Source organism: Citrobacter sp. wls619 (assembly GCF_005281345.1).
GTDB lineage: Bacteria > Pseudomonadota > Gammaproteobacteria > Enterobacterales > Enterobacteriaceae > Citrobacter.
The window spans coordinates 397-43737 of sequence record NZ_SZXJ01000008.1 but is presented as its reverse complement, the minus strand read 5'-3'; the positions used below and the strand labels follow the sequence as shown (position 1 = coordinate 43737).

General features: G+C 51.5%; 39 protein-coding genes. 26 read left to right on the top strand and 13 right to left on the bottom strand.

The genetic code is table 11. The features are described from left to right. The first annotated feature begins 164 nt into the window (after positions 1-164). On the top strand, positions 165-869 hold the full coding sequence (locus FDX19_RS01465) for a FadR/GntR family transcriptional regulator (RefSeq protein WP_048213796.1): 705 nt from the start codon (positions 165-167) through the stop codon (positions 867-869). A gap of 3 nt (positions 870-872) precedes the next feature. Continuing rightward, positions 873-2300 (top strand): multidrug transporter subunit MdtD, encoded by a 1428-nt coding sequence (gene mdtD, locus FDX19_RS01460; RefSeq protein ID WP_137381324.1) that lies wholly within the window; start codon positions 873-875, stop codon positions 2298-2300. Here the strand turns inward: mdtD and rbsR are convergent. From rbsR to kup, 7 genes are all read right to left on the bottom strand, one after another. After that, positions 2266-3258, bottom strand: coding sequence for a ribose operon transcriptional repressor RbsR (rbsR, locus tag FDX19_RS01455; protein ID WP_137381323.1), 993 nt, complete (start codon positions 3256-3258; stop codon positions 2266-2268). The two genes, mdtD and rbsR, sit on opposite strands and share 35 nt — an antisense overlap. Before the next feature lie 3 nt (positions 3259-3261). Continuing rightward, positions 3262-4191 carry a ribokinase gene (gene rbsK, locus FDX19_RS01450; protein ID WP_137381322.1) on the bottom strand — a complete coding sequence of 310 codons (930 nt, stop codon included), beginning with the start codon at positions 4189-4191 and terminating at the stop codon, positions 3262-3264. 141 nt (positions 4192-4332) lie between these two features. After that, positions 4333-5223 carry a ribose ABC transporter substrate-binding protein RbsB gene (rbsB, locus tag FDX19_RS01445; protein WP_003023760.1) on the bottom strand — a complete coding sequence of 297 codons (891 nt, stop codon included), beginning with the start codon at positions 5221-5223 and terminating at the stop codon, positions 4333-4335. A 24-nt stretch (positions 5224-5247) separates the two neighbouring features. Then, a complete protein-coding gene (gene rbsC / locus FDX19_RS01440) occupies positions 5248-6213 on the bottom strand; it encodes a ribose ABC transporter permease (protein WP_137381321.1) in 966 nt (321 codons plus the stop codon). Positions 6214-6218: 5 nt separating this feature from the next. Next, complete coding sequence (gene rbsA, locus FDX19_RS01435) at positions 6219-7724, bottom strand: ribose ABC transporter ATP-binding protein RbsA (RefSeq protein ID WP_137381320.1); 1506 nt, start codon at positions 7722-7724, stop codon at positions 6219-6221. Between the two features lie 7 nt (positions 7725-7731). Continuing rightward, positions 7732-8151 (bottom strand): D-ribose pyranase, encoded by a 420-nt coding sequence (rbsD, locus tag FDX19_RS01430; RefSeq protein ID WP_137381319.1) that lies wholly within the window; start codon positions 8149-8151, stop codon positions 7732-7734. Positions 8152-8343: 192 nt separating this feature from the next. Further along, complete coding sequence (kup, locus tag FDX19_RS01425; RefSeq protein ID WP_048213793.1) at positions 8344-10212, bottom strand: low affinity potassium transporter Kup; 1869 nt, start codon at positions 10210-10212, stop codon at positions 8344-8346. A 331-nt stretch (positions 10213-10543) separates the two neighbouring features. On the opposite strand from kup, the gene ravA reads away from it, so the two are divergent. Further along, positions 10544-12040 (top strand): ATPase RavA, encoded by a 1497-nt coding sequence (ravA, locus tag FDX19_RS01420; RefSeq protein ID WP_137381318.1) that lies wholly within the window; start codon positions 10544-10546, stop codon positions 12038-12040. Continuing rightward, positions 12034-13485, top strand: a complete 1452-nt coding sequence (viaA, locus tag FDX19_RS01415; RefSeq protein WP_137381317.1) for an ATPase RavA stimulator ViaA — start codon at positions 12034-12036, stop codon at positions 13483-13485. The genes ravA and viaA overlap by 7 nt, the downstream gene beginning before the upstream one ends. A gap of 4 nt (positions 13486-13489) precedes the next feature. Here the strand turns inward: viaA and asnA are convergent, their stop codons facing one another. Beyond that, on the bottom strand, positions 13490-14482 hold the full coding sequence (gene asnA / locus FDX19_RS01410; RefSeq protein WP_005121446.1) for an aspartate--ammonia ligase: 993 nt from the start codon (positions 14480-14482) through the stop codon (positions 13490-13492). A gap of 151 nt (positions 14483-14633) precedes the next feature. On the opposite strand from asnA, the gene asnC reads away from it, so the two are divergent. The 20 genes from asnC (at position 14634) to phoU (ending at position 35175) form a co-directional block, all read left to right on the top strand. After that, a complete protein-coding gene (asnC, locus tag FDX19_RS01405) occupies positions 14634-15092 on the top strand; it encodes a transcriptional regulator AsnC (protein ID WP_003023780.1) in 459 nt (152 codons plus the stop codon). 88 nt (positions 15093-15180) lie between these two features. Then, positions 15181-15630: an FMN-binding protein MioC gene (mioC, locus tag FDX19_RS01400; protein ID WP_137381316.1), complete on the top strand. Its 450-nt coding sequence runs from the start codon at positions 15181-15183 to the stop codon at positions 15628-15630. A 372-nt stretch (positions 15631-16002) separates the two neighbouring features. Further along, positions 16003-17892: a tRNA uridine-5-carboxymethylaminomethyl(34) synthesis enzyme MnmG gene (gene mnmG / locus FDX19_RS01395; RefSeq protein ID WP_137381315.1), complete on the top strand. Its 1890-nt coding sequence runs from the start codon at positions 16003-16005 to the stop codon at positions 17890-17892. 100 nt (positions 17893-17992) lie between these two features. Next, a complete protein-coding gene (rsmG, locus tag FDX19_RS01390) occupies positions 17993-18616 on the top strand; it encodes a 16S rRNA (guanine(527)-N(7))-methyltransferase RsmG (protein WP_137381314.1) in 624 nt (207 codons plus the stop codon). A gap of 615 nt (positions 18617-19231) precedes the next feature. Beyond that, positions 19232-19612, top strand: coding sequence for a F0F1 ATP synthase subunit I (atpI, locus tag FDX19_RS01385; protein ID WP_045449005.1), 381 nt, complete (start codon positions 19232-19234; stop codon positions 19610-19612). 8 nt (positions 19613-19620) lie between these two features. Continuing rightward, positions 19621-20436: a F0F1 ATP synthase subunit A gene (gene atpB / locus FDX19_RS01380; RefSeq protein WP_005121454.1), complete on the top strand. Its 816-nt coding sequence runs from the start codon at positions 19621-19623 to the stop codon at positions 20434-20436. A gap of 46 nt (positions 20437-20482) precedes the next feature. Next, a complete protein-coding gene (gene atpE / locus FDX19_RS01375; protein ID WP_000429386.1) occupies positions 20483-20722 on the top strand; it encodes a F0F1 ATP synthase subunit C in 240 nt (79 codons plus the stop codon). 59 nt (positions 20723-20781) lie between these two features. Further along, positions 20782-21252, top strand: a complete 471-nt coding sequence (atpF, locus tag FDX19_RS01370) for a F0F1 ATP synthase subunit B (protein WP_040232304.1) — start codon at positions 20782-20784, stop codon at positions 21250-21252. A 14-nt stretch (positions 21253-21266) separates the two neighbouring features. After that, positions 21267-21800, top strand: coding sequence for a F0F1 ATP synthase subunit delta (gene atpH, locus FDX19_RS01365; protein ID WP_005121457.1), 534 nt, complete (start codon positions 21267-21269; stop codon positions 21798-21800). Positions 21801-21812: 12 nt separating this feature from the next. Beyond that, on the top strand, positions 21813-23354 hold the full coding sequence (gene atpA, locus FDX19_RS01360) for a F0F1 ATP synthase subunit alpha (protein WP_003827026.1): 1542 nt from the start codon (positions 21813-21815) through the stop codon (positions 23352-23354). Between the two features lie 50 nt (positions 23355-23404). Next, the gene (gene atpG, locus FDX19_RS01355) at positions 23405-24268 is read left to right on the top strand and encodes a F0F1 ATP synthase subunit gamma (RefSeq protein ID WP_005121458.1); all 864 of its coding nucleotides are present in this window, start codon (positions 23405-23407) and stop codon (positions 24266-24268) included. Positions 24269-24294: 26 nt separating this feature from the next. Continuing rightward, positions 24295-25677 (top strand): F0F1 ATP synthase subunit beta, encoded by a 1383-nt coding sequence (gene atpD / locus FDX19_RS01350; protein WP_003023806.1) that lies wholly within the window; start codon positions 24295-24297, stop codon positions 25675-25677. A 20-nt stretch (positions 25678-25697) separates the two neighbouring features. Further along, a complete protein-coding gene (locus FDX19_RS01345; protein WP_005121460.1) occupies positions 25698-26117 on the top strand; it encodes a F0F1 ATP synthase subunit epsilon in 420 nt (139 codons plus the stop codon). Positions 26118-26773: 656 nt separating this feature from the next. After that, entirely contained in the window at positions 26774-28144 is a 1371-nt protein-coding gene (glmU, locus tag FDX19_RS01340) for a bifunctional UDP-N-acetylglucosamine diphosphorylase/glucosamine-1-phosphate N-acetyltransferase GlmU (RefSeq protein ID WP_137381313.1), read from the top strand. Positions 28145-28368: 224 nt separating this feature from the next. After that, positions 28369-30198, top strand: coding sequence for a glutamine--fructose-6-phosphate transaminase (isomerizing) (gene glmS, locus FDX19_RS01335; RefSeq protein WP_137381312.1), 1830 nt, complete (start codon positions 28369-28371; stop codon positions 30196-30198). 334 nt (positions 30199-30532) lie between these two features. Beyond that, positions 30533-31573 carry a phosphate ABC transporter substrate-binding protein PstS gene (gene pstS, locus FDX19_RS01330; protein ID WP_005121464.1) on the top strand — a complete coding sequence of 347 codons (1041 nt, stop codon included), beginning with the start codon at positions 30533-30535 and terminating at the stop codon, positions 31571-31573. Positions 31574-31765: 192 nt separating this feature from the next. Further along, positions 31766-32725, top strand: coding sequence for a phosphate ABC transporter permease PstC (gene pstC, locus FDX19_RS01325; protein WP_048213782.1), 960 nt, complete (start codon positions 31766-31768; stop codon positions 32723-32725). Then, the gene (gene pstA, locus FDX19_RS01320) at positions 32725-33615 is read left to right on the top strand and encodes a phosphate ABC transporter permease PstA (RefSeq protein ID WP_048213781.1); all 891 of its coding nucleotides are present in this window, start codon (positions 32725-32727) and stop codon (positions 33613-33615) included. The genes pstC and pstA overlap by 1 nt, the downstream gene beginning before the upstream one ends. A gap of 46 nt (positions 33616-33661) precedes the next feature. After that, a complete protein-coding gene (pstB, locus tag FDX19_RS01315; protein WP_003023821.1) occupies positions 33662-34435 on the top strand; it encodes a phosphate ABC transporter ATP-binding protein PstB in 774 nt (257 codons plus the stop codon). A 14-nt stretch (positions 34436-34449) separates the two neighbouring features. After that, a complete protein-coding gene (phoU, locus tag FDX19_RS01310; RefSeq protein ID WP_003023824.1) occupies positions 34450-35175 on the top strand; it encodes a phosphate signaling complex protein PhoU in 726 nt (241 codons plus the stop codon). 122 nt (positions 35176-35297) lie between these two features. On the opposite strand, the gene yieH is transcribed toward phoU, so the two are convergent. Next, positions 35298-35963 carry a 6-phosphogluconate phosphatase gene (yieH, locus tag FDX19_RS01305; protein WP_137381311.1) on the bottom strand — a complete coding sequence of 222 codons (666 nt, stop codon included), beginning with the start codon at positions 35961-35963 and terminating at the stop codon, positions 35298-35300. Positions 35964-36130: 167 nt separating this feature from the next. Here yieH and adeP point away from each other — a divergent pair, with 167 nt between their 5' ends. After that, positions 36131-37468 carry an adenine permease AdeP gene (gene adeP, locus FDX19_RS01300; RefSeq protein ID WP_048213779.1) on the top strand — a complete coding sequence of 446 codons (1338 nt, stop codon included), beginning with the start codon at positions 36131-36133 and terminating at the stop codon, positions 37466-37468. A gap of 56 nt (positions 37469-37524) precedes the next feature. Here the strand turns inward: adeP and FDX19_RS01295 are convergent, their stop codons facing one another. The 4 genes from FDX19_RS01295 to FDX19_RS01280 all read right to left on the bottom strand — a co-directional run bounded on the left by FDX19_RS01295 (position 37525) and on the right by FDX19_RS01280 (position 41144). After that, entirely contained in the window at positions 37525-38091 is a 567-nt protein-coding gene (locus FDX19_RS01295; protein ID WP_003827046.1) for an NADPH-dependent FMN reductase, read from the bottom strand. 30 nt (positions 38092-38121) lie between these two features. Further along, positions 38122-38868: a 4'-phosphopantetheinyl transferase superfamily protein gene (locus FDX19_RS01290; protein WP_137381310.1), complete on the bottom strand. Its 747-nt coding sequence runs from the start codon at positions 38866-38868 to the stop codon at positions 38122-38124. Between the two features lie 166 nt (positions 38869-39034). Beyond that, entirely contained in the window at positions 39035-39994 is a 960-nt protein-coding gene (yidZ, locus tag FDX19_RS01285) for an HTH-type transcriptional regulator YidZ (RefSeq protein ID WP_101742130.1), read from the bottom strand. Next, positions 39963-41144, bottom strand: coding sequence for an MFS transporter (locus FDX19_RS01280; protein WP_137381309.1), 1182 nt, complete (start codon positions 41142-41144; stop codon positions 39963-39965). The genes yidZ and FDX19_RS01280 overlap by 32 nt, the downstream gene beginning before the upstream one ends. Before the next feature lie 184 nt (positions 41145-41328). On the opposite strand from FDX19_RS01280, the gene FDX19_RS01275 reads away from it, so the two are divergent. After that, on the top strand, positions 41329-43341 hold a 2013-nt coding region (locus FDX19_RS01275; protein ID WP_137381325.1), incomplete at its 3' end, for a lipase family protein.

Genomic DNA, 43341 nt, shown 5'->3' with positions numbered 1-43341 from the left:
TCAGGCTGACAAGGGGAAATTTAAAATAACTTTTCGACTGCGTGTTTTTTCACCAAAACAACCATTAACATGCCATAAAATAAGCAATTTGCCGTTTTTGCAGCCGCAATCACACTCCCTGATGGCATACTAATGAATAAGAAAAAGCGTAAGGAAGAACATTCATGCCTTTAAATGCCCAACAGATAGCTGCCCAAAAGAATCTTTCCTATGTTCTGGCAGAAAAGCTGGCTCAGAGAATATTAAAAGGTGAATACGCACCCGGCGCCATCCTGCCAGGTGAAATTGAGCTGGGCGATCAGTTTGGCGTGAGCCGAACTGCGGTAAGGGAAGCAGTTAAGACATTAACGGCTAAAGGTATGGTATTACCGCGCCCACGTATTGGTACACGCGTTATGCCGCAGGCAAACTGGAACTTCCTCGATCAGGAGCTGCTCACCTGGTGGATGACGGAAGATAATTTCCCACAGGTCATTAAACACTTTCTGGTGATGCGTATTAGCCTGGAGCCTCAGGCTTGTTCACTGGCGGCGACGATTGGTACAGCAGAGCAGAAAGCCCATCTCAATACATTAATGGAAGAGATGGTCGAGCTGAAAAGAAACTTCAGACGCGAACGTTGGATTGAAGTTGATATTGCCTGGCATGAGCACATTTATGAAATGAGCGCGAATCCATTCCTGATATCCTTCGCATCATTGTTCCATTCCGTTTATCAGACCTACTTTACGTCGATTACCTATAACGATGTGGTCAAGCTGGATTTGCATCAGGCCATTGTCGATGCAATCGAAGATAGCGATGGCGAACGCGCCTTTGCCGCCTGTCAGGCATTACTGATAGCACCGAACGAGCTCCCGGATAAATAATCTATGTCAGAAAAGAAATCGCGCAGTATGGCTGGATTGCCATGGATAGCCGCCATGGCCTTTTTTATGCAGGCATTAGATGCCACTATCCTCAACACGGCCTTACCCGCAATAGCACATAGTCTTAACCGCTCCCCGCTTGCCATGCAATCAGCCATTATCAGCTATACCCTGACAGTCGCTATGCTGATCCCGGTGAGTGGATGGTTGGCTGACAGATTCGGGACCCGGCGCGTATTTATGATTGCCGTTAGCCTGTTTACGTTGGGATCGTTGGCTTGTGCACTTTCCAGCTCATTAAGTGAACTGGTGGTTTTCCGCGTGATACAGGGTATCGGTGGCGCAATGATGATGCCTGTTGCCCGTCTGGCATTATTGCGTGCTTACCCGCGCAGCGAACTGCTCCCCGTACTTAATTTCGTGACCATGCCCGGCCTTGTTGGACCGATTTTAGGTCCGGTGCTGGGTGGCGTGCTGGTAACGTGGGCCAGTTGGCACTGGATCTTCCTGATAAATATTCCCATCGGCATAGCCGGTATCTTCTATGCCCGCAAATATATGCCAAACTTCACCACACCACGCCGCGGCTTCGATATGACCGGTTTCTTTCTCTTTGGTCTAAGCCTGGTGCTGTTTTCCAGCGGTGTTGAGTTGTTTGGCGAGAAACTTGTTGCCAGTTGGGTCGCACTTGGCATTATTCTCACCAGCATTGTGCTACTGCTCGCCTACATTCGCCATGCGCGTCGCCATCCGACACCGCTGATTGCGCTTCCTATCTTTAAAACGCGAACCTTTTCTGTTGGCATCGCCGGAAACCTTGCTACTCGCCTGGGAACAGGGTGCGTACCGTTCTTAATGCCGCTAATGCTGCAGGTAGGATTTGGATACCCGGCACTCATTGCCGGTTGCATGATGGCGCCGACAGCGCTGGGCTCCATTCTGGCGAAATCGATGGTGACGCAGGTGCTGCGCCGACTCGGCTACCGGACCACACTGGTAGGTGTTACGGTGTTCATCGGCCTGATGATTGCACAGTTCTCGTTGCAGTCTCCAGCCATGCCGGTCTGGATGCTAATCCTGCCACTGTTCATTTTAGGTATGGCGATGTCCACCCAGTTTACCTCGATGAATACCATTACCCTGGCAGATTTGACTGATGAGAACGCCAGCAGCGGCAACAGCGTTTTAGCCGTTACGCAGCAGCTGTCTATTAGTTTAGGGGTTGCCATCAGCGCCGCGGTTCTGCGTATCTACGAAGGTATGGAAGGAACCAATACGGTCGAACAGTTCCACTATACCTTTATTACAATGGGCGCGATCACCGTCGTATCGGCGCTGATGTTTATGCTGTTAAGAGCCAAAGATGGGCGCAATCTGATCAAAGAGCGGCATAAGCCTAAACCGACCCCCGCGCCATCAGAACGGGAGTAAGCTGCAAGCGCTGCTGCTGCAATGCGGGCTGTGCCATACGGTGGATTAACACATCAATGGCCAGTTCGCCCAACTCATCTTTCGGTTGGTGGATAGTTGTCAGCGGCGGCGTCATATAGCGCGCCAGTTCTATGTCATCATAACCGACTACCGCCATATCCTGCGGGATACGCAACCCAGACTGATATAAAGCCTGATATGCTCCAACCGCCATCGCGTCATTACCGGTAAAAACAGCCTGCGGGCGATCTTTATGCGACAACAGCGTTTGCATAGCTTCAAACCCACCGCCAAACTCGAAGTCACCGGTGATCTCGTAACCGTCCGGGATCGCCAGCCCTGCACGTTTCATTGCCGCGCGATACCCTTCCAGACGCAGACGCGCCGGTGTTTTATCCAGAGGTCCCGTGATGCAGGCAATGCGCGTAAACCCTTTCTCGATAAGATGCTGAGTGGCTAAATCCCCACCTAACAGGGAGTTATCCTGAATCAGATCGCTTTCACCATCAAAAGGCGACCAGTCCATCATAACGGTGGGTATAGAAGGATAACGCTGCATGATTTCTCTGGAAGGCTGATGTGTTTCCGTGCAGAGCAGCAGCAAACCGTCTACCCGCTTTTGCATCAAGGTTTCCAGATTACGGTTCATACGCTGCTCATCACCTTCGGTGTTGCACAACACCAGGCTGTAGCCGCGCTCAAAGCAGCTACGTTCAACACCACGAACCAGCTCAGAATAAAAGGGATTGGTACTGGCTGTGATTAACATGCCAATAGTGCGGGTCTGATTCAGTTTGAGACTACGCGCCAACGCGGAAGGCGCATAGTTAAGCGCTTTGATCGCCGCATCAACTTTGTCAGTGATCGCCTCACTGACAAAGCGATCTTTATTAATGACGTGAGAAACCGTCGACGTGGAAACACCCGCCAGGCGGGCAACGTCCTTCATTGTAGCCAAGCGTTACCTCTGTTGACTTAAAAACGCTTCGATTTCTTCACGCCATGGAACGGAAGGCTGTGCACCTTTACGTGTGACCGCAATCGCCGCGGCAGCATGTGCAAAACGGATAGCTTCCGATAGCGGAGTCTCTTCCAGTAACGCTGTGATTAACGCGCCGTTAAAGGTATCTCCGGCAGCGATAGTATCAACAGCATCCACTTTAAACCCGGGCACACGACGACCTTCACCGTTTACGCTGGCCCACACACCGCGACTGCCTAAGGTAATCAGTACAGTATGAATACCCTTCGCGTGCAACGCCTGCGCCGCTTTAGCTGCATCTTCATCGTTTTCGACCCGGATCCCCGTCAGCTTTTCAGCTTCGGTTTCATTTGGGGTAATAATATCCACCAGCGCCAGCAACTCGTCGGATAGTTCACGTGCCGGGGCCGGATTCAGGGCAACCGTAGTCTTGTTTTGCTGCGCTATCTTTGCCGCAGCCAACACGCTTTCGATCGGTGATTCTAACTGCATCAGTAACGCAGACGCCTGAGCAATACGGTCGCGCTGTGCTTCCACTAACGCCGGAGAAAGAGCAGCATTCGCGCCGGCATGAATACCGATAACGTTCTCACCTTCGGCATTCACAAAAATCAGCGCCACACCGGTCGATTCCCCCGAAATTACGCTAATCGGGGCAATATCAATATTATCGCGGGCTAACTGTTTACGAACACTTTCGCCAATATCGTCATCCCCCGTACAGGCAATGAACGCGATATTCGCGCCACTACGCCCTGCAGCAACCGCCTGATTCGCGCCTTTACCGCCAAACGCCACCTGATATTGGCTACCGGTTACGGTTTCACCCGGTGTCGGGAAAGAGTTAAGGTTGAGGATGTGATCGGCATTAATGCTGCCAAGAACAACGAGGTTGCCTGCGGTTTTCATGTTAGGTATTCCAAGTCAAAGTGCGCCACCGGGTTAGGGTGGCGCGTGCCCTGCTTTTCTTTTTACGCTTTCATCTTCAGAACCAGGTCTAACGATGGCGTATTTATGTCTCCATCAGGCCACGAGCGGCCTGAATCGGTATTACTGCTTGATGACCAGCTTCAGGTCAACCGGATATTTAGCCTGAACCTTCTCGCCTTTCAGGACTTTATCCGCAGTCTCAACGCCTTTCGCGCCAATCTGATCCGGCAACTGAGCAATTGTCGCAGCCAGTTTGCCATCATTTACTGCTTTTTCGCCATCAGGTGTGCCGTCAAATCCAACCACCATCACATCAGATTTACCTGCAGTTTGCAGTGCGCGCAATGCACCCAGCGCCATTTCATCGTTCTGGGCAAATACCGCCTGCACATCAGGATGTGCGGTCAGCAGGTTCTGCATGACGTTCAGGCCTTTGGTACGGTCGAAGTCTGCCGGCTGGCTGGCCAGTACGTTAAATTTGTGTGCCGCAACGGCCTGCTGGAAACCTTCGCCACGCTCACGCGCCGCGGACGTTCCGGCAATGCCCTGCAGTTCAATAACTTTCGCGCCTTCACCAGCTTTCTTCGCGATGTAATCACCCGCAATTTTGCCGCCCAGCACGTTATCAGACGCAATATGGCTTACCACTTCGCCTTTAGACGCTACGCGGTCAAGAGTGATAACCGGAATCTTCGCCTGGTTAGCCATCTTCACAGCGTTACCCACGGCATCGGAGTCCGTCGGGTTAATCAGCAGAATTTTAGTCCCGCGAACCGTGAGGTCCTGAACGTTAGCCAGCTCTTTCGCCGGGTTATTCTGTGAATCCAGAATCACCAGGTTGTAGCCCAGCTTATCCGCCTCTTTTTGCGCGCCATCTTTCAGGGAGACAAAGAACGGGTTATTAAGCGTGGAGACCACCAGCGCAATGGTATCTTTCGCCATCGCATTCGCGCTCACGGTGGCGCTCAGCGCAACAGCAGAAACCAGGGTAGCCAGTTTTTTCATGTTCATATTTAAGATGTCCTGTAATCGTTGTTACTGCTTTTTGTTGTCTACCAGTACCGCCAGCAAAATCACCACCGCTTTGACGATCATCTGGTAATAGGAGGATACACCTAACAAATTCAAACCATTATTGAGGAAACCAAGAATCAATGCGCCGATCAGCGTCCCAACAATTCGTCCTTTACCGCCCGCCAGGCTGGTACCGCCTAACACCACCGCTGCAATAGCATCCAGCTCGTAGCCGGTACCCGCCGTGGGTTGTGCAGAGGAAAGACGCGCCACTTCAATGATGCCCGCCAGCGAAGCCAGCAGCCCACAGAGTGAATAAACGATGATTTTGATTTTACTGACGCTGATACCAGACAGACGCGTTGCCGCTTCGTTACCGCCCAGCGCATAGATATATCGGCCCAGACGGGTGTGATGCAGCATGTACCACGCCGCCAGGAAGACAATCCCCATAATCCACACCGGCGTCGGGACGCCTAACGGACGACCAATACCAAACCAGCCAAACAGATCGGCATTGTCGGTAAAGCCGGTATTTACCGGACTCCCATTGGTGTACACCATCGTCACACCACGCAGCAGCAGCATCATCACCAGCGTGGCGATAAATGCCTGTACGCGACCTTTTGCGACAATCACCCCGGTTAACGCACCAACAGCAGCGCCCAGCGCCAATGCTGCCGCGACGGCGACCAGCGCGTTGACTTCAATTCCTACAATGGAAGCCGCAACCGCACCGGTGAGCGCCAGCAGGGAACCAACGGACAGATCGATACCCGACGTCAGGATGACCAGCGTCATGCCAACGGCCATAATGGCATTTACCGACGTTTGCTGGAGAATATTGAACAGGTTATTAACAGTAAAAAAGTTCGGGCTCATGGTGGAAACAATCGCAATCAGCACTAACAGAGCGATGAGCGACTTTTGCTCCAGAAGCCATGCTTTAGTGAAATAACGGCGACCAGAAACAGCCTGGGTTGTCATCTTTTTTACTCCTGATTCACGCGATTAAGCTTGCCCACAGCGGCAGCCATTAATACTTCCTGAGTGGCCTGCTCGCGAGTGAACTCACCGCCGAGATGCCCTTCATGCATAACGATAATTCGATCGCTCATGCCCAACACTTCTGGCATCTCAGAAGAGACCAGAATGATGCTCAGCCCATCGGCCTTAAACTGGTTGATAAGCTGATAGATTTCTTTCTTGGCGCCAACATCAACACCGCGTGTTGGCTCATCGAGGATCAGCACTTTGGGTCGGGTCATCAAACCGCGTGCAATCGCCACTTTCTGCTGGTTACCGCCAGAAAGCAGGCCGATAGCCTGTTCCATCGATGGCGTTTTCACATTGAACAGACGGATAAAATCACCTACCGCCTGCTGCTCATCTTTATGCTTCAGGCTTCCACCAGCGCGGCTGAAATAGCGCAGTGCAGTTAACGACATGTTCTCTTTCACCGACATGCCCAGCACTAAACCATCGCGTTTGCGGTCTTCAGAAATATAGACGATACCGTTAGCCAGGCCATCCTGCGGCGAACGGGTAACCACTTCATGGCCATCCAGTGTGACGTAACCGCTGGTACGCGGCAGTGCACCGTACAGGACTTTCATCAATTCGGTTCGCCCGGCCCCCATCAGGCCCGATACCCCAAGGATCTCGCCTTTGCGCAGCGTGAATGAAACACTGTTCACCCCTGGGCCGCACAGGTTATCGACTTTCAGGCGTACATCACCCGGCGCTTTATCCAGACGCGGGTACTGATCTTCCAGCTTACGTCCCACCATCATTTCAATCAGCGAATCTTCGGTTAACGAGGCAACTTCACGCTCGGCAATAAACTGCCCGTCGCGGAAAACGGTCACGTCATCGCAAATCTCGAAGATCTCTTTCATACGGTGGGAGATATAGACGATGCCACGCCCCTGCGATTTAAGTTCGCGGATCACGCGGAACAGAGATTCGGTTTCGGTATCGGTAAGGGCGTCGGTCGGTTCATCCATCACGATGACCTTCGATTCAAAGCTCAGCACTTTGGCAATTTCAACCATCTGCTGATCGCCAATCGACAACTCACCCACCAGCCTGTCGCTTTTAAAGCGCAGATTGAGTTTGGCAAGCAGCAGATCGGCTTCGGCATACATCTTCTTCCAGTCTATTTTGCCAAAGCGATTTACAAACTCACGACCAAGAAAAATGTTCTCAGCGATGGTGAGTTGCGGGATCAGGTTCAGCTCCTGGTGAATAATGCCAATCCCGGCTTCCTGGGAGGATTTTGGTCCGTTGAAGGTGGTTTCTTTCCCCAACCATAATAAAGAACCGGCATCACGGGTATAGATACCGGTCAGTACTTTCATCATGGTGGATTTGCCCGCGCCGTTTTCGCCTACCAGCGCCATTACGCGACCTGGATAGACATTCAATGCGGCGCCAGATAGCGCTTTTACGCCGGGGAACGCTTTGTCGATCCCTTTGAGTTGCAGTAATGCGTTCATGATGGCCTCAGAACGTGACGCCAGCACAAAGAATAATATTCGCATACGGAGAACACTCTCCGCTGCGAATTACCGCCTGACTGTCTGCGGTTTGTTTTTTGAAATGTTCATGCGTGGTGTAACGAATTTCTATGGTGTTTCCCTGGTGTTGCTGCAGTTGCTCAATGTGGTTGAGCAACGTTTCGTGGAGTTGCGGATTATGTTGTTTAATTTCCGTCGCGAGAATGGCCGCCTCGACCTGCATTTCACGCGTGACCACATCCAATACCTGCATAAAAGAAGGTACGCCCTGGGTTAATGCCATATCGATACGGGCTGTGCTATTCGGGATGGGTAAACCCGCATCACATACCACCAGCGTATCGGTATGCCCCAGACGGGAGATCACCGATGAAATTTCAGAGTTGAGTACCGTGCCTTTCTTCATTTTCTTTCCCCACTAGCGAAACGTTTCGCTGACGATAAGTTTAGTCTGAAGGGTGCACAGAAAACCACCGCGAGGTTACGAAAATGTGATCGCCATCGAAACGTTTCGCAAGGATTGTCATGAGATGAAAAGAAAACTGAGAGGGGCCAAACAAAACGCCCCCTTTCACAATGAAAGAGGGCGTTCGCAACATTAAATCTCGACCTGAGTACCGAGTTCAATAACCCGGTTAGGCGGAATTTCAAACTGGTCCGGCGCACGTAGCGCGTTACGCTGCAACAGCAAATACAGCTTACCGCGCAGGCGCAAATACCATGGCCGTTTGCCAACAATCAGCGACTCATGCGACATAAAGAAGGAGGTTTCCATCATCCGGCAACTTAAGCCTTCCAGACCACAGCGGTGGAACACTTCTTCAACGTTTGGCGTTTCACGCCAGCCATAACTGGCCACCACGCGCCAGAAGGTAGGCGATAACTGCTCAATCTGTACTCTACGTACATTGTGTACATAGGGTGCGTCTTCCGTGCGCAGCGTCAGCAGAATAACGCGTTCATGCAACACTTTGTTGTGTTTGAGATTATGCAGCAGCGCAAACGGGATGACGTTCAACGCACGGGACATATACACCGCCGTTCCTGGCACGCGCACCGGTGGGGATTTCTCCAGCGAGGCAATCATCGCCTCCAGAGAGTTACCGTGCTCATGCATACGACGCAGCAGACGGAAGCGTTCGCTTTTCCAGGTCGTCATAATCGTGAACATCACCAGACCCAGCGAGAGCGGCAACCAGCCGCCTGAAACGAGCTTATCGAGGTTTGCAGAGAACAACGGAACATCGATGCACAGGAACGCAACCAGGATCAGGAAGACGAAGTATTTATTCCAGTGCCAGTTTTGCCGCGCCACGGTCGTCGACAGAATGGACGTCAGTACCATCGTTCCCGTTACCGCAATACCGTACGCAGCAGCCAGATTACTGGAGTGCTCAAAGCTCACGATCACGATAACCACGGCGAAATAAAGCATCCAGTTTACGAAAGGAATATAGATCTGACCCGATTCCATTTCTGAAGTATGGATAATCCGCATCGGCGATAAATACCCCAGACGCACAGCCTGGCGCGTCAGTGAGAATACGCCGGAGATCACCGCCTGAGAGGCGATAACCGTTGCCAGCGCGGCAAGAATCAGCAGCGGTATCAACGCCCAGTCCGGCGCCAGCAGGAAGAACGGGTTTTTGATCGCTTCGGGATGCTTTAACAGCAACGCACCCTGACCAAAATAATTCAACACCAGCGAAGGCAATACGACGGAGAACCATGCCAGGCGAATCGGTAACTTACCGAAGTGGCCCATATCCGCATACAACGCTTCAACACCGGTAATCGACAGCACCACCGCGCCCAGCGCAATAAAGGACAGCGTTTTGAATTCCAGGAAGAAATGAACAGCCCAATACGGATTTAGGGCATGCAACACTTCCGGATTCGCAATAATGCTGCGTACACCCAGCACGGCAAGTACCAGGAACCATATCAGCATAATCGGCGCAAACAGCTTACCGACCATGCCGGTACCGTGTTTTTGAATCAAAAACAGCAGGGTAAGTACGATAATAGAGAGAGGAACAATCCAGGTATCCAGCTGTGGAGCAATAATCTCCAGACCTTCAATCGCCGACATCACCGAAATGGCTGGCGTAATCACCACCTCGCCATAGAAAAAGCTGCCGCCAATCAATCCCATAATCACCAGCATCGAGGTCGTTCGCGCCGACGTATTACGCCCGGCCAACGACATCAGCGTCAGGATCCCGCCTTCCCCGGCGTTATCAGCACGCATAACAAATGACAGATATTTAACGGAAACAACCAGGATCAGCAGCCAGAAAATCAGCGAGAGAAAACCAAACACGGCATCACGTTCAACGCCAAAACCAAACTGCCCGGACAAACATTCACGAAGCGTATAAAGTGGGCTGGTACCAATATCACCGTAGACAACCCCAATGGCCGCGAGGGTAATCGCAGACAATGATTGCTTATTATCAGTGCTCATAGACTCGTCTTTCGTTTATACACATCATCGTTCAGGCTACCTCCGCGTTGGCTGCATTCGTTATTCCGCCCATCCCAGGGAATAACTCCATTGCCGCCTTGGTGCAGCTTGATTGATATGGTGTATATATAAGAAATGTGTGCGTCGTCCCTTGGCCCACAAAAAGGCGCACAGTATGCACGATTAATCGCAAAATCGTACCCCTAAATGAGACCAGATTAATCTGGCTCAAAGAAAAATAAACGCGCCTTCAGTCTATTACAGCCCAGGGGCTAAACATCTATACTCGCTGTTTAACGCGGTACATTTGGCGAAAGGACGCCACTTCATTATGGCTCACCCACATTTATTAGCGGAAAGAATTTCCCGTCTGAGCAATGCGCTGGAAAAGGGACTTTATGAACGTAGCCACGCCATTCGCCTTTGTCTGCTGGCCGCGCTCAGCGGCGAGAGCGTCTTCTTATTAGGCCCTCCAGGGATCGCGAAAAGCTTAATCGCTCGCCGACTGAAGTTTGCCTTTAAAAATGCCCGTGCTTTCGAATATCTGATGACGCGCTTCTCGACACCTGAAGAGGTCTTTGGCCCGCTATCCATTCAGGCGCTTAAAGACGAAGGTCGCTATGAGCGCTTAACAGCAGGCTATCTTCCTGAAGCCGAAATTGTTTTTCTCGATGAAATCTGGAAAGCAGGCCCGGCCATTCTCAACACCCTGCTGACCGCCATTAACGAACGCCACTTCCGCAACGGCGCACACGAGGAGAAAATCCCGATGCGCCTGCTGGTCGCGGCCTCCAACGAACTACCTGAAGCGGACAGCAGCCTGGAAGCATTGTACGACCGTATGCTGATTCGCCTGTGGCTGGATAAAGTCCAGGACAAGGCCAATTTCCGCTCCATGCTGTTAAGCCAGCAGGATGAAAGTGACAACCCCGTTCCAACAACGTTACAAGTGACGGATGAAGAGTACTACCAGTGGCAAAAAGACATTGGCAAAATCACGCTTCCCGATCGTGTATTTGAATTGATTTTCACCCTGCGCCAGCAACTGGATGCGCTACCGAACGCCCCCTACGTATCTGACCGTCGCTGGAAAAAGGCAATCCGCCTGTTGCAGGCCAGCGCCTTCTTTAGCGGACGCGATGCCGTTGCACCAATCGATCTTATTCTGCTGAAAGATTGCCTGTGGTACGACGCGCAAAGCCTGAATCTGATGCAGCAACAAATCGAAATATTGATGACCGGGCACGCCTGGCAGCAACAGACAATGTTGACGCGCCTTGGGGCAATAATGCAGCGCCGCATCCAGCTACAGCAACAGCAAAGTGATAAAACGGCCTTCACGGTGATCCGTCAGGGCGGCATGTTCAGCCGCCGTCCTCATTATGATTTACCGCCGGAAGCCACATCTTCAATCGTGACATTACTGCTGCAAAAGCCCTTAAAGCTGCATGATATGGAAGTTATCCATATTGCCTTTGAACGCGGCGCTCTGGAGCTATGGCTGACTAAAGGCGGTGAGATCCGCGGAAAATTAAACGGTATCGGATTTGCCCAGACGCTGAATATGGAAGTCGACAGCGCTCAGCACCTGGTGGTACGCGACGTCAGCTTACAGGGTTCTCGACTGGCGTTACCTGGTGCATCAGAAGAAGGCATGCCCAGTGAGATAAAACAGCAGCTTGAAGCGCTCGACAACGAATGGCACCAGCAGCACAGCGAATTTAGTGAACAGCAAAAATGTCTGTTTATCCATAGTGACTGGTTAGGCCGCATTGAGGCCAGCCTGCAGGACGTCGGTACGCAGATCCGACAGGCACAACAATGCTGACCCTTGATACGCTGAATATCATGCTGGCGGTCGGCGAAGAGGGGATGATCGAAGAGATGATCATCGCACTGCTGGCTTCCCCGCAGATGGCGGTCTTTTTCAAAAAATTTCCCCGGCTAAAAAAAGCGATTACTGACGATGTTCCCCGCTGGCGTGAAGCTTTACGTAGCCGCCTCAAAGATACCCACGTACCGCCGGAGCTCACAGAAGAGGTTATGTGCTATCAGCAAAGTCAGCTCCTCTCCACTCCGCAGTTTATCGTCCAGCTGCCGCAAATCTTAGCGCTCCTGCACCGACTCCACTCACCATGGGCTGGGCAAGCGCAGCAACTGGTCGATGACAACAGTACGTTTACGCCCGCACTGCATACACTATTTCTCCAGCGCTGGCGCCTGAGCCTGGTGGTGCAAACCACCACGCTTAATCAGCAGCTACTGGAAGAAGAACGCGAACAGTTGCTCAGTGAAGTGCAGGAACGGATGACGCTCAGTGGCCAACTGGAACCTGTGCTGGCGGAAAATGACAACGCAGCGGGTCGTTTGTGGGACATGAGCGCAGGCCAAATCAAGCGCGGTGATTATCAGCTGATGGTGAAATACGGTGAGTTCCTGACGCAACAACCCGAACTTCAGCGACTGGCCGAACAGTTGGGGCGCTCCAGAGAAGCGAAATCCGTGCCGCGTAAAGACGCGCCAATGGAAACATTCCGTACGCTGGTGCGTGAACCGGCCACCGTCCCGGAGCAGGTGGATGGCATTCAACAAAGTGATGATATCCTGCGTTTACTCCCCCCCGAACTGGCCACGTTAGGTATTACCGAACTGGAATATGAATTCTATCGGCGGCTGGTGGAAAAACAGCTCCTGACATACCGCCTGCATGGAGAAGCCTGGCGCGAGAAAGTCACAGAGCGGCCGGTTATCCACCAGGATTTTGACGAGCAGCCTCGTGGACCGTTTATTGTCTGTGTCGATACCTCGGGATCGATGGGCGGATTTAATGAACAGTGTGCGAAAGCCTTTTGCCTCGCACTGATGCGCGTGGCTCTCGCCGATAACCGCCGCTGTTTCATCATGTTATTTTCGACAGAAGTCGTGCGCTATGAGCTATCCGGTCCGGAAGGCATTGAGCAGGCAATCCGTTTTTTAAGCCAGCGTTTTCGCGGCGGTACGGACATTGCCAGCTGTTTTCGCGCCATTATTGAACGTATGCAAGGTCGCGAATGGTTTGATGCCGATGCGGTGGTGATTTCGGATTTTATCGCCCAGCGATTACCCGATGAGGTTGTCAACAAAGTGGGGGAATTACAGCGGGTACATCAGCACCGTTTTCATGCGGTCGCGATGTCAGCACACGGCAAACCCGGCATCATGCGCATTTTCGATCATATCTGGCGCTTTGATACCGGGATGCGAAGCCGCCTGCTCAGACGCTGGCGGCGTTAATTTTTTACAGCAGAGAAGCGACGCTTTCACGGACCTGTGCAGGCCACACACCGCACTGAACCTGGCCAATGTGCGGCAACTGCAGCAGCAGCATCGTCAGGCGTGACTGCCCAATACCGCCACCAATGGTCTGCGGCATTTCGCCACGCAACAGCGCCTGGTGCCATTCCAGACTCAGGCGATCTTCATCACCGGTCAGAGCAAGCTGGTGTTTCAGCGCATCGGCATCCACGCGGATCCCCATCGAAGACAGTTCAAACGCATCTTCCAGAACAGGGTTCCACACCAGGATATCACCGTTCAGACCAGCATGGCCCAGCTCGGAAGCGGAACTCCAGTCATCATAATCCGGAGCACGAACGTCATGACGGTGGCCGTCGCTAAGTTTGCCGCCGATCCCGACCAGGAACACCGCGCCCAGCTCTTTTGCGATCGCACGTTCACGACCTTTTGCATCAAGATCCGGGTAGCGAGATAACAGCTCCTGGCTATGCACAAAGTGGATCTGCTCTGGCAGGAACGGTGCCAGACCAAATTCTTTGCTTACCGCAGCTTCGGTTGCCTTAATTCCCGCCCAGATAGCCTCTACTGTGCTTTTCAGAGTGGAGAATTGACGCTCACCGTCACCCATCACGCGCTCCCAGTCCCACTGGTCAACATAGACCGAGTGAAGCGGAGAGAGACGGTCCTCATCCGGACGCAGGGCTTTCATATGCGTGTACAGCCCCTCGCCCGCGCTGAAGTCGTGTTGTCCCAGCGTTTGACGCTTCCACTTCGCCAGTGAATGAACCACTTCGAACTGAGCGTCGGGTAATGCTTTCACTTTCACCTGCACCGCTTTTTCACAGCCAGACAAGTTATCCTGCGTGCCATCTCCTACGCGGCTGAGGATCGGCGCCTGAACTTCGATCAGACCTAAACGCTCCTCCAGTTGACGAGAGAAATGAGATTTCACGAAGCTAATTTGACGTTGTTTGGCAATGTAAGCGGTTTTCATTATGTTTACTCCTGTGTCCTGTTGCCTATGATTAAGCAACAGAATGAGGGTAATATTCAATAATCAACAAACAAAAAGCCGACTTAGATTTTGATTCGTTAAAATTAACGTCTAAAATAGAGTGAATCATTAATCTACATAAGAAAAACCTATGGAAAATTATCAGATCGACAATCTGGACCGCGGCATTCTTGACGCCCTGATGGAAAATGCCCGTACCGCCTACGCAGAATTAGCCAAACAGTTCGGCGTCAGCCCAGGGACAATCCACGTGCGCGTTGAAAAGATGAAGCAGGCTGGGATTATTACCGGCGCACGTATTGATGTCAGTCCAAAACAACTGGGTTATGACGTCGGTTGCTTTATCGGCATTATCCTGAAAAGTGCGAAAGACTATCCGTCAGCGCTGGCCAGGCTGGAAAGTCTCGATGAAGTAACCGAGGCGTATTACACCACCGGGCACTACAGCATCTTTATTAAGGTGATGTGTAAATCTATCGATGCCCTGCAGCAGGTACTTATCAACAAGATCCAAACAATTGATGAAATTCAGTCTACCGAAACCTTGATCGTCTTGCAGAACCCGATCATGCGTACCATCAAGCCCTGATCGCTTTTTTTAATCCCCTGGTTTTCCACAGGTAGATCCCAACTCGCTCACAGCGTACAATGCTGCCTCTTCATCGAGGTAGCGATCAATGGCAGATATCACTCTTATCAGCGGCAGCACGCTTGGCAGTGCGGAATATGTAGCAGAACATCTGGCGGAAAAGCTGGATGACGCCGGTTTTTCCAGCGAAATACTGCATGGACCGATGCTCGACGAGGTTCCAACTCAAGGGATTTGGCTGGTAATCAGCTCAACGCACGGTGCGGGAGACATTCCTGATAACCTGCAACCTTTATATGACGCATTGCGCGAGCAGAAACCGGATCTTTCGCAGGTACGCTTTGGTGCCATCGGCATTGGTAGCCGCGAATATGACACGTTCTGCGGTGCGATTGACAAGCTGGAAGCTGAACTGAAGGTCTGCGGGGCGAAACAGATCGGTGAAACGCTCAGGATCAACGTACTGGAACATGAGATTCCGGAAGATCCGGCTGAAATTTGGTTGGGATCCTGGCATCCATTGCTCAGAGATTTGTAAAGATCGTACTTTTTTATGTGGATAACTCTGGTTAAAAGCTTGGATCAACCGGTAGTTATCCAAAGAATAACTGTTGTTCAGTTTTTGAGTTGTGTATAACCCTTCATTCTGATCCCAGCTTATACGGACCAGGATCACCGATCATTCACAGCTAATGATCCTCAACAACCCGTTGATCTTATTCAAAGGATCGCCCTTATCCACAGATAGTTGCGATCCTAATAAGAGATCACAATAAAACAGATCTCTAAATAAAAAGATCTTCTTTTTAATACCCAGGATCCGAGGTCTTTCTCCATCGACTAAAGTTGAGTAGAATCCACGGCCCGGGCTTCAATCCATTTTCACACCGCGTTATGCGAGGCAATTACCATGTTTTATCAGGATCCTTTTGACGTCATCATCATTGGCGGGGGTCATGCAGGCACCGAGGCTGCAATGGCCGCGGCGCGAATGGGTCAGCAGACCCTGCTGTTGACACACAATATCGACACTCTGGGACAGATGAGCTGCAACCCGGCGATTGGCGGCATTGGGAAGGGACACCTGGTAAAAGAAGTGGATGCGCTTGGCGGCCTGATGGCAACCGCAATTGACCATGCTGGTATCCAGTTTAGGATACTAAACGCCAGCAAAGGCCCGGCCGTTCGCGCCACCCGTGCTCAGGCGGATCGCGTGCTCTATCGTCAGGCGGTACGTACCGCACTGGAGAACCAGCCGAATCTGATGATCTTCCAGCAAGCGGTTGAAGATCTGATTGTTGAAAACGATCGTGTTGTCGGTGCAGTGACTCAGATGGGTCTGAAGTTCCGTGCCAAAGCGGTTGTATTAACCGTAGGGACCTTCCTCGACGGGAAAATTCACATTGGCCTGGACAACTACAGCGGTGGCCGTGCTGGCGATCCGCCGTCTATCCCACTGTCACGTCGCCTGCGTGAGCTACCGCTGCGCGTTAGCCGTCTGAAAACCGGCACACCGCCGCGTATCGATGCGCGTACCATCGATTTCAGTGTACTTGGCCAGCAAAACAGCGATAACCCAATGCCGGTCTTTTCGTTCCTTGGCAATGTTTCTCAACATCCACGCCAGATGCCGTGCTACATCACGCATACTAACGAGAAAACCCATGACGTGATCCGTAATAACCTCGATCGTAGCCCGATGTATGCCGGCGTGATCGAAGGTATCGGCCCACGTTACTGCCCGTCGATCGAAGACAAAGTGATGCGCTTTGCCGACCGGAACCAGCACCAGATCTTCCTTGAACCGGAAGGACTGACGTCTAACGAAATTTACCCGAACGGTATTTCCACCAGCCTGCCGTTTGACGTGCAGATGCAAATTGTCCGCTCTATGCAGGGGATGGAAAATGCCAAAATTGTCCGTCCTGGCTATGCTATTGAGTATGATTTCTTCGATCCACGCGATCTGAAGCCCACTCTGGAAAGCAAGTTCATTCAGGGCCTGTTCTTTGCAGGCCAGATTAACGGGACAACCGGTTATGAAGAAGCCGCCGCGCAAGGCTTGCTGGCGGGTCTGAACGCCGCACGCTTGTCCGCTGACAAAGAGGGGTGGGCACCTGCGCGTTCTCAGGCCTATCTTGGTGTGCTGGTGGATGACCTGTGTACGCTGGGAACCAAAGAACCGTACCGCATGTTTACTTCGCGCGCAGAATACCGTTTGATGCTGCGCGAAGATAACGCCGATCTCCGTCTGACCGAAATTGGTCGTGAACTGGGTCTGGTGGGGGATGAGCGTTGGGCGCGCTTCAATGAAAAACTGGAACGCATCGAACAAGAACGCCAGCGTCTGAAATCGACCTGGGTGAACCCGCTTGCTGAATCTGCCGCGGAAGTGAACGCGCACCTGGCAACGCCCCTGTCACGCGAGGCCAGTGGTGAAGATCTGCTGCGTCGTCCGGACATGACCTATGCACAGCTGACGTCATTGTCTGTATTTGCACCAGCGCTTGATGATCCTCAGGCGGCTGAACAGGTTGAGATCCAGGTTAAGTACGAAGGTTATATCGCCCGTCAGCAGGATGAAATCGAAAGACAACAGCGTAACGAGAACACGTTGCTGCCTGCGACTCTGGATTATCGTCAGGTTTCCGGTTTGTCGAATGAAGTTATTGCCAAGTTGAACGATCACAAACCGGTGTCAATCGGCCAGGCATCGCGCATTTCTGGTGTCACGCCTGCCGCCATCTCCATTCTGCTGGTTTGGCTGAAAAAACAAGGTATGCTGCGCCGTAGCGCTTAGTCACTCTATTTGGGCGGGGGCTTAACTTACCCGCCCTGCAAATTTGTCGACCCGATAAGCTATAGCGTAGCGGGTAATTGATTATTAACAGGTAACGACCGTGCTCAACAAACTCTCTCGTCTGCTGGCTGATGCTGGTATTTCTCTTACCGATCACCAGAAAAATCAGCTGATTGCGTATGTCGATATGCTGCACAAATGGAATAAAGCGTACAACCTGACATCGGTGCGGGATCCCAACGAAATGCTGGTGCGCCATATTCTGGACAGCATTGTTGTCGCCCCCCATCTGCAGGGCGAGCGTTTTATTGATGTCGGCACGGGACCGGGCTTACCAGGAATTCCTCTTTCTATCGTGCGTCCTGAGGCGCACTTTACTCTGCTGGATAGCCTGGGAAAACGCGTACGCTTTCTGCGTCAGGTACAACATGAACTTAAACTGGATAACGTCACTCCAGTGCAAAGCAGGGTAGAAGAATTCCCTTCCGAGCCACCTTTTGATGGCGTGATAAGTCGTGCTTTTGCCTCTCTTAACGACATGTTGAGCTGGTGCCACCATTTACCTGGTCAAAACGGGCTTTTTTATGCTTTAAAAGGGCAATTACCGGAAGATGAGATCGCCACACTGCCTGCGGCATTCAGCGTAGAATCAGTTGTAAAATTACGGGTTCCACAACTGGATGGTGAGCGTCATTTGGTGGTTATTAAGCCAAACAAAATTTAATATTTATCAAAAAAAACAGAAAAAAAGTGGGCCTTCAGGTGTTAAATACCGAAGGTTATAGAGGGGGGAAGTGGTGTTACATTTCACCTCTGCCTTACTGTTTTGCATCATAACTATAACGTACCGTTTTTTGTTAAAAGCGAAACAAGTCAACAGTGAAAATATCAGTCTGCTAAAAATAGAATCTAAGAATCACCGTTTTGTGTTAATTATTTATTATAAATGTCAATGAGCGGTTTTTTTGTTGTTAGGGTCTATTTCTAAAATAGTGACGGTTTTTACGCTTAAATATCAAAAAGATGAAAAGGCATCATTTGCCACGTAAATTAATTGTGCGAAGGTGAATATGTTCAATATGTGATCTGGTGCACGCTTTATCGTCAGTGTTTACGCGGTATTTGCAGTTTTGCATGATCGTTCACAGTTTGCCGAAAAGTAATAAATGTGGCCTGGAGAAAAATATTTAAACATTTATTCACTTTTTAGCTACTTATTGTTTGAAATCACGAAGCCGCACCGTATAATTTGACCGCTTTTTGATGCTTGACTCTAAGCCATAAAGAACGTTTTATACGACACGCGGCATACCTCGAAGGGAGCAGGAGTAAAAACGTGATGTCTATGTCGCTCTTGAGTCGAAACGTTGCTCGTAAGCTTTTGCTCACACAGCTTCTGGCGGTAATAGCAAGTGGATTGCTGTTTAGCCTCAAAGACCCTTTCTGGGGCATCTCCGCATTGTGCGGAGGATTGGCAGTGTTACTGCCTAATATGTTGTTTATGATATTTGCCTGGCGTCACCAGGCACATACACCAGCAAAGGGCCGAGTGGCCTGGTCGTTCGCTTTCGGCGAAGCCTTCAAGGTGTTAGCGATGCTGGTTTTGCTTGTGGTGGCGTTGGCGGTTTTGAAGGCGGTGTTCTTACCGCTGATCGTTACGTGGGTTTTGGTGCTGGTGGTTCAGATACTGGCACCGGCTGTAATTAACAACAAAGGGTAAAAGGCATCATGGCTTCTGAAAATATGACGCCGCAGGAATACATAGGGCACCATCTGAATAACCTTCAGTTGGACCTGCGTACTTTCTCGCTGGTAGATCCGCATAACCCCCCAGCCACCTTCTGGACGCTCAATATTGACTCCATGTTCTTCTCGGTGGTGCTGGGTCTGTTGTTCCTGCTTATGTTCCGTAGCGTGGCCAAAAAGGCAACCAGCGGCGTACCAGGGAAATTTCAGACCGCGATTGAGCTGGTAATCGGCTTTGTTCATGGCAGTGTCAAAGACATGTACCATGGCAAGAGCAAGGTTATAGCACCGCTTGCCCTGACGATCTTCGTCTGGGTCTTCCTGATGAACCTGATGGATTTACTGCCAATCGACCTGCTGCCGTATATTGCTGAGCATATACTGGGCCTGCCGGCGCTGCGCGTAGTTCCGTCTGCGGACGTAAACATCACCCTGTCGATGGCACTGGGCGTGTTTATCCTGATTCTGTTCTACAGCATCAAAATGAAAGGCATCGGCGGCTTCGCGAAAGAGTTGACGCTGCAGCCGTTCAATCACTGGGCGTTCATTCCTGTCAACTTAATCCTTGAAGGGGTAAGCCTGCTGTCCAAACCAGTTTCTCTTGGTCTGCGACTGTTCGGCAACATGTACGCTGGTGAGCTGATTTTCATTCTGATTGCTGGTCTGTTGCCGTGGTGGTCACAGTGGATTCTGAATGTGCCGTGGGCCATTTTCCACATACTGATTATCACGCTGCAAGCCTTCATCTTCATGGTTCTGACGATTGTCTATCTGTCGATGGCGTCTGAAGAGCATTAATTTACCAACACTACTACGTTTTAACTGAAACAAACTGGAGACTGTCATGGAAAACCTGAATATGGATCTGCTGTACATGGCTGCCGCTGTGATGATGGGTCTGGCGGCAATCGGTGCTGCGATCGGTATCGGCATCCTCGGGGGTAAATTCCTGGAAGGCGCAGCGCGTCAACCTGATCTGATTCCTCTGCTGCGTACTCAGTTCTTTATCGTTATGGGTCTGGTGGATGCTATCCCGATGATCGCTGTAGGTCTGGGTCTGTACGTGATGTTCGCTGTCGCGTAGTAAGCGTTGCTTGAATTAAGAGCAATATCAGAACGTTAACTAGATAGAGGCATTGTGCTGTGAATCTTAACGCAACAATCCTCGGCCAGGCCATCGCGTTTGTCCTGTTCGTTCTGTTCTGCATGAAGTACGTATGGCCGCCATTAATGGCAGCCATCGAAAAACGTCAAAAAGAAATTGCTGACGGTCTTGCTTCTGCTGAACGAGCACATAAGGATCTTGACCTTGCAAAGGCCAGCGCGACTGACCAGCTGAAAAAAGCGAAGGCGGAAGCTCAGGTAATTATCGAGCAGGCAAACAAACGCCGCGCTCAGATCCTGGACGAAGCTAAAACTGAAGCAGAGCAGGAACGTACTAAAATCGTGGCACAAGCGCAGGCGGAAATTGACGCCGAGCGTAAACGTGCTCGCGAAGAGCTGCGTAAGCAAGTTGCTGTCCTGGCTGTTGCTGGCGCCGAGAAGATCATCGAACGTTCCGTGGATGAAGCTGCTAATAGCGACATCGTGGACAAACTTGTCGCTGAACTGTAAGGAGGGAGGGGCTGATGTCTGAATTTATTACGGTAGCTCGCCCCTACGCCAAAGCAGCTTTTGACTTTGCCGTTGAGCACCAAAGCGTTGACCGTTGGCAGGATATGCTGACGTTTGCCGCTGAGGTGACGAAGAACGAACAAATGGCAGAGCTTCTCTCTGGCGCGCTGGCGCCGGAAACGCTCGCTGAGTCGTTTATCGCAATCTGCGGTGAGCAGTTAGACGAAAGCGGTCAAAACCTGATTAAGGTAATGGCTGAAAATAACCGTCTTAATGCGCTCCCGGATGTTCTTGAGCAGTTTATTCACCTGCGTGCAGCCAGTGAGGCTATCTCTGAGGTAGAAGTCACTTCTGCCAATGCACTGAGTGATGAACAGCTTACGAAGATTAGTGCAGCGATGGAAAAACGTCTGTCACGCAAAGTTAAGCTGAATTGCAAAATCGATAAGTCTGTAATGGCAGGCGTAATCATCCGTGCGGGTGATATGGTCATTGATGGCAGCGTACGCGGCCGTCTTGAGCGCCTTGCAGACGTCTTGCAGTCTTAAGGGGACTGGAGCATGCAACTGAATTCCACCGAAATCAGCGAACTGATCAAGCAGCGCATTGCTCAGTTCAGTGTTGTGAGTGAAGCTCACAACGAAGGTACTATTGTTTCTGTAAGTGACGGTGTTATCCGCATCCACGGTCTTGCTGACTGTATGCAGGGGGAAATGATCTCTCTGCCGGGTAACCGTTACGCTATCGCACTGAACCTGGAGCGCGACTCCGTAGGTGCAGTTGTGATGGGTCCATACGCTGACCTCGCCGAAGGCATGAAGGTTAAGTGTACGGGTCGTATTCTGGAAGTTCCGGTAGGCCGTGGCCTGCTGGGTCGTGTGGTGAACACGCTGGGTTCCCCAATTGACGGTAAAGGTCCGGTTGATAACGATGGCTTCTCGCCAATCGAAGTTATCGCACCAGGCGTAATCGAACGTCAGTCCGTAGATCAGCCGGTACAGACCGGTTATAAATCCGTTGATGCCATGATCCCAATCGGTCGTGGCCAGCGTGAGTTGATCATCGGTGACCGTCAGACCGGTAAAACCGCGATGGCAATCGATGCCATCATCAACCAGCGTGACTCCGGCATCAAATGCGTGTACGTGGCTATCGGCCAGAAAGCGTCCACCATTTCTAACGTGGTTCGTAAACTGGAAGAACACGGCGCACTGTCCAACACCATCGTTGTTGTGGCGACCGCGTCTGAATCTGCTGCACTGCAATACCTGGCACCTTATGCGGGTTGCGCAATGGGCGAATACTTCCGTGACCGCGGTGAAGATGCACTGATTGTTTATGATGACCTGTCCAAACAGGCTGTTGCTTACCGTCAGGTTTCCCTGCTGCTGCGTCGTCCACCAGGACGTGAAGCATTCCCGGGCGACGTATTTTACCTCCACTCCCGTCTGCTGGAACGCGCATCCCGCGTTAACGCGGAATACGTTGAGAAATTCACCAATGGTGAAGTTAAAGGTAAAACCGGCTCCCTGACCGCTCTGCCGATTATCGAAACCCAGGCGGGTGACGTTTCTGCGTTCGTTCCGACCAACGTAATTTCCATTACCGATGGTCAGATCTTCCTGGAAACCAACCTGTTCAACTCCGGTATTCGTCCGGCAGTTAACCCGGGTATCTCCGTATCCCGTGTAGGTGGTGCAGCGCAGACCAAGATCATCAAGAAACTGTCCGGTGGTATCCGTACCGCGCTGGCACAGTATCGTGAACTGGCAGCGTTTTCTCAGTTCGCTTCCGACCTTGACGAAGCTACGCGTAAGCAGCTGAGCCACGGTCAGAAAGTAACTGAACTGCTGAAGCAGAAACAGTATGCCCCAATGTCTGTTGCACAGCAGGGTGTGGTGCTGTTTGCGGCTGAACGCGGTTACCTCGAAGATGTGGAACTGGCGAAAATCGGTAGCTTCGAAGCCGCTCTGCTGGCTTACGTTGACCGTGATCACGCTCCGCTGATGCAAGAGATTAACCAGTCCGGTGGCTATAACGATGAAATCGAAGGCAAGCTGAAAGCTATCCTCGATTCCTTCAAAGCAACCCAGTCCTGGTAACGTCTGGCGGTCTGTCTTAGGACGGACCGCAAGGCATTGAGGAGAAGCTCATGGCCGGCGCAAAAGAGATACGTAGTAAGATCGCAAGCGTCCAGAACACGCAGAAGATCACTAAAGCGATGGAGATGGTCGCCGCTTCCAAAATGCGTAAATCGCAGGATCGCATGGCGGCCAGCCGTCCTTATGCAGAGACCATGCGCAAAGTGATTGGTCACCTTGCGAATGGTAATCTGGAATATAAGCACCCTTACCTGGAAGAACGCGACGTTAAGCGCGTGGGCTACCTGGTGGTGTCGACCGACCGTGGTCTGTGCGGTGGCTTGAACATTAACCTGTTTAAAAAGCTGCTGGCGGATATGAAAACATGGTCCGATAAAGGCGTTCAGTGCGACATCGCAATGATCGGCTCTAAGGGCGTGTCTTTCTTTAATTCCGTAGGCGGTAACGTGGTTGCTCAGGTAACCGGTATGGGGGATAACCCTTCCCTGTCCGAACTGATCGGCCCGGTTAAAGTGATGCTGCAGGCCTACGATGAAGGTCGTCTGGACAGACTGTACGTTGTCAGCAACAAATTTATTAACACCATGTCTCAGGTTCCGACTCTCACTCAGCTGCTGCCTTTACCGGCTTCAGAAGATGAAGAGTTAAAACAAAAAGCCTGGGATTACCTGTATGAACCAGACCCGAAACCGCTGCTGGATACCCTGCTGCGTCGTTACGTTGAATCTCAGGTTTATCAGGGCGTGGTAGAAAACCTGGCCAGCGAGCAGGCCGCACGTATGGTGGCGATGAAAGCCGCGACCGACAATGGCGGCAGCCTGATTAAAGAGCTGCAGTTGGTATACAACAAAGCTCGTCAGGCCAGCATTACTCAGGAACTCACCGAAATCGTCGGTGGTGCATCCGCGGTATAACCAGGTTAATTCGTAGAGGATTCAAGATGGCTACTGGAAAAATTGTCCAGGTAATCGGCGCCGTGGTTGACGTCGAATTCCCTCAGGATGCCGTACCGCGCGTGTACGATGCTCTTGAGGTTATGAATGGTAAAGAGAGCCTGGTGCTGGAAGTTCAGCAGCAGCTCGGCGGCGGTATCGTACGTACCATCGCCATGGGTTCTTCCGACGGTCTGCGTCGTGGTCTGGAAGTTAAAGACCTCGAGCACCCGATCGAAGTCCCGGTAGGTAAAGCAACTCTGGGTCGTATCATGAACGTCCTGGGTCACCCGATCGACATGAAAGGCGATATCGGTGAAGAAGAGCGTTGGGCTATCCACCGCGCAGCACCTTCCTACGAAGAGCTGTCCAGCTCTCAGGAACTGCTGGAAACCGGCATCAAAGTTATCGACCTGATGTGTCCGTTCGCTAAGGGCGGTAAAGTTGGTCTGTTCGGTGGTGCGGGTGTAGGTAAAACCGTAAACATGATGGAGCTTATTCGTAACATCGCGATTGAGCACTCCGGTTACTCTGTGTTTGCGGGCGTAGGTGAACGTACTCGTGAGGGTAACGACTTCTACCACGAAATGACCGACTCCAACGTTCTGGATAAAGTATCCCTGGTTTATGGCCAGATGAACGAGCCGCCGGGAAACCGTCTGCGCGTTGCGCTGACCGGTCTGACCATGGCTGAGAAATTCCGTGACGAAGGTCGTGACGTACTGCTGTTCGTCGATAACATCTATCGTTACACCCTGGCCGGTACGGAAGTATCCGCACTGCTGGGTCGTATGCCATCAGCGGTAGGTTACCAGCCGACCCTGGCGGAAGAGATGGGTGTTCTGCAGGAACGTATCACCTCCACCAAAACTGGTTCTATCACCTCCGTTCAGGCGGTATACGTACCTGCGGATGACTTGACTGACCCATCACCAGCAACCACCTTTGCTCACCTGGATGCAACCGTGGTACTGAGCCGTCAGATCGCTTCTCTGGGTATTTACCCGGCCGTTGATCCGCTGGACTCCACCAGCCGTCAGCTGGATCCGCTGGTTGTTGGTCAGGAACACTATGACACTGCGCGTGGCGTACAGTCCCTGCTGCAGCGTTATCAGGAACTGAAAGACATCATCGCCATCCTGGGTATGGATGAACTGTCTGAAGAAGATAAACTGGTGGTAGCTCGTGCGCGTAAGATCCAGCGCTTCCTGTCCCAGCCGTTCTTCGTTGCGGAAGTATTCACCGGTTCTCCGGGTAAATACGTTTCCCTGAAAGACACCATCCGTGGCTTTAAAGGCATCATGGAAGGCGAATACGACCACCTGCCAGAGCAGGCGTTCTACATGGTTGGTTCTATCGACGAAGCCGTAGAAAAAGCCAAAAAACTTTAACGCCTTAATCGGAGGGTGATATGGCAATGACTTACCACCTGGACGTCGTCAGCGCAGAGCAACAAATGTTCTCTGGTCTGGTCGAAAAAATCCAGGTAACGGGTAGTGAAGGTGAACTGGGTATTTTCCCGGGCCACGCACCGCTGCTCACCGCCATTAAGCCTGGTATGATCCGCATCGTTAAACAGTTCGGTCATGAAGAGTTTATCTATCTGTCCGGCGGCATTCTTGAAGTGCAGCCTGGCAACGTGACCGTACTGGCTGATACCGCGATTCGCGGTCAGGATCTCGATGAAGCGAGAGCCCTGGAAGCGAAACGCAAGGCTGAAGAGCATATTAAGAGCTCTCATGGTGACGTGGATTACGCTCAGGCATCTGCGGAACTGGCCAAAGCGATCGCGAAACTGCGCGTTATCGAGTTGACCAAAAAAGCGATGTAACACCGGCTTGAAAATACGAAAACCAGTCTGCTAGCAGGCTGGTTTTTTTTTGCCTGTGTTTTAGATATTTTGAAACTGAAAAGGTATTTTGATTTTATGTGATCTGCATCACATAACTATTGATCGATTAAAAAATGAAGCGTAGACTTGTTTTTGTGATATGGATCACATAATTAACTCAGATAAAAACAGGATACCAACATGAAATTGTTCAACAAAATCATCGCCCTTTTCAGCAGCATGGCCGTTTAGTCATACCTGTTGTTATGTGGCGCGATGCTTCACATCGTTGAGAGCAAGCGCCATTTATTTAGCTCCTTACCCTCTTGCTTGTGCACTCCTCCTCTCCCCCAATTCTTGTCTTCTCCATTTTTCTGCTTGTCACTGAATCATATATAAAAATCGTGCGTTGCTTACCCAATTCTTTATTCATGGGGCAAAAAAATAGCAAAAACATTAACCTAAGGCTTTAATAAGAGCATGCTCCTGGGTTTTTGGAGACAAAAGGCACCGATATAGTCGAAAATAGTGAGTTAATAGTTAGGGATTTTCCCCTATTGAACGTTTTATCTTCGGCCCATTTCATGATGAAAAAAATGTAGTATTTTCAATGTGAAAGGGTATAAATTCGTTCTCAAATGACAGTCAGGATGTGTATGTTGAATAATGCTATGAGCGTCGTGATCCTTGCCGCAGGCAAAGGTACACGTATGTATTCCGATCTTCCTAAAGTGCTGCACACTCTCGCAGGAAAAGCGATGGTGCAGCATGTTATTGATGCCGCTAATGAATTAGGCGCAACTCATGTACACCTGGTCTACGGGCATGGTGGTGATTTGCTTCAGCAGACGTTGAAAGATGGCAATCTGAACTGGGTTTTGCAGGCAGAACAACTGGGAACCGGTCATGCAATGCAGCAGGCTGCACCGTTCTTTAGTGATGACGAAGACATTTTAATGCTTTATGGCGATGTACCGTTAATCTCCACCGAAACGTTACGCCGCCTGCGCGATGCCAAACCTCAGGGTGGTATTGGCTTATTAACCGTAAAACTGGACGACCCAACCGGCTATGGGCGCATTACGCGTGATAACGGCAAAGTTACTGGTATCGTTGAGCACAAAGATGCGACCGACGAGCAACGCCAGATCCAGGAAATTAACACCGGCATCCTGATTGCCAATGGCGCTGATATGAAGCGCTGGTTGTCTAAACTGACCAACAACAACGTGCAGGGTGAATATTACATCACCGATATCATTGCGATGGCGTACCAGGAAGGGCGTGAAATTGCTGCGGTACATCCGGCACGTATTAGCGAAACCGAAGGGGTGAATAACCGTCTTCAGTTATCCCGTCTTGAACGTGTCTATCAGTCCGAACAAGCAGAGAAACTGCTGTTAGCAGGCGTTATGTTGCGCGATCCAGCACGTTTTGATCTTCGCGGTTCGCTTATTCACGGGCGCGATGTTGAAATTGATACTAACGTTATCATTGAAGGCAACGTAACCCTTGGCGATCGCGTCAAGATTGGTACTGGCTGCATTATCAAAAATAGCGTAATTGGCGATGGCTGTGAGCTTAGCCCGTACAGTGTGGTGGAAGATGCCCATCTGGAAGCGGCCTGTACTATCGGGCCTTTTGCGCGTCTGCGCCCTGGCGCTGAGCTGCTGGAAGGTGCGCACGTGGGTAACTTCGTCGAAATGAAAAAAGCGCGTCTGGGTAAAGGTTCTAAAGCGGGTCATCTGACGTATCTCGGCGACGCTGAAATTGGTGATAACGTGAATATTGGCGCGGGTACGATTACCTGTAACTACGATGGCGCTAATAAGTTTAAAACCATTATTGGCGATGATGTTTTTGTCGGTTCTGATACTCAGCTGGTGGCTCCCGTCACCGTGGGTAAAGGCGCGACGATCGCCGCCGGAACCACAGTGACGCGTAATATTGCTGATAACGAACTGGTATTAAGCCGTGTACCTCAGGTCCATAAACAGGGCTGGCAGCGTCCGGTGAAGAAGAAGTAATTTATTTTGCCGGATGGCGGCCTACGTGCGGTGACGTTCTGTAGGCCTTATAAGCGTGAGCGCCATCAGGCAGACAAGAGATGAGGGGATAATATAATCCTCCGCTCAACAAGCAGTACCTATAAAAATAACCCCACTCTCTACAAGGCTCGGGGCGCCCGGAATACGGGTATCAGGTTGACCGACAACGACAGGCACAATGCCTAAATTCGGAATCAAAAAATATGTGTGGAATTGTTGGCGCTATCGCGCAGCGTGATGTAGCTGAAATCCTTCTCGAAGGTTTACGTCGTCTGGAATATCGTGGTTATGACTCAGCCGGCCTGGCTGTTGTTGATGCTGAAGGTAACATGACCCGTCTGCGTCGTCTGGGTAAAGTACAGATGCTGACTGCTGCAGCGGAAGAACATCCGTTACACGGTGGTACGGGTATCGCCCACACCCGCTGGGCAACACACGGTGAACCTTCAGAAGCAAACGCGCATCCGCATGTTTCTGATCACATTGTGGTGGTGCATAACGGCATCATCGAAAACCATGAACCACTGCGTGAGCTGTTGAAAACGCGTGGCTACACCTTTGTTTCTGAAACCGACACCGAAGTGATTGCTCACCTGGTGCACTGGGAGCTGGAACAGGGCGGTACACTGCGTGAAGCGGTACTGCGTACTATTCCGCAACTGCGCGGTGCCTACGGCACGGTGATCATGGATACTCGTAACCCGGAAACCCTGCTGGCGGCACGTTCTGGTAGCCCGCTGGTGATTGGGCTGGGTATGGGTGAGAACTTTATCGCTTCCGATCAGCTGGCACTGCTGCCGGTAACCCGTCGCTTTATCTTCCTGGAAGAGGGCGACATCGCGGAAGTGACCCGTCGTTCGGTGTCAATTTTCGACAAGTCTGGCGCGGAAGTAAAACGTCAGGATATTGAATCTAATCTGCAATACGACGCGGGCGAAAAAGGTATTTATCGCCACTACATGCAGAAAGAGATCTATGAGCAACCGAACGCGATTAAAAATACGCTGACCGGGCGTATCAGTCATGGCGAAGTGGATTTAAGTGAGCTTGGCCCTAATGCCAACGCGTTGCTGTCTCAGGTTGAGCATATCCAGATTATTGCCTGCGGTACGTCATACAACTCAGGCATGGTGTCCCGTTACTGGTTTGAGTCGCTGGCCGGCATTCCCTGTGATGTGGAAATTGCTTCTGAGTTCCGTTATCGCAAATCCGCTGTGCGTCGTAACAGTCTGATGATTACCCTGTCTCAGTCCGGTGAAACGGCGGATACCCTGGCGGGTCTGCGCTTATCTAAAGAGCTGGGCTATCTGGGGTCGCTGGCAATCTGTAACGTTCCAGGCTCTTCTCTGGTACGTGAATCTGACCTGGCGATGATGACAAATGCCGGGACCGAAATCGGCGTGGCCTCCACGAAAGCATTTACCACCCAGCTGACAGTTCTGTTGATGCTGGTGGCGAAGCTGTCTCGTCTGAAAGGTGTGGATGCGTCTATTGAACAAGAGATTGTTCACGGGTTACAGGCGCTGCCGAGCCGTATTGAGCAGATGCTGTCACAGGACAAGCGTATTGCCGCACTGGCGGAAGACTTCTCTGACAAACACCATGCACTGTTCCTTGGTCGTGGCGATCAGTACCCCATTGCGCTGGAAGGCGCTCTGAAGCTGAAAGAGATTTCTTATATTCACGCAGAAGCGTATGCCGCTGGTGAGCTGAAGCACGGTCCGCTGGCGCTGATTGACGCGGATATGCCGGTTATCGTGGTTGCACCGAACAACGAGTTGCTGGAAAAACTGAAATCCAACATTGAAGAAGTACGTGCCCGTGGCGGCCAGTTGTACGTCTTCGCCGATCAGGATGCAGGATTTATCAGTAATGAAAATATGCACATCATCGAGATGCCGCATGTGGAAGAGGTGATTGCACCGATCTTCTATACTGTTCCGCTGCAATTGCTGGCGTATCACGTCGCGCTGATTAAAGGGACTGACGTGGATCAGCCGCGTAACCTGGCGAAGTCGGTTACCGTGGAATAAGCGATTCCTTGCTGAACTGAAAATGCCCTGCTCAAAGCGGGGCATTTTTTTAAACGTGTTCTGTTTTTAATCAATTATCCCGCCTGTTTTATGTGACAAACCGTCATCTTCAGCTACTGTTTTCAGTGTCATAAAAAGAAAATTTTGCCGAAATATGATTGTCATTTAATCTATTAACTTGCTGTTTTTATACTGTTTTTAATTGTTCCTCGCGCATTATTTTTCATTGTCATAAAACTGTCATATTTCGTACATTTAACTGTCACCTGTTTGTCCTATTTTGCTCACAGTAGCAACTCAAACAACAATTTACGAAAACCGTGCAGGAGACATTATGAAAGTTATGCGTACCACTGTCGCAACTGTTGTCGCCGCGACCTTATCTATGAGCGCGTTCTCTGCCTTTGCTGCAGCGAGCCTGACAGGTGCTGGTGCAACTTTTCCTGCGCCAGTGTATGCCAAATGGGCTGATACTTATCAGAAAGAGACCGGTAGCAAAGTAAACTACCAGGGTATCGGCTCCTCCGGTGGTGTAAAACAAATTACCGCAAATACCGTTGATTTCGGTGCATCTGATGCACCGTTATCTGACGAGAAGCTGGCTCAGGAAGGCCTGTTCCAGTTCCCGACAGTGATCGGCGGTGTGGTGCTGGCGGTGAATATCCCTGGCCTGAAGTCCGGTGAGCTGGTGCTTGACGGTAAAACCCTGGGCGATATCTACCTCGGCAAAATTAAGAAGTGGGATGATGAAGCCATCACCAAACTGAACCCGGGTCTGAAGCTGCCTTCTCAGAACATTGCCGTTGTGCGTCGTGCAGATGGTTCCGGTACCTCCTTCGTCTTCACCAGCTACCTGGCAAAAGTGAACGAAGAGTGGAAATCTAAAATTGGTGCAGGCTCTACCGTGAACTGGCCGACCGGTCTGGGCGGTAAAGGTAACGACGGTATCGCTGCGTTCGTACAGCGTCTGCCAGGCTCTATCGGCTACGTTGAGTACGCTTATGCTAAGCAGAACAATCTGGCATACACCAAACTGGTTTCTGCTGATGGCAAACCGGTAAGCCCGACAGAAGAAAACTTTGCCAATGCAGCGAAAGGCGCTGACTGGAGCAAAACCTTCGCTCAGGATCTGACTAACCAGAAAGGTGACAATGCGTGGCCAATCACTTCCACCACCTTCATCCTGGTTCACAAAGAGCAGAAGAAGCCTGAGCAGGGCGTTGAAGTGCTGAAGTTCTTTGACTGGGCGTACAAAAATGGCGGCAAACAGGCCAATGACCTGGATTACGCCAGCCTGCCAGACAGCGTGGTTGAGCAGATTCGTGCTGCATGGAAGACCAACGTGAAAGACAGCAGCGGTAAAGCGCTGTACTAAATACCCGTCATACTTCGAGCCGCAGCTGTGTTGGCTGTGCTTGTTCACCCCAGTCACATAGTGAATCTATGCTCCTGGGTATTCACAAGCTTGCCGCCTTGCTGCAACTCGAATTATTTAGGGTATGGCATTACGTTAGCCGGGAAGCACGATAAAATGCGTGCTTCCTGGCCCAAACTTAAAGAGTGATTTATGGCTGCAACCAAGCCTGCTTTTAACCCACCGGGTAAAAAGGGTGACATGATCTTCAGCGCGCTGGTAAAACTGGCTGCGCTGATTGTGCTATTGATGTTGGGTGGCATTATTGTCTCTCTGATCATCTCCTCCTGGCCAAGCATCCAGAAATTTGGTTTCTCATTCCTTTGGACCAAAGACTGGGATGCGCCAAATGATATCTACGGCGCACTGGTACCGATTTACGGTACGCTGGTCACCTCACTTATCGCACTGCTGATCGCCGTTCCGGTGAGTTTCGGCATTGCCTTGTTCCTGACGGAACTTGCACCTGGCTGGCTGAGACGCCCGCTGGGTATCGCGATTGAACTGCTGGCGGCGATCCCGAGTATCGTTTACGGCATGTGGGGTCTGTTTATCTTTGCCCCGCTGTTTGCGACGTATTTCCAGGAGCCGGTCGGTAATATTCTTTCCAACATTCCGTTTGTTGGCGCACTGTTTGCTGGCCCGGCATTTGGTATCGGTATTCTGGCTGCTGGCGTGATCCTCGCCATCATGATCATCCCGTACATTGCGGCGGTTATGCGTGATGTATTCGAGCAAACGCCGGTACTGATGAAAGAGTCAGCCTACGGTATTGGCTGTACTACCTGGGAAGTTATCTGGCGCATCGTCCTGCCGTTCACCAAAAACGGTGTGATTGGCGGCGTGATGCTGGGTCTGGGTCGCGCGCTGGGTGAAACCATGGCGGTGACCTTTATCATCGGTAACACCTACCAACTCGACAGCGCATCGCTGTATATGCCGGGCAACAGTATCACCTCTGCGCTGGCGAACGAATTTGCTGAAGCAGAATCGGGTCTGCATGTTGCGGCGCTGATGGAACTGGGTCTGATCCTGTTTGTGATCACCTTCATCGTGCTGGCAGCGTCTAAGTTCATGATCATGCGCCTTGCGAAAAACGAGGGGGCACGCTAATGGCTACGCTGGAAATGCAAAACACCACTGCACTGGCAGAATCACGCCGTAAAATGCAGGCGCGTCGCCGTCTGAAGAACCGCATTGCGCTGACGCTCTCGATGGCGACGATGGCATTTGGTCTGTTCTGGCTTATCTGGATCCTGATGTCCACGATTACCCGTGGCATTGACGGTATGTCGCTGGCACTGTTCACCGAAATGACCCCGCCGCCGAATACGGCGGGTGGTGGTCTGGCAAACGCGCTTGCCGGTAGCGGACTGTTAATTCTGTGGGCGACCGTGTTTGGTACACCGCTCGGTATTATGGCGGGCATCTACCTGGCGGAATACGGACGTAAGTCCTGGCTGGCTGAAGTCATCCGCTTTATCAACGACATCCTGCTGTCTGCACCATCGATTGTGGTCGGTCTGTTCGTTTACACCATCGTGGTAGCAAAAATGGAGCACTTCTCCGGCTGGGCGGGCGTGATTGCGCTGGCGCTGCTGCAGGTGCCCATTGTTATTCGTACCACGGAGAACATGCTCAAACTGGTGCCGGATAGCCTGCGTGAAGCCGCCTATGCGCTGGGTACGCCGAAATGGAAAATGATTTCTGCGATCACCCTGAAGGCGTCTGTGTCGGGCATTATTACCGGTATTCTGCTGGCAATTGCCCGTATCGCAGGTGAAACGGCTCCGCTGCTGTTTACGTCGCTCTCCAACCAGTTCTGGAGCACCGACATGATGCAGCCAATCGCCAACCTGCCGGTCACTATCTTTAAGTTTGCGATGAGCCCGTTTGCTGAGTGGCAGCAACTGGCCTGGGCCGGGGTACTGATTATTACCCTGTGCGTACTGCTGCTGAACATTCTGGCGCGCGTCATTTTCGCGAAGAAGAAACACGGTTAATTTTTACGGCGTGGCTGATGCGGCGCCGAATGAGGAAGAGATTGAAATGAGTATGGTTGATACTGCCCCAGGTAAGATTCAGGTTCGTGATTTGAACTTCTACTATGGCAAATTCCATGCCCTGAAGAACATCAACCTGGATATTGCTAAAAACCAGGTGACGGCGTTTATCGGGCCGTCAGGCTGTGGTAAATCGACGCTGCTGCGTACATTCAACAAAATGTTTGAACTGTACCCGGAGCAGCGTGCGGAAGGTGAAATCCTGCTGGATGGCGACAATATTCTCACCAATACCCAGGATATCGCGCTGCTGCGTGCCAAAGTGGGCATGGTATTCCAGAAGCCAACGCCGTTCCCGATGTCCATCTACGACAACATCGCGTTTGGCGTGCGTCTGTTTGAGAAGCTTTCCCGTGCTGATATGGACGAACGCGTGCAGTGGGCATTGACCAAGGCCGCATTGTGGAACGAAACCAAAGATAAATTACACCAGAGCGGGTACTCTCTCTCCGGTGGTCAGCAGCAGCGTCTGTGCATTGCGCGTGGTATCGCCATTCGCCCGGAAGTGCTTCTGCTTGATGAACCTTGTTCAGCGCTTGACCCGATCTCCACCGGGCGTATTGAAGAGCTGATCACTGAGCTGAAAGAGGATTACACCGTTGTTATCGTGACCCACAACATGCAGCAGGCTGCGCGTTGTTCCGATCACACGGCATTTATGTACCTGGGCGAGTTGATTGAGTTCAGCAACACGGACGATCTGTTCACCAAGCCCGCGAAGAAACAAACTGAAGATTACATCACCGGTCGTTACGGCTGATTCAGGAGCTTGTTGTGGATAACCTTAACCTAAATAAACATATTTCCGGCCAGTTCAACGCCGAACTGGAAAGCATCCGTACCCAGGTGATGACCATGGGCGGCATGGTTGAACAGCAGCTTTCTGATGCAATCACGGCGATGCACAACCAGGACAGCGAGCTGGCGAAGCGCGTCATTGAAGGCGATAAGAACGTCAACATGATGGAAGTGGCGATCGACGAAGCCTGCGTGCGTATCATCGCCAAGCGTCAGCCGACGGCGAGCGACCTGCGCCTGGTGATGGCGATTATCAAAACCATCGCTGAGCTGGAGCGTATTGGTGACGTCGCGGATAAAATTTGCCGCACCGCGCTGGAGAAGTTCTCGCAACAGCATCAGCCACTGCTGGTCAGTCTGGAGTCGCTGGGCCGTCACACCGTGCAGATGCTGCACGACGTGCTGGATGCGTTTGCGCGTATGGATCTCGACGAAGCGGTACGTATCTACCGTGAAGATAAGAAAGTCGACCAGGAATATGAAGGCATTGTGCGCCAGCTGATGACCTACATGATGGAAGATCCGCGCACCATTCCAAGCGTGCTGACCGCGCTGTTTTGCGCGCGCTCTATCGAGCGTATCGGTGACCGTTGCCAGAATATCTGCGAATACATCTTCTACTTCGTGAAGGGGCAGGATTTCCGTCACGTGGGCGGGGATGAGCTGGATAAGCTGCTGGCGGGCAAAGATCCGAAGGAATAAGCGGCTTGTTGCGTTCGCCGGGATCCCCCGGCGTCGCTATTGTAGGCCGGATAAGGCGTTACGCTGCATCCGGCATTCTACGCCATTCGCCTGATGGCGCTTTGCTTATCAGGCCTACTGTTTTAATCGACGATATCCCAACCCCGTGCTTTCCACAATTCCGGCAACTGTGCTAAATCGGTAAAGATCGTCACTTTAGGATGATCGATCGGCTTGTTGTGCGGATCGGCGCAGAAGTAGAACACTTCCATTCCCGCAGCAATACCCGCCTGCGCGCCTGCGCTGGAATCATCAACCAGGATACAGTTCTCAACGTTGACGTTCATCGCTTTCGCCGCATGGAACATCAGTGCCGGGTCGGGCTTCCAGCGCTGAATATCATAACCACTGAACAGTAAATCAGGAAAATGATGCAACATGCCCAGCTTACCCAATGAATGCTGCATTTTGCTGACCGGACCGTTAGACACCACGCACATTGGCACAGCCATGCTGTCCAGTAGCGTGTTCGCACCAGCGATGACTTCCAGCTCGGTATCGAACAGACGTGCGACCTCAGCGCGGTAAACCGGTTCTAACTCGGCTTTTGCCAGTTCGACACCGTGTTCTTCGTTAATAATGTCGATGATTTCGTAGAGCTTTACCCCCTTGAAGCGTTTAAACGTCTCTTCAAGATCGAGCGTAATGCCAAACGCCTGGAACATGCTGACATACGCGCGAGAACAAATCACTTCACTGTCGACAAGGGTACCGTCACAGTCAAAAAATACGGCTTCTATCTGGGACATGTCATTTCCATTTTAACAAGTTTAACGTTTTCGTAATGCATAATGGGGGTACGCAATCGTTGCCGTATAAGCAAAATCAATGAAAAAAGTTGCTCATAACCCAACCCTATTGTCGCATTTTGGTATAGGATAGCGACGAATTTTCCCTCCTTGTTCGGAAATTGATAATGAGTCAACAACACACAACCCAGGCTTCTGGCCAGGGGATGCTGGAACGCGTGTTCAAACTGCGCGAGCATGGCACGACGGCTCGGACCGAAGTGATCGCCGGTTTAACCACCTTCCTGACGATGGTGTATATCGTTTTTGTTAACCCGCAAATTCTTGGCGTGGCTGGCATGGATACCAGCGCCGTCTTTGTTACCACCTGTCTTATTGCGGCATTTGGTAGCATCCTGATGGGGCTGTTTGCCAACCTGCCGGTTGCGCTGGCACCTGCTATGGGTCTGAACGCATTCTTTGCCTTCGTGGTGGTCGGTGCGATGGGGCTGTCATGGCAGATTGGTATGGGCGCTATCTTCTGGGGCGCAATTGGTCTGCTGCTGCTGACGATTTTCCGCGTACGCTACTGGATGATTGCGAATATCCCGGTCAGTCTGCGCGTAGGCATCACCAGCGGTATTGGTCTGTTCATCGGCATGATGGGGCTGAAAAATGCCGGTGTTATCGTCGCCAACAAAGACACGCTGGTTTCCATTGGTAACCTGACGTCCCATAGTGTGCTGCTGGGGATTCTGGGTTTCTTTATCATCGCGATTCTGGCATCACGCAACATTCACGCGGCAGTGCTGATCTCCATCATTGTGACCACGCTGTTGGGTTGGATGTTGGGCGATGTGCATTACAGCGGGATCGTCTCCGCGCCGCCGAGCGTGATGTCTGTTATCGGGCATGTCGATCTGGCGGGTTCATTTAACATTGGCCTCGCGGGCGTTATTTTCTCGTTCATGCTGGTGAACCTGTTTGACTCTTCCGGTACGTTGATTGGCGTCACGGATAAAGCGGGTCTGGCGGATGCCAAGGGTAAGTTCCCGCGCATGAAGCAGGCACTGTTTGTCGATAGCGTGTCATCTGTTACCGGTGCATTTATCGGTACTTCTTCCGTTACCGCATACATTGAATCCTCTTCCGGGGTTTCTGTCGGTGGACGTACTGGTCTGACAGCCGTAGTTGTCGGTCTGCTGTTCCTGCTGGTTATCTTCCTGTCACCGTTGGCGGGAATGGTGCCGGGCTATGCCGCAGCGGGTGCGCTGATTTACGTGGGCGTATTGATGACGTCCAGCCTGTCGCGCGTGAAGTGGGATGATCTGACTGAAGCGGTTCCGGCGTTTATTACCGCCGTGATGATGCCGTTTAGCTTCTCCATCACTGAAGGTATCGCGCTGGGCTTTATTTCCTACTGTGTGATGAAAATTGGTACCGGACGTTTCCGCGATCTCAGCCCGTGCGTCATCGTTGTTGCGCTGCTGTTTGTGCTGAAGATTGTGTTTATCGACGCGCACTAATTGCTGTCTATTCGACCATAGAAAAACAAGCCCGGCATATCGCTGGGCTTTTTCTTTTACGCTTTTACGCGCTGAATATAATCCCCGAACGCGGTCAGCTGGCCGGTCAGATGGTCCAGCGTACTTTGGTCGATCACTTCGCCAGTCTGCGGGTCCACTTTATTCTGAATAACGCCGCCCATAAACTCTGGCTTGTTCATCACCATCGCATCGAGGAACACCAGAATTTGGCGCAGATGATACTGACAGCGTGCGCCACCAATAGCGCCCATTGAGCTGGTCTGGATTAGCACCGGTTTGCCTGATAATGGTTGATCGGGCAGACGAGACAACCAGTCGATGGCGTTTTTCAGCCCACCAGGAACAGAATAGTTGTATTCCGGCGTGACGATAACGACGCCGTCAGCCTTCCTGATTTGTTCCGCCAGCGCTTCTACACTTGCCGGAAACCCCTCTTCCTGCTGGAGGTCGGCATCGTACAGTGGGATATCCCCAATCGACGGTAACGCATTCACTTCCATCCCCGCGGGGGCAATTTTTGGCAGCGTGCGGGCAACCATTCCATTAAACGAACCCTTGCGCAGGCTCCCCAGTAACGTAACAACATTCAATGTTTCAGACATGGTTACTCCTGTTTCATCATGAAGGTTAAATCAAAGCGTATAGCTCTTCGCTGCGGATAATTGTGAAAACCGGATCAGGCGACCCGTTGGCTCATTCGCGCGGGTCTGGATATCAGGCAAGCTTTTCCAGTCTTGTTTACCATCAAACTCCCAAACCTGGAGTTTTTCAATGGTTGGCGTGACCGCGACCGACCACACCAGCACATCTTCGGCATCGCAAATGGCTTCTATCTGCGTAACGTGAGCACATCTCAGACGGCCCGCACCCGGTAATAGCTGGAGTTCACGTGGATCGTCATTGCACACGTCGCCAGTGAGCTTGAGAACGCTCTGGCGTAACGTAATGAGCTGGGCACGCGCTTCATTGGGGTCGTTTTGATTATTGATCCACAGGTTTTCGTTACTGGAAAAGCGGTAGGTTTCTGTGGCACTCGGGGTATGAAACCCGCGGGTCGCTCGCTGAAGCTCCATATCCAGGCCGCATGAACCTTCTGTGGTAAGCGCGACGCCGACGATATTCCCGGCATAGGAAATCGAAAAGCCTGGCAGGCTTTTATCGCGAAAGACGGGCTTACCTTTCGCCTCGGTAACAATCTCAGGCAATGTGCTGGTGCCGTAAAGCATAAACATCAGTTCAGCGAGAAGGCTTCGGGAGGCCAGAAAGCGTGTTCGGCGGTGAGTGGGTAGATTTCTTGCTTCAAAATGACATGGAGTAGGGAGACGAACTGAAACCAGGTGTCCCTCCGTAAGAATCCCTCTGGCAAAATGTGTCGCCATTTTTCGCTCCGTGATTAATGGTCCGTGATTATTATCAGAGTAACATTTACGCGGCTTCCAGGCAGGCTTTACTGCCCAAAAAGTAAACGGAATTGGGATACATTACGCGACATTTACATTTCCACCGCCAGGGAGGTCAATAAAACAACAATATAGCAAAGGATCTTCATGACATCTCGCGGTAGAGTGCCTTGATCGTCTCTTTCAGCCATACGATCTTAGGATTGTGGCTGTTGCGTTTATGCCAAAGGAGGGTGAACGGTACGCGCATTTTTTCCAGTTGCGCAGCATCAAAAGGCATAGGACGTGCCACCAGCGGAAGCTGGTGGAGTTGGTTGTAACGCTGACAATAGACCGGGGCGGTGGCTATCAATGCATGATCGGGCTGCGCGGCCATAAACAGCGACTGCTCAAAGCCCGGCAGACACAATGCGATGTTACGCGCACGCCCCATCTCCTGAAGCACATCGTCCAGCGCCCAGGTGTCGCTCTGCTCCCAGCTAATGCTGATATGGGGATAGCGCAGGAATGTTTCCAGATTCCACTCTTCCTGCAATGCCGGATGGTCTTCACGTAACCAGACGCAGGGGAGATCGGAAAACAGGACCTCGTGGTCTATCGATAACGGTAGCAGACTCAGCAATTCACGCGAGCGCGGGTGACTTTCACGCCCGGTAAAGCCGATATCGACCTCGCCACGGATAATGGCATCCAGCGAGTCGTAATCCCAGTTGCGCACTTTGATCGTTGCCTGTGGATAACGCTGGTAGATCTGTTGGGAGAGCGCGTTAAACATGATCATCACCAGCGGCGTTTCAGCCACCAAATCAAACTTCAGCCCACGTGGTGCTTCATGGTGCGGCTTATCGAGCAATTGATTGCCCATCTGCATCCACTCCGCCAGGCTCTGTTCCATGTTGAGCATCAGCGGTGTTGGCGTTAGCCCCAGCGGGGTGTTAACAAACAACGGATCGTCAAACCAGGCTCTTAGCTTCGACAGCGATTTGCTGACCGCCGACGGCGTGACGTTCATCCGTTTGGCGGTTTTAGTGACGCTGCGTTCCTGCATCAACAACTGCAGGCAGAGCAGCAAATTAAGATCGAGACTGCTGAGGGATTTCTTCATGAGTTGGTGTGGACCGGTTTGGTGCAACAGTGATAATCAGCATGATGCTCACTATGCTACAGCCAATCAGAATCCCGATCAGCATATTCAGCGCATCGAGCCCAAGGATGGCGGCCAACCAAATCCATAACGATGAGCCGCAAACCTGGGCAATGCCTAATGCTGAGCTGGCGACACCTGCGCGCAGCGAGAATGGCCCCAGCGCCTGGCTCATGGCGACGCCGAAACCGACCGAGAATCCGGCGCAGATTAAGGTTAACCCGAACAACGTTACCGCGTGCGTACTGGCAAGGATTAACACGATGCCCGCAGCCAGGAACAATACCTGTGAAGTCAGCATCAGGATGCGGGGCTTAAAAATGCTCAGTGCGAATGGCGTAGAGAAAGAGACCGCCATACTGATGCCTGCGGTCATCGCCATCGTGGTGGCGTATTCACCGCGGTCAAAACCCATCACCTCCATCAGCAGCACCGGAGAGGTATTCACAAAGGTCAGGATTACCGACACGCTGAGGGTGGTAATGGCCAGACGGCTTAAGAAAAAACGGTTTACCAGCGATTCTGCGCGATCATCGCTTTGCGTTGAGGTCGAGAGCGTCGCTGGGCGCGATTCTCGCAGGATAAACACCGACAGCAGGCAAACGACCACGCCCATGCCCATCATCGTGTAGAACAGGCTCTGCCAGGGGTATTTGAGCATAATCAGATGCCCCATCACTGGAGCCAGCACCGGTACGATACAAGTGATACCGTTTAGCAGCGACAGCACCTTCGCACGGCGGCGATCGTCGAGAGTATCGCGCAGGATGGCGAAGGCCACCACGTAGCAGCAACCTGCCCCGACGCCCTGAATAAAACGACCGACCAGGAACGGCGTTCCGCTCTCGGCGAATGAACATAAGGCCGAGGCGATAATAAAGATCACCGCACCAACAATGGCGACCGGTTTACGACCCGACTGGTCGGCAATTTTACCGGCGAACAACATCGCCGTCGCCATCCCTGCCAGGTAGACCGAAAACGCGATATGCAACTGAGCCTCGCTGGCTTGTAAATCGGCAGCAATACGGGGCAATCCCACCAGATACATATCAATACCGGCGGGATAAAGGAGAACCAGGGCAAAACTGCAGATTAGAAAGCGTGTCATAGCGACCTCATGAGGAAAGTGGCGCTAAGCATACGGGGAGAGAGTCAACTGCACGAGTTGCCATTTGGACAACAGTGATTTCCTGTTAGGAAAACATTATTAATTCGGAATGTATTTATATTGGTTAAAAAATGTGCGAGGTAAGATGAACTAAATATAGCCATATAAAGTGAAAGGGATTGGCGTGGAAATTATTGGTGATAATACTTGTGTTACGAGTATAAACCCGAAAGGAAAAATCGTTTACTGTCGTGGAGAGCAGCATAAATACTGGCTTGAACTACAGTTTGTCGATGAGAACAACATTCCTGTATGCGGACTTAATGTCAGGCTGGAATATCGTCCGCTGACATCATCAGTGTGGCATCTGCGTGAAAATAGCTACAGCCCAACGCCTCCCTCCAACCCTCCGGCGGGCGTTACCGACAATCAGGGATTGGTCCGGTTTGATAATCTTTACTGGATAACTGTAGACGTTAAGACGGATGGGCAGCAACTGGCTGACGAGATGACACTGCGGCCACTGGGCGTCAGGCGTAATCCTAACAGCCAGCCAGAGTGTAAAAATATGTTCTGGTCGGGCTTCCGTGACAATAGCTGGCGATCAAATGTACAGGAAATAACAGAAGCGGCTAATCATGTGTATCACTATGTCACTATCGGGGAGTTATGCGACCGCCTGCCGTTGATTGAAGGCTGGGATGAACCGGAGCCTCCGGAATTCCATTTCCCACCGAACCGCTCCTTGAAGGGGACGGAGATCCCCTGTGCGCTGCTGGAAAAAAGACACGTTATTGAAACCTGCCCATTTCGGGCATGGGTATTGGCATTGCACGATACAAAAGACTATGACCTTGCCAACGCACTGAATCTCGGCATTATGGCTGACCTGGTTTATGCGGCAGAAAAAGATAATAAAACTATCAACTATTTCTTCCGGAATAAGTGTCAGGATCTATCATGCATTCCTCAGTTTGCTGAATTTCCTTCCTGGTACCACACGCTGGCGGTCGATGTCCCTTTTCATGAGCGCTATCTCCCACCAGTGTATCTGAGCTCGAAAGATAGCGATCAACCGGAGGGGGATACCCGGCTCTTTACGGTGGAATGTGGCACGCATGTGCTGGTTGCATGGTGCGGGACTGATAGTCTGTTGAATGTGCTAACTGATTTATCATTTGCACCAAAACGTTGTTTGCCGGAACTGGCCGGGGCGGGAAATGTTCATGGAGGATTTCTGGAGGCTTATGAGCTGGCCAAACGGAAATTTGAGGATAATTTGAATGCGGTTAATCGGGCTTTAGAACAAGAAACGAAGACGCTATTTATTTGTGGTCACAGCTTGGGGGGGGCTTTGGCATTACTTTATGCTGCCGAGATGAAAGTCAGTCAACCCATACTGTATACCTACGGAATGCCGCGTACATTTACCCGTGAGGCCATATCTTTTCTGGACAGCATTACCCATTACCGGCACGTCAACGACAATGACTCAATTACACAAATCCCTCCGGATGCTGATTTGGATAACGCTTTTTATAAGAAATGGGGACTGCTGGGAGACAAGCTGGGGTTTGACTGGTCACTGACGACGGCTGCCGGTCTTGGGGGCGCAGTGCGGGATCTGGCGTATCAGTCTGTGGGACTTGTAGATAAAAAAGCTCCTTACTGGCATCACGGTAAAACGGTGGTTTTTTTCCGGGCTGAGCAGTGTTCAATGCGGGTTGCCAGCCCGAACCACAAAACTCTACTTGATGGACAGATCTACACGCGCCATTTTGTGGGGGTGAAACTATATCTGGTTCCTTCTCTGAATGATGAATGTCTGAAATCTGGCGGTAAGCATCAGGAAACGTTCATCCAGTGCCTCGCACCGCATGCTCTGACAAAGACCTTTCCGAAAAATACCAATCCAACGCTGAACGGTTTAGGTACGGACCCGCAAAACCATTCGATGGCGCACCGCTATTTGCCCTACATCCATAATCAACTGCTTGAACTGGCAAATCCGGAGCTAAAGATGAGAAGAAAAGAAATGCGGATGCGCTTTCGCGATGAGGTTGAGAAAAGTGCATTCAGTAACGGGCAGCCGGATGAGATCCAGCGTAACCGTGAATTTCTGATGCTTCAGGATTTACTGCCGATAGCCCTGCAACTCACGGAGTCTGATGAAATTGGCCGCAATGCCCTGACCCGT

What these genes read in the sequence shown, in the direction of transcription:
- atpD (WP_003023806.1), top strand. Translation starts at nt 24,295, where the DNA reads ATGGCTACTGGAAAAATTGTCCAGGTAATCGGCGCCGTGGTTGACGTC.
- glmS (WP_137381312.1), top strand. Translation starts at nt 28,369, where the DNA reads ATGTGTGGAATTGTTGGCGCTATCGCGCAGCGTGATGTAGCTGAAATC.
- FDX19_RS01465 (WP_048213796.1), top strand. Translation starts at nt 165, where the DNA reads ATGCCTTTAAATGCCCAACAGATAGCTGCCCAAAAGAATCTTTCCTAT.
- atpB (WP_005121454.1), top strand. Translation starts at nt 19,621, where the DNA reads ATGGCTTCTGAAAATATGACGCCGCAGGAATACATAGGGCACCATCTG.
- mioC (WP_137381316.1), top strand. Translation starts at nt 15,181, where the DNA reads ATGGCAGATATCACTCTTATCAGCGGCAGCACGCTTGGCAGTGCGGAA.
- atpA (WP_003827026.1), top strand. Translation starts at nt 21,813, where the DNA reads ATGCAACTGAATTCCACCGAAATCAGCGAACTGATCAAGCAGCGCATT.
- glmU (WP_137381313.1), top strand. Translation starts at nt 26,774, where the DNA reads ATGTTGAATAATGCTATGAGCGTCGTGATCCTTGCCGCAGGCAAAGGT.
- FDX19_RS01295 (WP_003827046.1), bottom strand. Translation starts at nt 38,091, where the DNA reads ATGTCTGAAACATTGAATGTTGTTACGTTACTGGGGAGCCTGCGCAAG.
- asnA (WP_005121446.1), bottom strand. Translation starts at nt 14,482, where the DNA reads ATGAAAACCGCTTACATTGCCAAACAACGTCAAATTAGCTTCGTGAAA.
- atpH (WP_005121457.1), top strand. Translation starts at nt 21,267, where the DNA reads ATGTCTGAATTTATTACGGTAGCTCGCCCCTACGCCAAAGCAGCTTTT.
- pstC (WP_048213782.1), top strand. Translation starts at nt 31,766, where the DNA reads ATGGCTGCAACCAAGCCTGCTTTTAACCCACCGGGTAAAAAGGGTGAC.
- pstA (WP_048213781.1), top strand. Translation starts at nt 32,725, where the DNA reads ATGGCTACGCTGGAAATGCAAAACACCACTGCACTGGCAGAATCACGC.
- rbsA (WP_137381320.1), bottom strand. Translation starts at nt 7,724, where the DNA reads ATGAACGCATTACTGCAACTCAAAGGGATCGACAAAGCGTTCCCCGGC.
- rbsC (WP_137381321.1), bottom strand. Translation starts at nt 6,213, where the DNA reads ATGACAACCCAGGCTGTTTCTGGTCGCCGTTATTTCACTAAAGCATGG.
- mdtD (WP_137381324.1), top strand. Translation starts at nt 873, where the DNA reads ATGTCAGAAAAGAAATCGCGCAGTATGGCTGGATTGCCATGGATAGCC.
- yidZ (WP_101742130.1), bottom strand. Translation starts at nt 39,994, where the DNA reads ATGAAGAAATCCCTCAGCAGTCTCGATCTTAATTTGCTGCTCTGCCTG.
- adeP (WP_048213779.1), top strand. Translation starts at nt 36,131, where the DNA reads ATGAGTCAACAACACACAACCCAGGCTTCTGGCCAGGGGATGCTGGAA.
- FDX19_RS01345 (WP_005121460.1), top strand. Translation starts at nt 25,698, where the DNA reads ATGGCAATGACTTACCACCTGGACGTCGTCAGCGCAGAGCAACAAATG.
- FDX19_RS01290 (WP_137381310.1), bottom strand. Translation starts at nt 38,868, where the DNA reads ATGGCGACACATTTTGCCAGAGGGATTCTTACGGAGGGACACCTGGTT.
- rbsD (WP_137381319.1), bottom strand. Translation starts at nt 8,151, where the DNA reads ATGAAGAAAGGCACGGTACTCAACTCTGAAATTTCATCGGTGATCTCC.
- kup (WP_048213793.1), bottom strand. Translation starts at nt 10,212, where the DNA reads ATGAGCACTGATAATAAGCAATCATTGTCTGCGATTACCCTCGCGGCC.
- asnC (WP_003023780.1), top strand. Translation starts at nt 14,634, where the DNA reads ATGGAAAATTATCAGATCGACAATCTGGACCGCGGCATTCTTGACGCC.
- viaA (WP_137381317.1), top strand. Translation starts at nt 12,034, where the DNA reads ATGCTGACCCTTGATACGCTGAATATCATGCTGGCGGTCGGCGAAGAG.
- mnmG (WP_137381315.1), top strand. Translation starts at nt 16,003, where the DNA reads ATGTTTTATCAGGATCCTTTTGACGTCATCATCATTGGCGGGGGTCAT.
- yieH (WP_137381311.1), bottom strand. Translation starts at nt 35,963, where the DNA reads ATGTCCCAGATAGAAGCCGTATTTTTTGACTGTGACGGTACCCTTGTC.
- rbsK (WP_137381322.1), bottom strand. Translation starts at nt 4,191, where the DNA reads ATGAAAACCGCAGGCAACCTCGTTGTTCTTGGCAGCATTAATGCCGAT.
- atpG (WP_005121458.1), top strand. Translation starts at nt 23,405, where the DNA reads ATGGCCGGCGCAAAAGAGATACGTAGTAAGATCGCAAGCGTCCAGAAC.
- atpI (WP_045449005.1), top strand. Translation starts at nt 19,232, where the DNA reads ATGTCTATGTCGCTCTTGAGTCGAAACGTTGCTCGTAAGCTTTTGCTC.
- atpE (WP_000429386.1), top strand. Translation starts at nt 20,483, where the DNA reads ATGGAAAACCTGAATATGGATCTGCTGTACATGGCTGCCGCTGTGATG.
- pstS (WP_005121464.1), top strand. Translation starts at nt 30,533, where the DNA reads ATGAAAGTTATGCGTACCACTGTCGCAACTGTTGTCGCCGCGACCTTA.
- ravA (WP_137381318.1), top strand. Translation starts at nt 10,544, where the DNA reads ATGGCTCACCCACATTTATTAGCGGAAAGAATTTCCCGTCTGAGCAAT.
- FDX19_RS01280 (WP_137381309.1), bottom strand. Translation starts at nt 41,144, where the DNA reads ATGACACGCTTTCTAATCTGCAGTTTTGCCCTGGTTCTCCTTTATCCC.
- rbsB (WP_003023760.1), bottom strand. Translation starts at nt 5,223, where the DNA reads ATGAACATGAAAAAACTGGCTACCCTGGTTTCTGCTGTTGCGCTGAGC.
- pstB (WP_003023821.1), top strand. Translation starts at nt 33,662, where the DNA reads ATGAGTATGGTTGATACTGCCCCAGGTAAGATTCAGGTTCGTGATTTG.